The sequence below is a fragment of the Variovorax sp. S12S4 genome, from assembly GCF_023195515.1.
GTDB lineage: Bacteria > Pseudomonadota > Gammaproteobacteria > Burkholderiales > Burkholderiaceae_C > Variovorax.
Map to the genome: position 1 here is coordinate 2057744 of NZ_JALPKR020000002.1, position 55938 is coordinate 2113681.

Sequence of the window (55938 nt, forward strand, 5' to 3'; positions counted from 1 at the left end):
CTGCCGGTGCCGCCCACCAATGCGAACAGGCGCAGCAGCGCCACGCCCAGCACCAGGTGCGGAATGATCAGCGGCGAGAGGAACAGGCCGTTGAGGAAGTCGCGCCCCGGAAACGCATAGCGCGTGATCGCCATGCCCGCCGGTACCGCGAGCAGCGTGGCAATGGTGGCCGAGGCCAGCGCAAGCCACAGGCTGTTCCAGAACGACTGCATGAAGTCGGGGTGTGCGAACACCGCCTTGAACCAGCGCAGCGAGAAGTGCGTGGTGGGAATGGTCAAGGTGTTTTCGGGCGTGAACGCCACGATGCACACCACGACCAGCGGCGCCAGCATGAAGGTGATGACGAGCGCGTTGAACGCGAGGGCGAGAGGGCCGTTCTTGCTCATCGGGTCAGCCCAGCGCTTTCTTGTAGCGGCCTTCGACGAGCCGGTTGTAGCTCAGCATCACGATGAGGTTGGCCGCCAGCAAAACCAGCGCAACGGCGGCGCCGAGGGGCCAGTTGAGCTCGTGCAGGTATTCGTCGTAGACGACGGTCGCGACCATCTTCAACCGGCGACCGCCGAGCAGGCCCGGTATGGCAAACGAGCTTGCGGCCAGGCCGAACACGATCAGGCTGCCCGAGAGAATGCCCGGCATCACCTGCGGCAGCACGATGCGCCGCAACGTGGTGAAGTGCGAGGCCCTGAGCGAAAGCGCGGCGTTCTCCACGCCCGCGTCGAGCTTCTGCAGCGAAGTCCACACCGGAATCACCATGAACGGCAGCATCACGTGGACCAGCGCCACGATCACCGCAATCTCGGTGTAGAGCATCTTCACCGGCCCGATGCCCGCCAGACCCAGCAACGCATTCACGGCGCCCTCAGGCCCCAGCAGCATGCTCCAGCCGAAAGCGCGCACCACCACCGAAACCAGCAGCGGCGCCAGCACCACCAGCAGCAGGATCGATCGCCACGGGTTGCGCATGCGGCTCAGCACATAGGCCTCGGGCGCGCCGACCAGCACGCAGATCAGCGTGACGAGCCCCGAGATCCAGAAGGTGCGCCAGAAGATGCCGTGATAGTACGAGTCGGTGAACACGTGCGTGTAGTGCTCGAGCGTGAACTCGCCCGTCTTCGGCCCGGTGGCCGGGTCGTACACATTGAAAGACAGCACCGCCGTGAGCGCGAGCGGCACCACCAGCAAGGCCGCGAACAGCAGCAGCGCGGGCGCCGAAAGCCACCAGGGCGTGGCCTTGTGCATGGCACCGCTCATGCCGCCACCGCCTCTTCGGCCGGCAACAGGCGCGTGCAATGCGCGGGCCAGTCGATGCCGACCGGGCTGCCTTCGTCCAGTGCTTCGCGGCCATCGTTGGGGCTCAGCACCATCAGGTCGCCGGCGGGCGTGCCCAGGCGGTAGAGCCATTGGCTGCCCAGGAAGAAGCGCTCCCGCACCGTGCCGTCGAGGCGGCCGCGGCCGGCTTCCACCAGCTGCAGCTTTTCAGGGCGCACGCTCATCAGCACCGGGTCGCCCGGCTTGTAGCCGGTGTCTTCGACCTCGACGGTGAGCGAGCCGATCTCGACACGGCAGCTGCGTGCGCCGCAGGCCGCGACGCGGGCGTCCAACAGGTTGGCCTTGCCCACGAAGGTGGAAATGAAGCGCGTGCTCGGATGCTCGTAGACGCGGTGCGGATGGTCGATCTGCGTGGCGCAGCCGCCTTCCATCACCACCACGCGGTCGCTGATGGACATGGCCTCGCTCTGGTCGTGCGTGACCATCACGGTGGTGGTGCCGACCTTGCGCTGGATCTGGCGCAGCTCGAACTGCATTTCTTCGCGCAGCTTGGCGTCGAGGTTGGAGAGCGGTTCGTCGAGCAGCAGCACCGGCGGCTCGATGACCAGTGCGCGCGCCAATGCCACCCGCTGGCGCTGGCCGCCAGAGAGTTCGCGCGGATAGCGCGTGGCATGCGCTTCCAGGTGAACGAGGGCGAGCGCCTGCTTCACCCGCTCAGCGCGTTCGGCTTTCGGCATCTTGCGCATCTCGAGGCCGAAGCTCACGTTGTCCGCCACCGTCATGTGCGGAAAGAGCGCGTAGGTCTGGAACACGATGCCCAGGCCCCGCGTATTGGCCTTGGCGTGGGTGATGTCCTTGCCGGCCAGTTCGATGCGCCCGCTCGACACCGCCTCGAAGCCCGCAATCATCTGCAGCGTGGTGGTCTTGCCGCAGCCCGAAGGCCCGAGCAGCGAAACGAACTCTCCCTTTTCCACCGCAAGGTTCATGGCCGACACGGCGCGCGTGGCGCCGTAGAACTTGGTCACGTCGGTGAGCCGGAGGAATGACATGGAAGAGCCTTTCTGCGCGGTGTCGTGGATGGCGCGCCGCACCTTGGTGCGCGCCATGGACAAGAGAGAACTTTCAATTCACTCTATTGCAACGATTGCGCCAACTCGCCTCGGGTATTCCATTAATCAGAATTTTTCTCTCATTTATTCCGTTCACCGGAATATAATGCGAACCATGGACCCAAAGAATTCCACAGGAGAAGCCGCGGAAAGCCCCACGGCCGCGAGCGGCGGCGTGCCGCGCGTGTTTTCAGTGCTTCGCGCGCTGGGTGCGGTGCAGGCCGAAGGCGGGCGTGTGACGCAAATTGCACGTTCGGTGGGCCTCACGCAGGCGACCACGCACCGCCTGCTGCAGTCGCTCATGGCCGAGGGCATGGTCGAGCAGGACGAGCGCAGCAAGCTCTACCGCCTGAGCATCGATTTCTTCGCGCTGGCGGCCAGTGCCGGCAACCCCGGTGACCTGCGTTCCATTTGCCGCCCGGTGCTGCTGCGGCTGTGCGCGAGCCTGGGCGACAGCATCTTTCTTCTGGCGCGCAGCGGCTTCGACGCGGTGTGCCTCGACCGCAGCGAAGGGCCGTTTCCCATTCGCTCGTTCACGGGCGACATCGGCGGGCGCATTGCATTGGGCGTGGGGCAGGGCGCGCTCGCCATCCTTGCCTTTCTGCCGGAGGCCGAGCGCGAGGAAGTGATCCGCTTCAACCTGTCGCGTGTGCGTGAGTACGGCGTGTACGACGAGGTCTATCTGCGCACCGAGATCGAGCGCGTGCGCCAAGCCGGTTATGCGGGGCGCAACACCGGCCTGCTCGAAGGCATGGCCGGCGTGGCGGTTCCCATTCTCGATCGCGAGGGTCGCGCGGTGGCCGCGCTGAGCGTGGGCACGATCGCGGACCGGCTCAACGCCGACCGCATGCCCACCGTGGTCGAGCTGCTCAAGCGCGAGGCCGCGGCCATCGGGCCGAAGATCAACCCCTTCGATGCAACGCTCAGAAGGCCCGCGCAGAGCCTGGCGGGGTCGCCGGCAGGGCAGAAGATTCCCTTGCCGGACGCGCCGGAGCCCCGATAGGCGCCGCGCTCATTTCAGCTTCTTGTCTTCGCTCTTGGCTTCTGCCATGGCCTCGGGCTCCAGTTCCTCGGCGTAGCGGTTCAGCCGGATGAAGATGCCCCAGCCCGCCATGAGCAGGCCGACCGAGCCCAGCATCGCGGCGGCATGCAGCATCAGCTCGGGCGCTTCACGCGCCTTGAAGGTCGCGACCAGCCCCTCGACCGCCACGGCAACCACGATGACGACCATGAACCTGGACAGGAAGCGGCGTACCCGCGTCGGCGCGCCGATGTGTGCGTCGCGCACCACTTCTTCTTCGAGCACGGTCTGCGAGATCTGCAGCGCCACCACGCCCGCCGCCAGCAGGCCCACCGCTTCGATGACCGCCTCGGCTGCTGGAACATCGAGCCCCTGCATGACCGCGCCCCACCCGGCCCGCGCCGCAATCACGACGAGGACGAGCGACGCGGCGGCAAATGCGAGGGCCATCAGGGCATGGATTGCGGCGTACAGGGTGAGGATCGACTTCATGGCGCTACCGGGGTTGAACGTGCGGCGAGGCGAGGCCCCGGGGCAGCGCACGGGACCGCGCCGGGGTGCGGAATCTTCGGCGCAGCCCGGCGGTTTGCGCGTAGGCGCGAAGCCCGTCCCGCACCGGGCGCATGCCGAGTTCATTCGGCAAACGCATCAAGTCCTTCCTTTTTTTCACTAGGCAAGTGCGCGGGATTGGAAGATATTGCGCCGGTCCCGTCTCGCCGTTTCCTTTTTCTCTCCTCCACCCTCCTACCCGGAGCGCGCCCATGTCCGAAGCACAAGCCTCTGCCCCCTTGCCGCCGAAATCGAACAGCTGCTGCAGCGCCTGGGCGTGCCCCGCAGCGCCTACACCGGCGGCGAATTGACGGTGCGCTCGCCGGTGACGGGCGAGGTGATTGCACAGGTGCCGCAAACCACCCCGGCCGAAGCGACAGCCGCCATCCGCCAGGCGCATGAAGCGTTTAAGGCCTGGCGCAGCGTTCCGGCACCGCGCCGCGGCGAGCTGGTGCGGCTGCTGGGCGAAGAACTGCGCGCCGCCAAGGCCGACCTCGGACGCCTGGTCACGCTCGAGGCCGGCAAGATCCCGACCGAAGGCGCGGGCGAGGTGCAGGAAATGATCGACATCTGCGACTTCGCGGTCGGCCTCTCGCGCCAGCTCTATGGCCTGACGCTGGCCACCGAACGCGCCGAGCACCGCATGATGGAAACCTGGCATCCGCTGGGCGTGTGCGGCGTGATCTCGGCCTTCAACTTTCCGGTGGCCGTGTGGTCGTGGAACGCGGCGCTGGCGTTGGTGTGCGGCGATCCGGTGGTGTGGAAGCCGTCGGAAAAAACGCCGCTCACCGCGCTGGCCACGCACGCCATCGCGCAGCGCGCCGTTGCGCGCTTTGGCGAAGACGCACCCGAGGGCCTGCTCGGCCTGCTGCTGGGCCAGCGGGACATCGGCGAAGTGCTCGTCGACGACCACCGCGTGCCGATTCTTTCGGCGACTGGTTCGACTGCGATGGGCAAACAGGTGGGACCGAAGCTGGCCGCGCGTTTTGCGCGCGCCATTCTTGAACTCGGCGGCAACAACGCCGCCATCGTCACGCCGTCGGCCGACCTGGACCTTACGCTGCGTGCCATTGCGTTCTCGGCCATGGGCACGGCCGGCCAGCGCTGCACCACGCTGCGCCGGCTCTTCGTGCACGACAGCGTGTACGACGCGCTGGTGCCCAAGCTGGCCAAGGTGTACGGCAATGTGCGTGTGGGCGATCCGCGCGAGGCGGGCACGCTCGTCGGGCCGCTGATCGACCGCGCCGCGTTCGACGGCATGCAGAAGGCGCTGGGCGAAAGCCGCGAGATCGGCGCCACGGTGCATGGCGGCGAGCGCGTCGAAGGCATCGGCACCAAAGACGCCTACTACGTGCGCCCCGCATTGGTGGAACTGAAGTCGCACGACGGCCCGGTGCTGCGCGAAACCTTTGCGCCCATTCTTTATGTGGTGCGCTACAGCAAGCTCGACGATGCCATCGAGTGGCACAACGCGGTGGGCGCGGGCCTGTCGTCGTCGATCTTCACGCTCAACGTGCGCGAGGCCGAGCGCTTCCTGTCGAGCGCAGGCTCCGACTGCGGCATTGCCAACGTCAACATCGGGCCGAGCGGTGCCGAGATCGGCGGTGCGTTCGGTGGCGAGAAAGAAACCGGCGGCGGCCGCGAAGCCGGCTCCGACAGCTGGAAGGCGTACATGCGCCGAGCGACGAACACCATCAACTATTCGACGGCATTGCCCCTTGCACAAGGCGTGACCTTCGATATCGGCGATTGATCACCCCAGGCCCTTGCTCTTGCCGCGCAGCGTTCGGCTGCGCCGGCAAGGCAGCGGCTGCCCGAGCCCAAGAAAACCATAGGAGACAGAGAAAATGAAGATGCAATCGAAAACCCTCGCCACCGCCGCAGCGCTGCTTGCGCTCGCATTCGGCGCTTCGGCGCAGCAAGCCCCCGCCGGCGGCACGCTCGACAAGATCAAGAGCAGCGGCAAGGCCGTGCTCGGCGTGCGCGAGGCCTCGCCGCCCATGGCCTACATGCTGGGCGCGAACGACAAATACGTGGGCTATCACGTCGAGCTTTGCGAGCGCGTGCTGAAGGACATCGCGCCTTCCGCCAAGCTCGAATACATGGCCGTTACCGCGCAGAACACCATTCCGCTGGTGCAGAACGGCACGCTGGACATCGGCTGCGGCCCCACCACCAACAACACCGCGCGCCAGCAGCAGGTGGCCTTTGCGCTCACCACCTATGTGAGCGAAGTGCGCATGGCCACGCGGGCCGATTCGGGCATCAGCTCGCTCGACCAGCTGGCGGGCCGCACCGTGTCGGCCTCCACCGGCACCACTGCCGTGCAGTTGCTGCGCAAGCGTGAGCGCGCGCAGAACACCACCATCAACACGATGCTCGGGAAGGACCATCTCGAGAGCTTTCTGCTGATGGAGTCGGGCCGCGCCGATGCCTTCGTGCTCGACGACAACCTGCTCGCCGGGATCATCGCGAACTCGAAGAACCCCACGGCCTATCGCATCACCGGCGAGGCTCTGGGCTCGGAGCCGATTGCGCTGTTGTTCCGCAAGGACGATCCGGCCTTCAAGGCCGCGGTGGACGATTCGCTGCGCAAGCTCATGAAGAGCGGCGAGCTCGAGAAAATCTACACCAAGTGGTTCGTCGCGCCGATTCCGCCAAAGAACACCAGCCTGAACCTGCCGATGAGCACGGCGCTGAAGCAGCTGATTGCCGAGCCCAACGACAAGCCGCTCGAGGCCTACGCCAAGTGATGTCCGCCGTGCTCGATTCCGCGCTTTCTTCGGCTTGCACGTTCGAGCCTGCGCAGCGCGTGCGCGCCATCGGCGTGTCGGAAATCCTGCGCATCACCGACCATGCCAATGCGTTGAAGCGCGCCGGCCGGCCGGTGATCGTGCTGGGCGCGGGCGAGCCGGACTTCGACACGCCCGAACACATTCGCGCCGCCGCGGCCCGCGCCATGGAGCGTGGCGACACGCGCTACACGGTGCTCGACGGCAGCCCCGCCATGAAGGCCGCGGTGCAATTCAAGTTCAAGCGCGACAACGGGCTGGACTTTGCGTTGAATGAAATCAGCGTGGGTGCGGGCGCCAAGCAGGTGATCTTCAACGCGCTCATGGCCAGCCTGAACCCGGGCGACGAGGTGATCTTGCCGGCGCCGTACTGGACGTCCTACGCCGACATCGTGCAGATCTGCGGCGGCGTGCCCGTGAGCGTGCCGTGCAGCGAGGCGCAGGGCTTTCGGCTGGATGCCGCACAACTCGAGGCGGCGATCACCCCGCGCACGCGCTGGCTGTTCCTGAATTCGCCATCGAACCCGAGCGGCGCGGCCTACAGTGCGGCGCAGCTCGCGCCGCTGTGCGAGGTACTGCTGCGGCATCCCGCGGTGTGGGTGCTGGCCGACGACATCTACGAGCACATCCTCTACGACGGCCTGGCATTTGCCACCCCGGCGGCCGTGGAGCCGCGGCTGCGCGAGCGCACGCTCACCGTGAACGGCGTGTCGAAGGCCTATGCAATGACAGGCTGGCGCGTGGGCTACGGGGCAGGACCGCGCGCGCTGATCGCGGCCATGGCGGTGGTGCAGAGCCAGTCGACCTCGTGCCCGTCGTCGGTGAGCCAGGCCGCCGCCATCGAGGCGCTCACGGGGCCGCAAGACATCGTGGCCGAGCGGTGCGATGACTTCCAGGCGCGGCGCGACTTCGTGTTGGCTGCATTGAGCCGCGCGCCCGGCCTGCATTGCCGCGTGCCCGAAGGCGCTTTCTATACTTTTGCGAGCTGTGCCGGCGTGCTCGGCCGGCGCACGCGCAGCGGCATGCTGCTGCAGACCGACAGCGACTTCTGCAGCTACCTGCTGCAGGATTTTGAAGTGGCGGTGGTGCCGGGCAGCGTGTTCGGGCTGGCGCCGTATTTCCGCATTTCGTATGCGACGTCGATGGCGCAGCTCGAAGAGGCGTGTGCACGGATTGCCGCGGCATGCGAAGCTCTCACATGAATTTTTTCCTCCCCTTCCGGGGAGGGCAGGGTGGGGGCAAGCGGCGTATCAATCGCTGTCGACGTGACTGGCGCCGTCTGCCCCCATCCCAACCTTCCCCGGGAGGGGAAGGAGCGAATACCAAGACCTTCATTGCATTGGACACAGCATGACTTCTCCCCGCACCGGCGGCCAGATCCTGGTCGACCAGCTCATCACCCACGGCGTCAAGCAGCTCTTCTGCGTGCCCGGCGAAAGCTTTCTGGCCGTGCTCGACGCGCTGCACGATGCCTCCATCGAGGTGACGGTATGCCGCCAGGAAGGCGGCGCCGCGATGATGGCCGAGGCGCAGGGCAAGCTCACCGGCCAACCCGGCGTGTGCTTTGTCACGCGCGGGCCCGGCGCCACCAACGCGGCGGCCGGTGTGCACATCGCGCACCACGATTCGACGCCGATGCTGCTCTTCGTGGGCCAGGTCGCGCGCGAGGCGCTTGGCCGCGAGGCCTTCCAGGAGCTGGACTACGGCGCGGTGTTCGGCACCATGGCCAAGTGGGTGGTGCAGATCGACGATCCGGCGCGTGTGCCCGAGCTGGTCTCCCGTGCCTTCCATGTCGCCACTTCCGGCCGGCCGGGGCCGGTGGTGATTGCGCTGCCGGAAGACATGCTGACCGAAGCCGCCACGGTGGCCGATGCGCAGCCTTATGCGGTGACCGAAACCTATCCGGGCGCGGCGCAAATCGCGCAACTGCAGCAACGGCTCGCACAGGCACAGCGGCCCGTCGTCATCCTCGGCGGCAGCCGCTGGTCCGAAGCTGCGACGCGGCAGTTCGCGGGTTTTGCGGAGGCGTTTTCGCTGCCGGTGTACTGCTCGTTCCGCCGCCAGATGCTGCTGTCGGCCGAGCATCCCTCTTATGCGGGCGACCTGGGGCTGGGCGCGAATCCGCGCATGCTGGAGCGCATTCGCAAGGCGGACCTGGTGCTGCTGGTCGGCGGCCGGCTGTCCGAGGTGCCATCGCAGGGCTATGAGCTGCTTGCCATTCCGCAGCCCAGGCAGGCGCTGGTGCATGTGCATGCCGACGCCGACGAGCTCGGCAAGCTCTACCGTCCGGCGCTGGGCATCCACGCCACGCCGCAGGCTTTTGCCGAGGCGGTGGCTGCGCTCCGCCCGGCTTCGCCGCCCGTCTGGCAAGACGAAACGAAGACCGCGCGCGAAGACTTTTTGCGCTGGAGCGATCCGGCCCCCATCCGCATTCCGGGCCCGCTGCAGATGGGCGAGGTGATGCAGCACCTGCGCGAGGTGCTGCCGCCCGACACCATCTTTTGCAACGGCGCCGGCAACTTTGCCACCTGGGTGCATCGCTTCTGGCCGTTCCGCTCGTTCGCGAGCCAGCTGGCGCCCACCAGCGGATCGATGGGCTATGGCTTGCCGGCGGGCGTGGGCGCCAAGCGCCTGTGGCCGCAGCGCGAGGTGGTGGTGTTTGCGGGCGACGGCGACTTCATGATGCACGGCCAGGAGTTCGCAACCGCCGTGCAGTACGGCCTGCCGATCATCGTGGTGCTGCTGGACAACGCCATGTACGGCACCATCCGCATGCACCAGGAAAAGCACTACCCGGGCCGCGTGAGCGCCACGCAGCTGAAGAACCCCGACTTCCGCGGCTATGCCGAAGTGTTCGGCGGGCATGGCGAGCGCGTGACCCGCACGGAGGAGTTCGGCCCCGCGCTGGCGCGCGCCCGTGCGAGCGGCAAGCCCGCGGTGCTGCATTGCCTGCTCGATCCGGAAGCCATCACGCCCGCCAGCACGCTGCAAAGCATCCGCAAGGCGGCCCTGGCTGGCGGCTGAGCGCCTGGCGTATAAAAAGAATCAGCCCAGGCCGCCCGCAAACCGCGGCCGGGGCTTCGGCGGATTGCCGTCGGGCGTGCGCGCGGCCAGCCGTGCGGCGCGAGCCAAGGGCTCCATGGCCTGCTCGAGGCGGGTGGCGAGCAGGTAGAGATCCTCGTCCTTGGTTTCGGCGGCATGGGCGCGCGTCATGCGCACGATCTCGGCGGCGTATTCGGCATTGGTGGCCATCCATTCGGTGTCGGTCACGCGCCCGTGCTTTCGCCGCAGTGCCACGTGCAGCCGTGCGGCAAGGGCGATGCGTTCGCTTTCGGACATGGACATGGTTCGAGGGGCTCCATGAATGGCTCGAACCCGCTGCGTGCACAAGTCGTGCCATGTCGACCCGCGCTGTTAACGCTCCGAAACACTTTTGTTTGCCGAGAGCCCCTGGAACGTAAGGCAAAGCGGGTAATTCCCAATGCACTGGCCCGGTGCACCGCCTAAAGTCTGCCCACTCGCGAACGGGCCAAGCTCGTGCTGCCGAGGGTCCGAGGAGACAAAATTCGGTCTACAAGAAAAATTCTTCAAGGCTTCCGTTCGAGAAGCCGTGTTTGAACTGAAAGGCGCCGCTGGTCGGCGCCTTTTTTTGCCCGGCGCAGCCCCTTCGCCTGCCGATTCCTGACTGGCGCAAGCGCGCTTGCAGGCCCGCCCTGCCTTTCATCGAAGCTCCTCTTTTGGTAGCGCCTCGGGTGCGACAATCCAGGCATGGAAATGCTGGTGGTCACGGGCGCTTCGCTGCTCGCAGGGTTTGTCGATTCGATCGTGGGCGGCGGCGGTTTGATCCTTGTGCCGACGCTCTTCGCCGTGTTTCCGGGCGCGCCGCCGGCCACGTTGCTGGGCACCAACAAAAGCGCTTCTATTTGGGGCACGGCTGCCGCGGCCGCCCAGTTCAGCCAGCGGGTGCAGATGCGCTGGGGCGCTTTGTGGCCGGCCGCCCTGCTCGGATTCGCGGGGTCGATGCTCGGCGCCTGGGGCGTGACCCTGTTTCCGGGCGACTTCCTGCGGCGGGCGCTGCCCATCGTGCTGCTTGGCGTGCTGCTCTACACGCTGGCGCGCAAGGACCTGGGCCGCCACCACGTACCGCGCTTCAGCGGCCGAGCCGAAACGCTGGCGGCCTGCGCCATCGGCCTGTCGATCGGCTTTTACGACGGCTTCTTCGGGCCCGGGGCGGGCAGCTTCCTCGTCTTTTTGTTCGTGCGCTGGATGGGCTACGACTTCCTGAATGCTTCTGCGTCGGCCAAGATCATCAACACGCTCACCAACGCCGCGGCCCTGCTGCTGCTCGCGCTCAAGGGGCATGTGTGGTGGCACTATGGGCTGGTGATGGCGGTGGCCAACGTGGCGGGCAGCCTGCTGGGCACGCGTGTTGCGCTGAAGCATGGAGCGGGCTTCGTGCGGGTGGTGTTCATCGTGGTGGTGAGCGCGCTCATCCTGAAGACCGCCTATGACGCATTCCTGAAATAGCACAACGAGAAAGTCCCATTCATGGCATTGCCAGAGTCCGCTGTACCCGTTGAACGCCCCGCAGCCGTCAGCTTCTGGCAGGCCTTCGCCTATTGGCTCAAGCTCGGCTTCATCAGCTTTGGCGGCCCGGCGGGGCAGATCGCGCTGATGCACCAGGAACTGGTGGAGCGCCGGCGCTGGATCTCGGAAAAGCGCTTTCTGCATGCGCTCAACTACTGCATGCTGCTGCCCGGCCCCGAAGCGCAGCAGCTTGCCACCTACATCGGCTGGCTCATGCATCGCACCTGGGGCGGCCTTGCGGCGGGCGTGCTCTTCGTGCTGCCTTCGCTCTTCATCCTGATCGGGCTGTCGTGGGCGTACATGGCCTACGGCCACGTGCCGGCGGTGGCGGGCTTGCTGTACGGCGTGAAGCCCGCGGTCACAGCCATCGTGCTTTTCGCGGCGTGGCGCATCGGCTCGCGGGTGCTCAAGAACCCGTGGCTCTGGGCGATTGCCGTTGCCGCCTTTGTCGCGATCTTTGCGCTGCAGTTGCCGTTTCCGCTGATCGTGCTGTCCGCCGGGGCCATCGGCTACTTAGGCAGCCGGTTCGCGCCGGCGTACTTCTCGCCGGGCGGTGGGCACGGCGCCGCGGCGGGCTCGGCCGGCCCGGCGCTGATCGACGACGACATGCCCACGCCGCCGCACGCCCTTTTCAGCTGGGGCCGCTTCGCGCGCGTGCTTGCGGTGTTCTTCCTGCTGTGGCTCGGCGCGCTGGGCGCGCTCACGGCGCTGTACGGATGGAGCGGCGCGCTCACCCAGATGGGCTGGTTCTTCACCAAGGCGGCACTGCTGACCTTCGGCGGCGCCTATGCGGTGCTGCCCTATGTGTTCCAGGGCGCGGTCGACCACTACCACTGGCTTACGGCCACGCAGATGATCGACGGCCTCGCGCTCGGAGAAACCACGCCCGGCCCCTTGATCATGGTGGTGTCGTTCGTGGGCTTCGTCGGCGCGTGGGGCCAGGCGCTGTTCGGCCCCCATGCGCTGTTCGCGGCGGGCGTTGCGGGCGCGACGGTGGTGACCTTCTTCACCTTCCTGCCGTCGTTCCTGTTCATTCTGCTGGGCGGGCCTTTCATCGAGTCGACCCACGGCAACCTGAAGTTCACTGCCCCGCTCACCGCCATTACCGCGGCCGTGGTCGGCGTGATCGTCAACCTGGCGGTCTTCTTCGCCTACCACGTGCTCTGGCCGAAGGGCTTGTCAGGGCCCTTCGAGTTTCCCTCCGCCGTCATCGGCGCGCTCGCGGCCATCGCGCTCTTCCGCTTCAAGGCCGGCGTGATTCCGGTGGTGCTCGCTTCCGCGTTGGCCGGCATGGCGTGGCAACTGCTCATGCGCTGACGGCTTGGGGTTGGCTTATTCCTCGACGAAAGCTTCTTCGCGTTTCGCCTTGATAGAGGGGAGCAGCACGATGCCCAGCAGCAGCGCCGCCGCGACCAGCAAGCCCGCCGACAGCGGCCGCGTGACGAACACGCTCCAGGTGCCGCGCGACAGCAGCAGGGCGCGCCGCAGGTTTTCTTCCATCATCGGCCCAAGGATGAAGCCCAGCAGCAACGGCGCGGGCTCGGTCTTCAGCTTGATGAACAGGTAGCCGATAAAGCCGAAGATCGCGACCATCCACACGTCGAAGGTGTTGTTGTTGGTCGAGTACACGCCAATCGCGCAGAACAGCACGATGGCGGGGAACAGGAACTTGTAGGGCACCGTCAGCAGCTTGATCCACATGCCGATCAGCGGCAGGTTCAGCACGATCAGCATGGCGTTGCCGATCCACATCGAGGCGATCAGTCCCCAGAAGAGTTCCGGGTTGCTGGTCATCACCTGGGGGCCGGGCTGGATGTTGTGGATGGTCATCGCGCCCACCATCAGCGCCATCACCGCGTTGGGCGGAATACCCAGCGTGAGCAGCGGAATGAAGGAGGTCTGCGCACCGGCGTTGTTGGCCGATTCGGGCGATGCCACGCCGCGGATGTTGCCCTTGCCGAAGGGCACTTCGCCGGGGCGCATCTTGATCTTCTTCTCGAGCGCATAGGCCGCGAAAGCCGCAAGCAGCGCGCCGCCGCCGGGCAGGATGCCGAGCGCCGAACCCAGCGCGGTGCCACGCAGCACCGCGGGCGTCATGCGCTTGAAGTCGTCCTTGGTGGGCCACAGGCCCTTCACCTTGTGCGTGAAAACTTCGCGCTCGTCGTCGGGCTGCGAGAGGTTGCCGATGATTTCGCCATAGCCGAACACGCCCATGGCAATCACCACGAAGCCGATGCCATCGGTGAGCTCGGGAATGTCGAAGCTGAAGCGCGCGACGCCCGAATTGACGTCGGTGCCCACGATGCCGAGCAACAAGCCGAGCACGATCATGGCCACCGCCTTGAGCAGCGAACCCGAGGCCAGTACCACGGCGCCGATGAGGCCCAGCGTCATCAGCGAGAAGTACTCGGCCGGGCCGAACTTGAAGGCCAACTCGGTGAGCGGCGGCGCGAAGGCGGCCAGGATCAGCGTGCCGACGCAACCTGCGAAGAACGAGCCCAGGCCCGCCGCGGCGAGCGCAGGGCCTGCGCGGCCCTGCCTCGCCATCTGGTAACCGTCGATACAGGTGACCACGGAGGATGACTCGCCCGGGCAGATTCACCAGGATCGCGGTGGTCGAGCCGCCGTATTGCGCACCGTAGTAGATGCCGGCCAGCATGATCAGCGCCGACACGGGCGGCAGCGCGTATGTGGCGGGCAGCAGCATCGCGATGGTCGCGACCGGACCGATGCCCGGCAGCACGCCGATCAGCGTGCCCAGGATGCAGCCGACCAGGCAATACAGCAGATTGGTGAAAGTGAAGGCGACGCCGAAGCCGGTCGCGAGGTTGTGGAACAGTTCCATGGCGGTGTGCTCCTCAACCCGAAATGAAAGTAGGCCAGACCTGGATCTGGAGCTTGAGCGCCCAGATAAAGGCCACGTAGCTGCCGGCCGCCAGGATGGTCGACAGCACCAGCACGTCGCGCAGCTTGAAGTGCTGGCCGGCCATGCTCGAGATGATGGTGAGCGCGTAGATCGCGACGATCATCCCCATGGCGGGAAGGCCGATGCTCGGCAGTCCGCCGAGCAGCACGCCGAAGGCCAGGTTGGCGCCCAGCACGAAGGCCAGCGGCTTCCAGGCCCATTTGCCGATCGGGTCGCCGCCGGCGGTTTCGACCACCATCGCCTGGAACATGATGGCCCCGCCGAGCACCGCCAGCAAAATGCCCAGCATGAGCGGAAAGTAGCCGGGCCCCATGCGGGCACCGTCGCCGATGGTGTAGGTGGTGGCGCCGATGGCGAAGGCGCCGCCTACGGCTGTGAACATGACTCCCGAAAAGAAGTCAGCCTGACTCTTGATGCGCATTGTCTCGACCCTCTTGATTGGACGGGTGAGGGTCGTCGCCCGCGGCTGACCTTGGGCTGACCGGCGCGGTAAGGACAAATGCGTACAAGGGTGCCCAGGCCTTTGCGCGGACCTCAGGCCGAGCGTGGGGCGCAGAAACGAAAAAAGCTCCCGAAGGAGCTTTTTATTTGAGAGCGAGGTCTCGGGGAAGGGCTTAGTAGCCGCCGCGACCACCGCCGCCGCCGCCGTAGCCACCGCCACCACCGCTGCGGCCACCGCCGCCACCACCGTAGCCGCCGCCGCCCCACCACCGCCGTACCACCACCACCGCCGCCGCCGCCGTAGCCGCCGCCACCACCGGTACGGGGGGGACGAGCTTCCATCGGACGTGCTTCGTTCACGGTCAGGGCGCGGCCCTGGAGCGAATGGCCGTTCATGGCTTCAACGGCTGCCAGCGCTTCAGCGTCGGTGCCCATTTCCACGAAGCCGAAGCCCTTGGAGCGGCCGGTGTCGCGTTCCATCATGACCTTGGCGCTGACGATCGAGCCGAACTCGCCGAAAGCCTGTTCCAGGTCGTTGTCACGCACAGAGTAGGCGAGGTTGCCTACGTAGAGTTTCTTGCCCATTGAGGGACTCCTAATTCAAACCAACAAAACAAAGCGATGGAGTCCCAGAATCACAACAAACAAATGCGCTGTGGCGCGAAACTGACCGATCACCGAATTACGTGCACGGGAGGCAAGCTCACAGACACGTAGGCACGATTATCAATGCGATCTGGAAAAAGGGTGATGAAATTCGCTCTTCTTACGAAACATCACGCCTTGGAGGGCGGTTTCGCAACGGTTGCAGAAGGCCGGAGAGCCCGTTGTGGTCTATTTCATGCATCAAATGGAGCAGCCGCCCGATTTCACCTGCGGGAAAACCCTCGCGTGCGAACCAATTCAGATAATTGCCGGGTAAATCGGCAATCAAGGTGCCCTTGTGCTTGCCGAAAGGCATTTCGAGCGTGACGAGGCGCTGCAGGTCTTCGGGTTTCATGAGGTTCAGCCCCCGGCGCGCTTGACCACGTGGCCTTGCTTTGTGAGGGCCGCGATCACCAGGTCGCGGTGGTCGCCCTGGATTTCGATGGTGCCGTCCTTCACCGTGCCGCCCGTGCCGCAGGCCGTCTTGAGCTGTTTGCCCGTGGCCGCGAGCGCGGCCGCATCGAGCGCCAGGCCCTTGACCACCGTCACGCCCTTGCCTTTGCGGCCCTTGGTCTCGTGCGATACACGCACAATGCCGTCAGTGGCCGGAACGCGCGCCTTGAGCTCCTTGCAGCGGCACTGCGCGATCGGCGCGCGGCACTCGGGGCACATGCGGCCTCCGGCTTCGGTGGAATACACCAGGGCTGTGGACTGATTGCTCTTCATCGTCATTCGGTCGATCTCTTCTTCAACGCTTCGGTTCCTGTTGGTTCCCGGTTCATCTTTCTCTCTGTCTGCTCACATGCCATTCGACTCACTGGGCCTGGTCCCCGCGCTCGTGCAGGCTGCCGCCGAAAGCGGCTATGCCGCCCCGACCGCCATCCAGGCCGCGGCCATTCCCGCAATTCTGCAAGGCCGCGACGTGCGGGGCTCGGCGCAGACCGGCTCCGGCAAGACCGCCGCATTTTCCCTGCCGTTGCTGCAGCGCCTGGCGGCCGAACGTGCCACGTCGCCGCGCCGCGTGCGCGCGCTGGTGCTCGTGCCCACGCGGGAACTCGCCGCCCAAGTGGGCGAAACCATGCGCAGCCTTGCGCAGCACCTGCCCGAGCGGCTCAAGATCGCGATTGCCTTCGGCGGCGTGTCGATCAACCCGCAGATGATGAGCCTGCGCGGCGGCGCCGACATCGTGGTGGCCACGCCGGGCCGGCTGCTCGACCTGGTGGACCACAACGCGCTCAAGCTCAATGCGGTTTCCATGCTCGTGCTCGACGAGGCCGACCGGCTGTTCGACCTTGGCTTTGCCGAGGAGCTGGGCCGCATCCTCGCGCTGCTGCCGGCGCAGCGCCAGAACCTGCTGTTCTCGGCCACCTTCCCGCCCGCCATCCAGGCGCTGGCCGACAGCGCGCTGCGCGACCCGGCGGTGATCGACGTGCAGGGCGAGCCCGGCACCGAGCCCGCCATCGTGCAGCGCGTGATCGAGGTCGACGCCAACCGCCGCACGCAGCTGCTTCGCCATCTGCTGAAGGAGAACGAGTGGGACCGGGTGCTGGTCTTCGTCGCCACGCAGCATGCGGCCCAGACCGTGGCCGAGAAGCTCTACAAGAACGGTGTCTATGCGGTGCCCTTCCACGGCGACATTGCACAGGGCACGCGCGCCGGCATCCTCGCGCAGTTCAAGGAGAGCCGCTGGGACGTGGTGATTGCCACCGACCTGGCCGCACGCGGCATCGACATTGCACAGCTGCCGGTCGTCATCAACTACGACCTGCCGCGCTCGCCCACCGACTACATCCACCGCATCGGCCGCACCGGCCGTGCCGGCGAAAGCGGGCTGGCGATCAGCTTTGTGAGCGCTGCGACCGAGGCGCACTTTCGCCTGATCGAAAAACGCCAGGGCCTCAGCCTCCCACGCGAACGCATCGAAGGCTTCGAGCCGACTGAAGCCCCCGTGCCGATGGTCGATGCCTCGGGCACCGGCGGCATCAAGGGCAAGCGGCCGAGCAAGAAGGACAAGCTGCGTGCCGCAAACGCACTGGCCGCGCCGCGGCAGGGCGACGGCGAGCAGAACGACTGAAGCCCCTGGGTCTAAAGCCAGCCCAGCTGCCGCGCAGCCAGCTCCTTCATGATGTCTTCGGCGCCGCCGCCGATCATCATCACCTTCACTTCGCGGTAGATGCGTTCACTGACGGTGCCGCGCATGAAACCCATGCCGCCCAGGATCTGCACGGCCTGGTCGGCACAGAACTGCATGGTTTGCGTCGCGTGATTCTTGAGCATGCAAACCTGCGCGACCCACTCGGGCGCGTTGAAGCGGCCCTCCGCTTCGCACGCATCGCCTTGCGCTGATACAGCCTCGATCCAAGTCTCGGTGGACGCAATGCGCATCTGCATGTCGACCAGCTTGTGGCGCACCGCCTGGTGCTCGATGAGCGCGGCGCCGAAGGTCTTGCGCTCCTGAGACCAAGCCAGCGCCTCGTCGAGGCAGGCCTGCGCAAAGCCGAGTGCGCCCGCCGCCAGACCGATGCGTTCGCCGTTGAAGTTGCCCATGACCATGCGAAAACCCGCGCCTTCGCTGCCGAGCAGGTAGCGCGCAGGCACGCGCACGTTGTCGAAGTGAAGCTGCGCGGTGTCCGAGCACAGCCAGCCCATCTTCGCGAGGCGAGTGCGCGTGAGGCCGGGTGTGTCGCCGGGCACCAACAGCATCGAGATGGCGCGGGCGCCGCGCTCTTCGCCGGTGCGCACCGCCACCGTGATCCAGTCGGCGCGCATGCCCGAGGTGATGAAGGTCTTTTCGCCGTTCACCACGTAGTGTTCGCCGTCGCGGTGCGCCGTGGTGTGCAGCGCCGCCACGTCGGAGCCGCCGCCGGGCTCGGTGATGGCGAGCGCGGCGATCTTCTCGCCGCGCAGCACCGGCGGCACGACCTCGCCGCGCACCGCATCGCTCGCATGCAGCACCACGGGCGGCAGGCCGATGTTGTGCGAGAACAGGCTGGCGAGCACGCCGCCGCTCTTGCCGTGGCGCGCGAGCGCAATCCATGCGGGGAGCTTCAGTGAATACGAGGCCGGCGTGCCGCCCAGCGACTCGGGGTAGCCGAGGCCCAGCAAACCCAGCTCCGCCGCACGCGCATACAGCGCGCGGGGAAACTCGCCCGCGTCTTCCCAGGCCTGCACGTGCGGCGCGATCTCGTCTTCGGCAAAGCGCCGCACCGTGTCGGCGAGGGCCGCGCGGTCGGCTTGCAGTTCGGCGTCCATGTGCGCTTCAGCCGCGCGGCGGTCGCTTGGCGATGCCCATCGTCTTGGCGAGGATGCCGAGCATCACCTCGTCCGCGCCCCCGCCGATCGAGCCGAGACGCCCGTCGCGGTAAAGGCGGGAAACGCGGTTCTCGAGCGTGAAGCCCATGCCACCCCAGAACTGCAGGCAGGTGTCGGCCACCTGCCGCGTAAGCCGGCCGGTCTTGAGCTTGGCCATCGATGCCAGCTCGAGCACGTCCTGGCCCTGCACATGCAGGTCGCAGGCGCGGTAGGTGAGGGCGCGCAGCGCCTCCACTTCGGTCTTGAGCTCGGCGAGCTTGAACTGCACCCACTGCTGGTCGGCCAGCGTGGCGCCGAAGATCTTGCGCTCCTGCGCCCATCCGATGGTCTGCGCAATGCAGTCTTCCATCGGTTCGAGCGAGCTCGCGGCAGCCCACAGCCGCTCTTCCTGGAACTGCTGCATCTGGTAGACGAAGCCCTGTCCTTCCTCGCCGATGCGATAGCGCTGGGGCACGCGCACGTTGTCGAAATAGATGAGCCCCGTGTCGCTCGAGTGCATGCCGATCTTGCGGATTTTTTTCGCCTTCTCGATGCCGGGGCTGTCCATCGGCACCATCACGAGCGACTTGTTGCGATGCACGGGTCCATCACCGGTGTTGACCAGCATGCACATCCAGTCGGCTTGCAGGCTGTTGGTGATCCACATCTTCTGGCCGCTGATGAGGTAGTCGCCGCCCTCCTTGCGCGCATGGCTCTTCAGGCCCGCCACGTCGCTGCCCGCGCCGGGCTCGCTCACGCCGATGCAGCCGACCATGTCGCCCGCGATGGCAGGTGCCAGGAACTCGCGCCGCAGTTCGTCGCTGCCGAAGCGCGCGAGCGCGGGCGTGCACATGTCGGTCTGCACGCCAATCGCCATCGGCACGCCGCCGCAGTTCACGTGGCCCAGCGCTTCCGCCATGGCCATCGCATACGAATAGTCGAGCCCGGCACCGCCGAAGGCTTCGGGCTTGTTCAGGCCCAGCATGCCCAGGTTGCCGAGCTTCTTGAAGACCTCGTGTGCGGGAAAGATCTCGGCTTCTTCCCATGCGTCGACATGCGGATTGATCTCTTCGTCGATGAAGCGGCGCAGCGTCTTCTGAATCTCGAGGTGCTCGTGGGTGTACTGCATGCGGTTGTCTCCAGTCAGTCGGTCAGTCAGTCGTTCGGTTCGTCGGCGTTCTTGAAGACACGCGGCGTCTGCGCCCGGTGAAAACCGTCGAAGGGCCGCACGGCCACACGCTGCTGCGTCTCTTTGTCCGGCAGTGCCATCGGCCAGCCCATGCGCACCTGCGGCCGTGCGCCATCCACGCGAAGCACGCTGCCGCTGATGAAGCTGGCGGCGGGGCTTAACAAAAAGGCGATGGCGGCGGAGGTCTCGGCCTCGTTGCCGAAGCGGCCCGCGGGCACCGTGCCGCGCATCGCGCGCAGCATGTCGCCTGCTTCGGGCGGGTAGTGGTCCATGCCGCTCGATGCAATGTAGCCCGGCGCCACGGCATTCACGCGCACGCCGCTCGCGGCCCATTCGAGCGCGGCGGTCTCGGTAAAGCTCACCATGCCCGCGCGCGCCGCGCCGCTGTGGCCCATGCTGGGCATCGAGCCCCACATGTCGGCCACGATGTTGACGACGGCGCCGCCATGCGCCTGCATGCTCTGCAGAAAGCATTCGCGTGCCACGAGAAAACCGCCCGTGAGATTGGTATGGATCACCGCCTCCCATCCCTTGGCCGAAATGGCCGCGAGTGGCGTGATGTACTGGCCGCCCGCGTTGTTCACCAGCCCGTCGATGCGTCCGTGCGCGGCCACGATCGCAGCCACCGCGCTGCGCACGGCCTCTTCCTGCCGGATGTCGAAGGGCTGCGTGCTCGCCTTGCCGCCGTCATCGATGATTTCGGCCCGCACCGACTCGAGCTTCTCTGCATTGCGGCCGACCAGCACCACCTGAGCGCCGAGCGAAGCGAGTTCATGCGCCGTGCAGCGCCCGATGCCGGAGCCGCCGCCGGTGACGACGATCACCTGGCCGGCAAAAACGCCGGGCGAAAAAACGGAGCGGTACCGGGAGGGCGAGTTCATCGGACGGCTTTCAGCAAAATCTGCGCAGAAGCAGCGTTGTCAGGCATCGGCTATTTCCGCCACCACATGGCGCGCGGCCACCTGTGCGCCGACGGCCACATGCAGCGCGGCCAGCCGGCCGGCACGCGGCGCGCAGTGCACATGTTCCATCTTCATGGCCTCGAGCGTGACGAGCGGCTGGCCGGCGGCCACGGTGTCGCCCTCCGCCGCCAGCAGCGCGATGACGCGGCCGTTCATCGAGGCGCGCAGCAGCCCGTCGGCGGCAGCAACACCCTCGCGCGCGACAGCGACATGGGTGAGGTTGTCGAGCTGAAACGGCCGCCCGCGAAAGTGAAAGAAGAGGCGGCCCACCGGTCCGTGCGCCACCACCGCTTGCTCGGCCAACCCGTTGCAACAGAAGCGCACATACCCTTCGCCGGGCAGCGTTAGCAGATCGATGCGCACGGGAGGATGTTCGCCAATGGAAATGTCGAAACGGCCAGCGCCAAGAGGCTGCACGCGCGCCTGGCAGTTCGTTCCATCAAGCGCAAAGCGCAATGCATTCGGCAGCCTGTGGGCGAGCGGCGAGGGCCAGCCGTGCTCTCCGAGCTGGAGCAACAGCGCAGCGAGCAACCTGGCGCGCGCTTCGGCCGCGTCATCGGGTGCGAGCAAGCCGTCGAGCTGTTCGGCGATGAATGCGGTGGTCGCCGCACCGCTTTCGAACACCGGATGCGCCAGTGCGCGCTGCAGCAGCTGCTGGTTCGTGGCAACGCCCAGCGCCACCGTGTCTTGCAGGCCGGCGAGCAGCCGTTGCCGGGCTTCGTCGCGCGTGCGGCCGTGCGCCACCAGCTTGGCAATCATCGAGTCGTAGAAGGGCGGCACCGCAGCGCCATCGCGCAGCGCGTGTTCGGTGCGCAAGGCGGCTGACGGACGCCACGCGGCGAGCGTGCCGCTTTGCGGCAGAAAGCCTTGCCGCGGGTCTTCGGCGCACAGGCGCACTTCGATCGCGTGGCCGCTCATGCGCACATCCTGTTGCGTCAAGGGCAGCGGTTCACCGGCCGCGATGCGCAGTTGCAACTCGACCAGGTCGAGCCCCGTCACCGCTTCGGTCACCGGATGCTCCACCTGCAGCCGCGTGTTCATTTCCATGAACCAATAGCGCCCCTCGGCATCGAGCAAGAACTCCAGCGTGCCCGCACCTTCATAGCCGATGGCCTTTGCGGCGGCGACCGCCGTTGCGCCCATGCGTTCGCGCAACGCTGCGGAAACGGCCGGCGAGGGCGATTCCTCGATCACCTTCTGGTGCCGCCGCTGCACCGAGCAGTCGCGCTCGCCCAGGTGAATGGCGTTGCCGTGCCGGTCGGCGAACACCTGGATCTCGATGTGGCGCGGCGCCACGATGGCGCGCTCCAGGATCACGGTCGCATCGCCGAAGGCATTGAGCGCTTCCGATTGCGCGCTCTGCAGCAGTGCGGCAAAGGCCCCGGCCGAGGGCACCAGGCGCATGCCGCGTCCGCCGCCTCCGGCTGTTGCCTTGATCATCACGGGCCAGCCGATGCGCGCGGCTTCGGCGGCGAGCCTGGACTGGCTCTGGTCTTCCCCTTGGTAGCCCGGAATGCACGGCACGCCGGCCGTCTGCATCAGCCGCTTCGCGCCGGCCTTGTCGCCCATTGCGCGAATGGCTTCGGGCGAGGGGCCGATGAAGACGAGGCCCGCATCGCGGCAGGCCTGTGCGAACGCCGCGTTCTCGGCGAGAAAGCCGTAGCCCGGATGCACCGCTTGCGCGCCGCTCGCACGCGCGGCATCGACGATGGCTGCAATGTTCAGGTAGCTCTGCGCGGGCAGCGATTCGCCGATCCACACCGACTGGTCGGCCTGGCGCACATGCTCCGCGTCGGCGTCGGCCGTCGAATACACGGCCACCGTGCGGCAGCCCATGGCACGCGCGGTGCGCATCACGCGGGCCGCGATCTCGCCGCGGTTGGCTACCAGAATCTTGCTGAAGCTCATGGCCGCGCCACCGAGAACTGCATGGCCTGCGGCATGCGCGCATCGGCATCGCGGCAGACGGAGAGCACTTCGGCCAGCACCGCCCGCGTGTCGCGCGGGTCGATCACGCCGTCGTCCAGCAGCAGCGCGCTGGTGGTGAACACGCTCATCTGCCGATCGAAGCGCTCGACGATCTGCTGCTGCATCGCATCGATCTTCGCGTGATCGACAGCACCTTTGCGCGCCATGCCCGCTTCCATCACGATGGCCATGGTTCTTGCCGCCTGCTCGCCGCCCATCACGGCAGTGCGCGCGTTCGGCCATGAAAAGCAGAAGCGCGGCGCGAAGCCGCGGCCGCACATGCCGTAGTTGCCCGCGCCGTAGGAGGCGCCGCAATGCAGCGTGATCTGCGGCACGGTGGCGCTGGTCACCGCCTGGATCATCTTGGCGCCGTGCTTGATGATGCCGGCCTCCTCATGCGCGCGGCCCACCATGTAGCCCGTGATGTTCTGCAGGTACACGATGGGCGTGCGCGACTGGCAGCAGGCCTGGATGAAATGCGTGGCCTTGGTGGCGCCGTCGGAGTCGATGGGGCCGTTGTTGGTGACGATGCCCACGGCATGGCCTTCGAGCCGGATGTGGCCGCACACCGTCGCGCTGCCGTAGTGCTCGCTGAATCCGAGGAACTCGGAGCCGTCGGCAATGCGCGCAATCACCTCGCGCATGTCGACCGGCCGGCGCCCGTCGCCCGGCATGATGCCGAGCAGTTCTTCGGCTTCATAGAGCGGCGGCGCAAACTTGCGCGGGGCTTCGTCGCGGGTCCAGTCGATGCCGCCCAGGATGGAGCGGGCGATGCGAATGGCGTCGCGGTCGTCTTCCGCCAGGTAGTCGCCCAAGCCCGAGATGTGCGTGTGCATCACGGCGCCGCCCAGCTCTTCCTCGGTGGCAATTTCGCCGGTGGCGGCCTTGAGCAGCGGCGGGCCGGCCAGGAACGCGCGGGTGCGGTCCCGCACCATCACGATGTAGTCTGAAAGGCCCGTCTGGTAGGCGCCGCCCGCGGTCGAGGAGCCGTGTGTCACGGTCACCACCGGAAGCCCCGCGGCCGAGAGCCGCGCCAGGTTGCGAAAGATGCCGCCGCCGCGCACGAAGTCCTGCACGCGGTATTGCATGAGATTGGCGCCCGCGCTTTCCACCAGCTGAACATAGGGCAGCTTGTTTTCGAGCGCGATCTCCTGCATGCGCAGCTGCTTGTCCAGGCCCATCGGCTGCAGCGCACCGGCGTCGATGCCGGAGTCGGAAGCGCTCACCATGCAGCGCACGCCGGCCACCCGCCCAATGCCCGCGATCACCCCGCCGCCGGGCACGCTCCTGCCGAGGTCCTGGTGGTCATGGCCCAGGCCGGCCAGCGAGGCCAGCGGCAGAAAAGGCGCGCCGGTGTCGAGCAGCAGCGCCAGGCGCTCGCGCGGCAGCAGCTGCCCGCGCCCGGCAAAACGCTCGGCCGAGGCATTCGAGGCCGCCGCCGAGCGCGCCTCGTGCGACCGCACCTCGGCAAGCAGCGCGAGCATGCCGGCGCGATGGGCCTGGAAGGATTCGCTGGCCGCGTGCAGCCGGGATTCGATGGCGGGCATGAGGGAGTCAGTGCAGATCGCTTTAGCTCTGCACCGACTCTAGGGCGCCGATGCGCGCCCGGCTTGCGCCAATTAGCTGGTGCGGACCCGCCGCGCCGCAGCGGGGGCATCCAGGCTGGTGCCCGTGATCACCCAGTAGATGAAGATCAGCACCGCGCCGGCCGTGCCGAACACCGACAAGCCCATGTAGTTGCCGCCGATGGCGAGCGCATCGGTCGGAGCGGCGGCAGTGCAGATCATGTTGGCGGCGCTCATGCCCACGTAATGCATGGTGCACACCGCCACGCCCATCACCGCGGCGGCGGCCACCTTGTGGCTCAGCCGGCGCAGGTTGAAGGCCAGCCACAGGGCCGCGCCCGCGGCAGTGATGGCAATGGCCACGGACAGGCCGACGATGTTGAGATCGAAATCCATCGAGGCGCGCATGTTCATGGCAAACATGCCCATGTAGTGCATCACGCAAACGCCCAGGCCCGCCAGCAGGCTGCCGGCCAGCCAGCCCGGCTTGCTGAATTTGCTTCGCCCGCCCGCCAGGTATAGCGCAATGCCGGAGATGAGGATGGCCGCCACCAGGGACACGACGGTCAGCGGCACGTTGTATGAAATGCCCACCGGCAGCCGGTAGGCCAGCATGCCGATGAAATGCATCGACCAGATGCCGATGCCGCCCAGCGCCACGGCGGCGCAAGCCACCACCGCCAGGTTCGGTTTACCGTCCGCCCCGACCATGCGCCCTGCGCAGATCAGCGCCACCAAAGAACCCGCGAACGAAATGAGGAAAGAGAGCGCCACCAGGCCGAGCGAATACTCGGGCGATAGCAACTGGCCAACAACGAGGGGGGTCATGCTTTGTTCTCCTGGAAAAAGAACGACTCACCGCCGTGGGATCGGGTGTGGAAAGGGTTGTAACGAGTCGTTCGCGGACGAGTTTGTAATAGTTGTTTTTAAAAGTAAACAGAATTTGGTGCGGTTTTGTTTACCTTCTCACACCTCATCGTTGAGGCCGAATCCGGTAGATCGCATTGTTCCGGTCGGCGGCCACGTAGATGCTTCCGTCACCGCCCACGGCAACGCCTGTCACCACATAAGGCGGCGGCAATCCGGGGCCCGCGGCCAGGCCGATCGGCAGGTTTTCCGCCACGTTGCGGCGCGAGCCGTTCGCGGGATCGATTTCCACCAGCCGGCGCGCCGCGCTCTCGGCCACGATGAAGCTGCCCCAAGGCGTTTGCGCCAGGCCTTCAGGCAACGCCAGCCCCTCGGCAATCGCACGGAGCGGCGCGCTCGCGTCGAGTGGAATGCGGGTCAGCTTGCCGGCCGCCTCGGTCACATAAAGAGCGCCGTCCTGGCCGATGATCATTTGCACGGGGCCGCTCAGCCCGCTAGCGAGCACTTGCTTGTCTGCAAACTTGGCACCGCGGGCGCGCGTGATGCTGCCGGTGGCGATCTCGGCATAGATCACGCTGCCGTCGGCCATGGGCAGGGCGTCGAAAGGCGCCTTCAATCCGTGAATGGTCTCGACGGTTCGCAGCGTCTGGCGGTCGACCAGCTGCACCGTGCCCGTGAACCACGAGGTCAGCGCAAACAGCTTGCCCGAGAGACCGACGGCGAAGGGATAGTCGAGGTCCGGATCGCGCTGCATCCGGAACACGTCGCGCACTTCGCCGGTGCGCACATCCACCTGGCGAAAGCCGAACACATCGGCCACCCAGAGCGTGTGGCCCTCGATCTTCAGGCCCGCGGGTGCCGCGAGCTTGCCGCTGGTGAGCGTGCGCAGCGCACCGGTGGCGGGGTTGAAGGCCTGCACCTCGTTGTTGGCCATGTTCGAGATGTAGATGGTGCCATCGGGCGTGTCGCGTGCAATGGCCAGGTTGTCGAGCGACGGGCGCAGCTGCTTCGCGACGGTCTTGCGGCCGGTGGCCAGGTCCACGCGCACCAGCTCGCCGCTGCGCGCATCGACCACCCAGAGGTTGCCCTTGCCGTCCAGATTGGCCGCGGCGGGAATCTTGAAGCCGTCGGCAATCACGGTCATCTGGCCGTTGGCCGGGTCGATCTTCACGACCTGGCCCTTGAACCAGAGCGGCCCGTAGAGCATGCCGTCCGGGCCGACCTCGAAGCCGTTGAAGCCGCCCATGTCCTTCTTGATGAGCCGCGGCGGCTTCTGGCCTTCGCGGTCGATTTCCCAGAGCGCATCGCCCAGGAACACCTGCGAGGCATAGAGCTTGTTGTTGCGGCGGTCGAAGTCGAGCGAGTTGAGGCCGGGCAGGTCCTTGGCGAGTACCCGCATCGGCGCGCCGTCGCTCTCGCGGTAGCGCAGCATGCCCATGAGGTAGTTGGTCCAGGCCAGCTCGCCCTTGGGGCCGACCGAGATGTCGTCCGCCTGGCCCTCGGGCGCGTCGATCAGCACCTTGGCCGCGCCGGTGGTGCGGTCGACCTCCCACAGCGTGTTGCCGAGCACGGAGCCGGCAAGCAGCCGGCCCTTGGCATCGATGGCCAGGCCGTGCACGCCCGAGAAGGAAGACGGCGGCACCAGCGCCTCGGGTGCGGCCCATGACGCGGGCCGGGTGGTGGGCGGCGGTGCGACAACGGTGCTGCAGGCGCCCAGCAGGGCGAGCGTGGCGGTCAGCGCGGCGGCAGCGCGCAACAGGCGACGGGGCATGCCTTCTCCTTCTTGTGGTTGCGCGCGCAGTCTAGAAGGAGGAGGGGGATGCGGCGCAGTCGCTACTGCGACATGTGCGGCAACATGCGGACTTTCTTCCGCTGTGGATTACCCGCGCAGCAGCTGCGTCGCGGTGTGGATCAACAGCCCCACCAGGCCGCCCACCAGCGTGCCGTTGATGCGGATGAACTGCAGGTCGCGGCCGATGTTGCGTTCGAGCTCCACGGTCATCTCCTCCGCATTCCATTCGGCGACCCGCTCTTCGATGTAGCGCCGGATGTCTTCGCGGTAGCGTTCGATGGCCAGCGGCGCGGCCGCCTCGATCTGCTCGTTGATCCAGCGGCGGATCGCTTCGTCGGCCTGCAGGCGCGCACCCAGCGCACCGGCCATCGACGCGATGCGGCGGCGGATCGTCGAATCGCCTCGGCCCAGGTCGTCATGCAGCCACGCGAGCAGCTCGCTCCACAACCCATGCAGGTAATCGCCCAGCGCGGGGTGGGCCATCAGCTCGGCGCGGATCTGTTCGCCGCGCTGCTGGAACTCGGGGTCGAGCTTCAGCCGCACCACGAAGTCGTCGACAAAGTGATCAAAGCGCTTGCGCATCGGGTGGCCGGGTTCGGCCGCCAGCTCGGCAATGGTGCGCGCCACTGCTGCAACGATCTTGCGCGTGGCGATCTTGGCCGCCACCTGGTCGAGCCCCACGTAGCGCAGCGTTTTTATCTCGCGCGCAATGGCTTCGGTGATGTGCGCCTGAACCTCTTCGCCTTCGAGCAGGCCGGCCACCTGCTGCAGCACATCGTCGAGCAGGGCCTGGTGGCGCCCGCCCGCGGTGAGTGCGTCCAGCGCCTGGCCGGTCAGGCGCGAGAGGTCGATCTTCTCCAGGCCCGCCGCCGCGGCACGGCCCATGAAGGCGCGAACCCGCTCGTCGTCGAACGCCGAGAGGCCGTAGCGCGCGGCGGCCACGCCCCATTCGCCCAGCTTCTCGCCGCTGGCGGGGCGGGCCAGCCACTCGGCAATGCGGCCGGCCGCGTCGAACGCCCGCAGCTTGGCCAGCACCTGCTCGGTGCCGAGAAAGTTGTTGCAGATGAAGCCGGCCAGCTTGGCGCCGATGCGGTCCTTGTTGCTGGGGATGATGGCCGTGTGCGGAATCGGCAAACCCAGCGGGTGGCGGAACAGCGCCACCACCGCGAACCAGTCGGCAATGGCGCCGACCATCGCGGCCTCTGCAAAGGCGGCCACGTAGCCCCAGGCCGCGTGCTCGTCGTGCAGCGCGCTGGCCAGCGCGTACAGCAGCGCCGCGGCGCACAGCAGGCCCAGCGCGACGCGCTTCATGCGTTGCAGCGCGCCGCTGCCGTGGTGGTCTTCAGCCAATGGTCGGCGTGGCCGCGAGGCGTTCCATGAACAGTTCGCAGCGCGCCAGCTGCTCCAGGCTCACGAACTCGTCGGGCTGGTGCGCCTGGTTGATGCTGCCGGGGCCGCACACCACGGTGGGAATGCCGGCATTCTTGAAAAGGCCCGCTTCGGTGCCGAAGGCCACCAGTGTGGTGCGGTCTTCGCCCGCCAGGCGCTGGGCAAGCAGCGTGATGGGGTCGTCCGCCGCACCAAGGAAGCTCGGGATCTCGCAGATCGTTTCGAACCTGAAGCCCGCATCCGGCGCCACCTTCTTCATCGCGGGCTCGATGCTCGCGGCATAGGCCAGCACGTCGGCCTGCATGCGCTTTGCATCGGCGGTGGGAAGGTCGCGGAATTCATAGCGGAACTCGGCGTCGCGCGGCACCACGTTGTCGGCAATGCCGCCGTGGAACTGGCCCACGCTCGCGGTGCTGAAGGGCACGTCGAAGCCTTCGTAGCGCGGCTCGCTGCGCTCGAAGCCCTCGGCCATGTCGCGCACCTTGCCGACCACGCGCGCCGCCATCTCGATGGCGTTGACCGAGTGCGGCGTGAGCGACGAATGCGCCTCCTTGCCGCGCACGCAGCACTTGTAGCGGTACACGCCCTTGTGCGCGATGGCCGGCACCATGCTGGTGGGCTCGCCCACGATGCAGGCCAGCGGCTTGATGTTGGCGTCGCGCATGTCGGCAATCAGTTCCTTCACGCCGAAGCAGCCGATTTCTTCTTCATAGCTGAAGGCGAAGTGCACCGCGTAAGGCGAGTCGCTTTCCAGGAAGCGCTTGGCGTTGGCAAGGGCGATGGCGATGAAGCTCTTCATGTCCGCCGAGCCGCGGCCGTAGAGGCGCTCGTTCTGCACCACGGCCGAGAGCGGGTCGACGCTCCATTCCTGCCCGTCCCAGGGCACCGTGTCGGTGTGGCCCGAAACGATGACGCCGGCCGGCTTGCCTTCGCCGAGGGTGGCGAACAGGTTGGCCTTGGTGCGTTCGGCGTTGTAGGTGATGCGGCTTTTGACGCCCAGCGCGGCCAGGTGGCTCTGTGCGAGGTCGATCAGTTCGAGGTTGCTGTTCGCGCTGATGGTGTTCATGCGCACGAGCGCCTGGGCCAGGGCGAGGCTTTGAGGGGAAAGCGTATGGAGCATGCAACAGATTGTCCAAGAAGTCGGCCCCGCGCGCCGCGGGTGCCGCTGCTGTCATGCGAAGCGGGTACCCTGCGCCTCTTTTGGATGGAGAAAAAGACGATGCGCAACCTTCAGCTGGCTCTCTCTGCAACCGCTGCCCTCTGCCTTGCCGCCTGCGGTACCACCGGCCCCGGCGGTTCTCCCGGAAAGCTGCTGACGCTCGACGGCCAGCCGCCGCTGGTCATTGCGCACCGCGGTGCCTCGGGCTTGCTGCCGGAGCAGACGCTCGAGTCTTATGCGCGCGCCATCGAACTGGGCGCCGACGTGATCGAGATGGACTTGGTCTCCACCAAGGACGGCGTGCTCATTGCCCGCCACGACCCCAACCTGGCCATCAGCACCGACGTGGCCAAGCACCCGCGTTTCGCCTCGCGCAAGAAGACCATCAAGGTCGACGGTGAAACCCAGACCGGCTGGTTCAGCAACGACTTCACGCTGGCCGAAATCAAGATGTTGGGCGGTATTTCGACCGACCCCGAGCGCCCGCAGGAATTCAACGGCAAGTTCAAGATTGCCACCTTCCAGGAGATCATCGATTTCGCCAAAGCCAAGTCGAAGGAAACCGGCCGCACCATCGCGATCTATCCCGAGACCAAGAACCCGACTTACTTCCGCGACCTGGGTCTGCCGATGGAAGACAAGGTCATCGCGGCCATCAACGCCGCCGGCTGGAACAGCAAGACCGCGCCCATCTACGTGCAGTCGTTCGAGCCCGGCAGCCTCAAGTACATGAAGAGCAAGGGCCTGAACACCCGGCTCATCCAGCTGATCGACGGCGACGGCATCGACATGAAGACCGGCGCCATGACCTATGCCGTGCCGGTCGACCGTCCCTACGAATGGACCAAGGCGGGCGACAAGCGCAACTTCGACGTCATGGTCACGCCCGCGGGCCTGGCCGAAATCAAGACCTATGCCGACGGCATCGGCCCGTGGAAGCGCTACATCGTGAGCATCAAGGGCAGCATCGGCGCCGACGGCAAGCCGATCGACGTCAACAAGGACGGCAAGATCAACGACGCCGACGCCACCTCGGTTTCGCCCACCACGCTGATCGCCGACGCCCACAAGGCGGGCTTGTTCGTGCACCCGTTCACCTTCCGCAACGAGTCGCGCCGCCTGGCGGCCGACTACAACAAGGACGGCAAGAACGAGTACGCGATCTATTACAAGCTCGGCGTGGACGGCGTTTTCACCGACTTCACCGACACGGCGATTGCCGCGCGCGCCGACTACCTGAAGAGCATGGGGCGCTGAGTCTTTGCGGGGAACACCGCGGAACCGGCTTTGCCGGGCCGCTGGTGTTGCCCCCGGCGAGGGGGAGGGAGAAGCGACACGAAGTGCGCGAAGCCTGGGGGAGTGCGTAATTACCCGGCACGGTCTTTGCGGTGGTGCCGCAAAGCCTAGACTGTGCCCCATGAAACTCATCGATTCGCTCGTCACGCAGGCGGCCGGCATCGCCGCCGTGCGGCGTGACCTTCACGCCCACCCCGAACTCTGCTTTGAAGAAGTCCGCACCGCCGATGTGGTGGCAGGCAAGCTCACGGAATGGGGCATTCCCATTCACCGGGGCCTGGGCACCACCGGCGTGGTGGGCATCGTCAAGAACGGCACCAGCAGCCGCGCCGTCGGCCTGCGCGCCGACATGGACGCGCTGCCCGTCACTGAGCTCAACACCTTCGCCCATGCCAGCAAGCACCACGGCAAGATGCACGCCTGTGGGCACGACGGCCACACCGCCATGCTGCTGGCCGCGGCGCAGCACTTGGCGAAGAACCGCAACTTCGACGGCACGGTGTACCTGATCTTCCAGCCGGCCGAAGAGGGCGGCGGCGGCGCGCGCGAAATGATCAAGGAAGGGCTCTTCGAGCAGTTCCCCATGGACGCCGTGTTCGGCATGCACAACTGGCCCGGCATGAAGGCCGGCCAGTTCGCGGTGAGCCCGGGCCCGGTAATGGCGTCGGGCAACAAGTTCTATGTCAACGTGATCGGCAAGGGCGGCCATGCCGCGCTGCCGCAGACCGGCATCGACCCGGTGCCGATCGCCTGCGAGATCGTGCAGGCCTTCCAGACCATTCTCACGCGCAAGATGAAGCCGACCGATTCGGCCGTGATCTCGGTCACCACCATCCACGCGGGCGAAACCAACAACGTGATTCCCGACAACTGCGAGTTGACGGGCACCGTGCGTACCTTCTCCATCGAGGTGCTCGACATGATCGAGGCGCGCATGAAGAAGATTGCCGATCACATCTGCGCGGCGCACGACGCGACCTGCGACTTCCGCTTCGAGCGCTACTACCCGCCGACCGTCAACACCGAGGCCGAGGCCGACTTCGCGCGCCGCGTGATGGGCGGCATCGTCGGCGCGGAAAACGTGCTGCGGCAGGAACCCGCCATGACCTCGGAAGACTTCGCCTTCATGCTGCAGGCCAAGCCGGGCGCCTATGCCTTCATCGGCAACGGCGACGGTTCGCACCGCGACGTGCACCACGGCGAAGGGCCGTGCACGCTGCACAACGCGAGCTACGACTTCAACGACGACCTCATTCCCTTGGGCGCCACCTGCTGGGTGCAACTGGCCGAGCAGTTCCTGAAGCCCGGAGGAAACGCATCTTGATCGGCATCGGGGAGGCGTTTTCGCCGCGCTACGCCCAGGCGCGCCAGAAATTCCTGCAGGCCTGCGTGAGCGCGGGCCTCACAGTCGAGCCGCATGCGCATCCGGACAAGGGGCAGGACGGCGAAGAGCTTTCGATGGACGTGGCGCTCGACGGCGATGCGAATGCGGAGCGCCTGCTGATCGTCTCCAGCGCCTGCCATGGCGTGGAGGGCCATTGCGGCAGCGGCGTGCAGGTGTTCGCTCTGCACGACGCCGAATGGCGCGAGAAGGCCAAGGCGCAGGGTGTTGCGGTGCTGTACGTGCACGCGCTCAATCCGCACGGCTTTTCATACGGGCGGCGCGTCACGCAAGAGAATGTCGACCTGAACCGCAATTTCGTCGATTTCTCGCAGCCGCTGCCGGTCAACCAGGCCTATGCCAAGCTGCATCCGCTGCTATTGCCCGACGCCTGGCCGCCCACGCCCGAGAACCAGGCCGCGGTCGATCAATGGATCGAGAAACATGGTGTCGCTGCTTTCCAGGCGGCCGTCACCGGCGGTCAATACCAGTTTGACGACGGGCTGTTCTTTGGCGGCAAGGCGCCAACCTGGAGCAACAAGACGCTGCGCAATGTGCTGCGCCGCCATGCGGCCGGCACGCGCCGGCTGGGCTGGATCGACCTGCACACCGGGCTCGGGCCGAACGGCATCGGCGAACGCATCTTCGCGGGACGGGATAACAAGGCGGCCTACGCGCGCGCCAATGCCTGGTGGGGCGCGCCCGCGGCGCCGGTGACGTCGATCTACGACGGCTCGTCGACCTCGGCGCTGCTGAGCGGCCTCATCAGCGAAGCGGTGTACCAGGAATGCCCGCAGGCCGAATACACCGGCATTGCGCTCGAATACGGCACGCTGCCGATGCTCGACGTTCTGGGCGCCCTGCGCGCCGACCACTGGCTGCACAAGCACCCTGAAGCGCCAGCCGAGCTGGCCGACGGCATTCGGGCGCGAATGCGCGATGCCTTCTATACCGACACCGACGCCTGGCGCGGCCAGGTGGTCAGCCAGGCCCGCCAGGCCATGTTCCAGGCCGTGGACGGCTTGAGCAGCTGACGCAAGAAGCGGGGCGCGATGCCCCGGTGGTCAGGTCCTGATCTTGCCGTCCGCGGTGATCATCGACAGCTCGACGAACTTCGAGCCGACGTGGTTCTTGGGAGAGAACGACACCTCGAAGCCGCCGAACTGCTGGCGGTCGATGCTCTCCAGCCCCGCGATGAGGCCGTCGCGCGAGACCTTGCCCGGCGCGCGCCGCAAGCCCTCGGTCAGCACCTTGGCGGCAAGGTAGCCTTCCATGCTCGAGAAATTGGCGCTCGCCGCGGCGCCGGCCTTCTTGACCGCGTCGCTGAATTCGCGCGTGATCGCGTTGGCGGGGTTGTAGGGCGAGGGCACCACCTGCGTCACCATCACGCCCGCGCCGCCCTTGCCGAGCTCGTCGGCCAGCGCCTGGGTACCCACGAAAGACACATTGAAGAAGGTGCCGCCGTAGCCGGCCTTGCGGGCCTCGCGAATGAAAGCCGCGCATGCCTTGTAGGCACCGACCTGAACCACCGCGTCGGGGCGCGCCGCCACGATGCTCTTCACGGCCGAGGCCACGTCGACCGAGTTGCGCTCCACCGTGGCCAGCGCCACCGGCTTGAGGTCCTGCTGCGAAAGCGCCAGGGTCACGCCGTCGAGACCGGCCTTGCCGTAGGCGTCGTTCTGGTAGAAAACCGCGATCTTCTTCAGGTGCAGGTGCGTGAGCTGCTTCACGATGAGCGCGGTCTCGTCGTTGTACGAGGCGCGCAGGTGGAATACGTTCTTCTGGAACGGCTCGCGCAGCGACATGGCGCCGGTGAACGGCGCGATGAAGGGCACCTTGTCCTTCACCGCGAGCGGCAGCGCCGCCATGCTGGTGGGGGTGCCGATGTAGCCGAACAGCGCGAACACGTCTTCCTCGATCAGCTTCTGCGTGTTGGCCGCGCAGCGGTCGGGCTCATAGCCGTCGTCCAGGTTCTTGATCACCACCTGGCGGCGGCCGGCCTGGGCGTTGTATTGGTCCAGGAACAGCTTGGCACCCTGGTGAAACTGAATGCCGAGCTGAGCGGCCGGGCCGGTGAAGGGGGCCGATTGACCCAGAACCAGCGGCGTGTCGCCTTGGGCCCTGGCCAGCTGGAAGCCACCCAGCGCCGCCGCGCCGGTGGCCAGTGAAAAATGTCTGCGATTCATCATGGTGAAAACCTCTTGCGCAATGCCGCGCACTACCCGGAAAACTTTAGACTTGCCGGATGGACGATGCCCCGGTCTCTACAACTGCTGTTCTCCCCACCGAAACTTCCACGGTCCTGGGCGCTTGCCCGCACGACTGTCCGGACACCTGCGCGCTGGTCACCACCGTCACAGACGGCGTGGCCGTAAAGCTGCAGGGCAATCCGGCCCATTCGCACACCGGCGGCGTCCTTTGCACCAAGGTTTCACGCTACATCGAGCGCAACAGCCATGCCGAGCGCCTCGTGCAGCCCATGAAACGCATCGGTCCCAAAGGCAGCGGCCAGTTCGAACCCGTAAGCTGGGACGCCGCTCTTGACGACATCGCCGCGCATCTCCGTGCATTGCAGACAGATCCAGAAACAATTGTGCCTTATAGTTACGCAGGCACCATGGGTCTTGTGCAGGGCGAGTCCATGGACCGTCGTTTTTTCCACAAGCTGGGCGCGACGCTGCTGGACCGCACCATTTGCTCCATGGCCGGCGGCGAGGCGATGGTCTACACCCTGGGCGCCAAGATCGGCATGCGGATCGAGTTTTTCGCCGAGGCAAAGCTCATCCTGATCTGGGGCAGCAACTCCATTGCGAGCAACCTGCACTTCTGGCGCCATGCGCAGGCTGCCCGGCGCGCCGGGGCGCGGCTGGTGTGCATCGACCCGCGCAAGACCGAAACCGCCGACAAGTGCGACGAGCACATCGCCCTGCTGCCCGGCACCGATGCGGCGCTGGCCCTGGCGCTGATGCACGAACTCATCGTGCACGACTGGCTCGACCACGACTACATTGCCAACCACACCCTGGGCTGGGAGCAGCTGCGCGAGCGCGCCCTGCAATGGCCGCCGTCGCGCGCCGCCGCCGTGTGCGGCGTGCCCGAGGCGCAGATCGTGGCGCTGGCGCAGGCCTACGGCACCACCAAGCCGGCCGCCATTCGGCTGAACTACGGCATGCAGCGCGTGCGCGGCGGCGGCAACGCGGCGCGCGCCATTGCCTGCCTGCCCGCGCTGGTGGGCGCCTGGCGCGACCGCGCGGGCGGGCTTCTGCTGAGCAGTTCGGGCCACTTTCCGGCCGACCGCGCCGCGCTGCAGCGGCCCGACCTGCTTGCCGGGCGCCAGCCGCGCACCGTCAACATGAGCACCATCGGCGACGCGCTGCTCGACGAGGCCAAGCCGGTGAAGGCCATCGTGGTCTACAACAGCAACCCGGTCGCGGTGGCGCCCGAGTCGGGCAAGGTGGTGGCGGGCTTTGCGCGCGAAGACCTCTTTACCGTGGTGCTGGAGCAGTTCCAGACCGACACCGCCGACTACGCCGACTACCTGCTGCCCGCCACCACCCAGCTCGAGCATTGGGACATCCACTGCAGCTATGGCCACACCGACGTGCTGCTGAACCGCCCCGCGGTTGCGCCGCGCGGCGAGGCGCGCAGCAACGCATGGATCTTCCGCGAGCTGGCGCGCCGCATGGGTTTCGACGAACCCTGCTTCTCCGAAGACGACGAGACCTTGTGCCGCACCGCTTTTGCGCCCGGCGCCATCGACTACGAAGAGCTGCTCGCGCAAGGCTTCACCAGCCTGCCGCTGCCCGAAGCGCCTTTTGCCGACGGCAAGTTTCCGACGCCTTCGGGCCGCTGCGAATTCTTCAGCGCACGGCTGCAGGCGCAGGGCATGGACGGGTTGCCCGACCACGTGCCCAACTACGAGCCGGCGGGCGGCTCGGCCGAATTTCCGTTGGCAATGATTTCGCCGCCGGCGCGCAACTTTCTCAACTCGACCTTCGTCAACGTGACGAGCCTGCGCGCCATCGAAGGCGAGCCGCTGCTCGAGATCCACGAGGCGGACGCCGCCGCGCGAGGCATCGAGAACGGCGCCACGGTGCGCGTGTTCAACAGCCGCGGCGAGCACCGCTGCCGCGCCGAAGTCTCGCGCCGCGCGCGGCCCGGCGTGGTGCACGGCATGGGCATCTGGTGGCGCAAGCTCGGCATGGACGGCACCAACGTCAACCAGCTCACCAGCCAGCGCCTGACCGACATCGGCCGCGGCCCGACCTTCTATGACTGCCTGGTCGAAGTGGAGCGTATTGCTCCCTCTCCCTCCGGGAGAGGGTTGGGGTGAGGGCTGCCCCCGTATTCGCGCTGGCCGGCGCGCTGCTGTTGCTCGGCGGCTGCGCCGACCTCGGCTACTACTGGCAATCGGCAAGCGGCCACATCGGCATCATGCGGGCCGCCAAGCCGGTGCCCGAGTGGCTGGCCGACCCGGCTGTTTCCGAGCCGCTGAAAGCCAAGCTCGAACTCGCGCAGCGCATCCGCCGCTTTGCCGTGACCGAACTGGCGCTGCCCGACAACCCCAGCTACACCTCGTACGCCGACCTGCGCCGCCGCGCCGCGGTGTGGAACGTGGTGGCCGCGCCGCCGTATTCGCTCACGCTCAAGAACTGGTGCTTTCCGGTGGCCGGCTGCGTGGGGTATCGCGGCTATTACGACGAGGCTGCGGCCAAGGCCGAAGCCGAGGCACAAAGCGCCAAGGGCCTGGAAACCGCCGTCTACCCCGTGCCGGCATATTCCACGCTGGGCTGGATGAACTGGGCCGGTGGCGACCCGCTGCTTTCCACCTTCATCGGCTACCCCGAAGGCGAGCTGGCGCGCATCGTGTTTCATGAACTCGCGCACCAGGTGCTCTACGTGCCCGGCGACACGGTCTTCAACGAGTCGTACGCCACGGCGGTGGAGCGCATCGGCGGCGCTCTGTGGCTGCAGCGCGAAGCCAGCGAAGCGGCGCGCAGCGAATATGCGCGCTTCGATGCGCAGCGCCAGCAGTTCCGCGCGCTGGCCCTCAACACGCGCCGAGCGCTCAACCAGGTGTACGAATCCGCGCAGGCCAAGGCTGGCGACTGGACGGCAGTCGGCGCCATGAAAAAGGCGGCGATGGACGACTTTCGCGAGCGCTACGCCCGGCTGCGCGCAGAATGGCAAGGCCCGCGCCAGGGTGCGTACGACCTTTGGGTGGCCCGAGCCAACAACGCGACCTTTGCAGCCCAGGGCGCCTACGACGACCTGGTGCCCGGCTTCGAGGCGCTGTTCGACCGCGAAGGGCGCAACTGGCCGCGCTTCTACAAGGAGGTGCGCCGCATTGCCGCGCTGCCGTCCGTGGAAGAACGGCGCCACGCATTGCAGACGGCCACCGGCGTCCTGCAGACGAACAATTCCATCCACAAGAACCAAGACAACCACGGAGATCACGGTGCCTGACATCCATATCGAACGAAACCACGCGCTGGGCATTGCCGGCGCACGCGAAGTCGCACGCCAATGGATGCAACAGGTCGAGCAGGACTACGGCCTGGAATGCACCTACACCGAAGGCGAGACCCACGATGTTGCGCAGTTCAGCCGCGCCGGCATCGACGGCACCGTGGAGGTCACGGCCACCACGTTGACGCTGGAGGCCACGCTGGGTTTTTTGTTCAGCAGCTTCAGCGACCAGATCGAGCAGAAAATTGCGAAGAACCTCGACGCGCTGCTCGACGCGCTGCTCGACGCGCCCGGCGGCAAGAGCCGCTTTGCCTGACGGCTCTTAGCCGCAGCAGCTTCAGACGATGGTGTAGCCGCCGTCGACCGGCAGCGCCGCACCGCTGATCATCGATGCGCCATCGGAGAGCAGAAACAAGACCGGCGCCACCACTTCGTCGACCTGCGCAAACCGCCCCAGCGGAATATTCCTGAGCGCAGCCGCGCTCTTTGCGGGATCAGCCCAGGCCTGCTCGGCCATGGGCGTGAGCGTGACGGTCGGGTTCACGCTGTTCACGCGAATGCCGTGGGGCCCAAACTCAAGGCACAGCGAACGCGTGATCGCATCCATGGCAGCCTTCGACGCACAGTAGCAAAGATGCGCATCGAGCGCGACCAGCGAAGCCTGGCTCGACACATTGACGATGCTGCCGCGCACGCCGGCCGAGACCATCGCCTTGCCGCAGCGCGAGGCCACCAGCGCGGCGGCGCGCGCGTTGACGGCCATCACGGCATCGAAATTCTTGGGCTGGAAGTCGAACGCCGATTCGAGCAATGCGATACCGGCGCAGTTCACCACGAGATCGAAGGCTGGCAACGCTGCGAGTTCTCGTTCCAGTGCGGCCGTATCTTCGACGTCGATCACCAGTGGGGTGCAACCGGCTTCTGTGTGCAGGGCATCGAGTGCCGAGGCATTGCGGCCCACGGCTGTTACCGATGCGCCTGATTGTGCGAGCCGTATGGCTACTGTGCGGCCGATGCCGCTGCTGGCGCCGGTCACGAGGGCGCGTTTGGCGGAGAAGTCGAAGGAGGTTTTCATGATGGTTGTTTACTGTGGTGTGCGCTGGAATGCATTCGGGGCGTGTGCAAAGGCCACCGGGTACTCCCCTCCGCGAATGTCCCCCGCCTTCGGCTCCTCCTTTATTTCGCTGCGGGGAGCACCCGATGCCCTGTGCACTGGGGCACGCCGCTGGTGTTCCGCTGAACAACGACCGCTCTTTGCAACGCTCCCGCTGGCGGGGTGCCTTGCGCAGCGAAATAAAGGAGGAGCCCGAAGGGCGGGGGACATTCGCGGAGCAAGGTACCCCGTCGGCGGGAGCGCGCCCTGAATGACCCCCAACGCAACAAACCGAAGAGCAAGATTTCACGTCAGCCCATGCATCGCATCACGCAATGCGGGATAAAGAGATTTGTAGATATCGAAGCGCTTGCGATAGATCGCCTGCACTTCAGGTTGCGGCCGCGCGCGTTCCACCAGCGTGACCCAGCCGCGCTCCGCAGCCGCGGCATCCACCAGACCCGCACCAAGCGCCGCGAGCATTGCAGCGCCGAGAGCCGCCTCGACTTCTTCCTCGATGGTGAACACCGGGTAGCCCGTGATGTCCGCCACGATCTGCATCCAGAGGTCCGAATGCGCGGCGCCACCGACCACGATCAGTCGGTCGTCCAGCGGTTGTTCGCTTTGCCGGCTTGCCTCGATGTTGTGCTGCAGCGCGAAGCTCACGCCCTCGAGCACCGCGCGATACAGGTGCGCGCGGCTGTGCGCGAGGGAGAGGCCGATGAACGCGCCCTTGGCTTGTGCATCCCAGATGGGGCTGCGCTCGCCCATCATGTAGGGCAGGAAGACCAGGCCTTCCGCGCCGGGCGGCACGTCGACGGCCTTGCGTTCGATCAGTGCATGCGCGTCCTCGCCCGTGCGCGCGGCTTCGGCCATTTCGGCCTGGCAGAAGGTCTCGCGGAACCACGTGACGGCTGCGCCCGCTGTGATGGCGCCGCCGAACACATAGCTGCGGTCCGCGCCGCGGTACACATGAGGCATGGTGATGAGCTTGTGGCGCGCATCCACCGTGGGGCTCACGAAGCCCCAGCACATGCTGGTTCCGATCGTCGCGACGTGATCGCCGCTGCCGGTGACGCCGGCGCAGAAAGTTGCCACGGCCGCATCCACGCCGCCGGCCATGAGCGGCATGCCTTGGGCGAGGCCCAGCTTGGCGGCCCATTCGGCGTTCAGGCCGCCGACCACGTCGCTCGATTCGACCAGGCGCGGCGGCATCATGCGCGCCGAGATGCCGAGCATGCCGAGTGCTTCTTCCGACCAGCTGCGCTGCGCCGCGTCGTACACACCGCCGATGTTGCCGGCCGAGCTGTGGTCGACCGCGAGTTCGCCCGTGAGCCGCCAGTTGACATAACTGTTGGGCGGCAGGAAGTAGCGTGTTTTCGCCCATACCTCGGGCAGGTGCTCGCGAATCCACAGCATCTTGGTGAAGCCGTAGTAGCTGTCGATGCCGTTGCCGGTAATCGCTTGCAGCCGCGCCACATCGACGGTCGCGTTCACCGCGTCGACCTCTGCGGTGGCGCGGCGGTCCATCCAGATCAGGCACGGGTGCAGCGGCTGCATCGCCTCGTCTACCGGGATGCCCGCGCCGCCGTAGAGGCTGCTCACGCACATGGCGGCAATATCGGCTGGCGCGATGCCGCTCTTCGCGACGCAGGCGCGCACGCTTTCGCACACTGCATCGAACCACACCTCGCAGTCTTGCTGCGCCCACAGCGGCTTCGGCGTTTCCGGCTGGTAGGCCACGCTGCTTTGCGAAAGCACCTTGCCGTCGATGCCGACCAGCAGGCACTTGGTGCTCTGCGTGCCGATGTCGACGCCGATCACGTACTTCATAGCAACACCGTCCTTCAGGACCTGGGCTGCGGCTTGAGCAGCACCTTGATCGAATCGAGGGAGTTGGCCAGTTTGAAGGCGCGCTCCCACTCGGTCAACGGAAAGTCGTGCGTCACGATGCCCTTGGAGGTGACGAGCCCGCGCGCCAGCAGGTCGATGGCAATCGGGTAGCAGTAGGGCCCCAGGTGCGCGCCGCGCACGTCGAGCTCCTTGCGGTCGCCGATGATCGACCAGTCGGCGCTCGTCTCCGAGCCGAACACGCTGAACTCGACAAAACGGCCGAGCTTGCGGATCATGTCCAGCCCCTGCGTCACGCCGATGGGCGCGCCCGTGGTCTCGATGTAGACATCGCAGCCGTAGCCCTCGGTCAGGCCCTTGACGACCGCATCGGCGTTCTCGGTCTTCGGGTTGATCGTCACGTCGGCGCCGAACTGCTTCGCGAGCGCGAGCCGCTCGGGCACGAGGTCGATCACGATCAGCTTCTTCGGCGTCTTGAGCGCCGCCGCCTGCACCATCATCAGACCGAGCGGGCCGGCGCCCGCAATCACCACCACGTCGTCGAGCTGGATGTCGCCGCGGTTCACCGTGTGGATCGCGCACGAGAGCGGCTCGATGATGGCCGCGTCCTCCAGCGAAATGCCGTCGGGAATCTTGTGCACGCGCGAGGTCGGCGGCAGGCGCATGTAGTCGGCCATGCCGCCGTCGGCCACGATGCGCTGGAAGCCGAAGATGTTGTGCACTTCGCACATCCAGTATTTGCCCGAAGTGCAGAAGCGGCACTTGTCGCAAGGCACGATCTGCTCGGCAATCACACGGTCGCCTTTCTCCACGCCAAAGTGCTCGGCTGCGCCTTCGCCGAGTGCCTCCACGTAGCCGAAGAATTCATGGCCGGGGACCACGGGTGCCTTGACCCACGAGGGCTGGCCGTCGCCGCCCCAGAACATCTTTGCGCCCGAATGGCATTTGCAGTCGGAGGCGCAGATGCCGCAGGCGGCGATGGAGATCAGCAGCTCGTTCGGGCCGATGGTGGGCACGTCGACGGTTTCGAGCCGGTAGTCCTTCGGGCCGTGGCAGACGACGGCCTGCATGGCGGCGAGCTTTCCGATCGCGCCCGATGCGCCGGGCTGGAGTTTTTGGTACGACATGGGTTCCTTGTGGTCAGAGGTTGTGTTGGGGTGGGTTTTCTCCCTCCCCTTCCGAGGGAGGGCAGGGGTGGGGGCAAGCGGCGTCACTACTGGGCACGCCCTGCCTGCCCCCATCCCAGCCTTCCCCCAGAAGGGGAAGGAGCAAGAACGGTGAGTCAGCGTTTGGCTTCTCGGCTGATGAAGATGGCGAGCAAGACAATGCCGCCCTTGATGATCAATTGCAGGTACGGCGACACGCCGATCATGTTGAGTCCGTTGTTCAGCACGCCCAGAAGCAGCGCGCCGACCAGCGTGCCCACGATGGCGCCGCGCCCGCCGGCAATGGACGTGCCGCCCATCACCACCGCCGCGATGGCGTCGAGTTCGAAGCCCACGCCCACGCCCGGCTGCCCGCTCGTGACGCGCGCCGCCTGCACGATGCCGGCCACGGCTGCGGTGAAACCGCTCAGCGCATACACCAGCAGCTTGTAGCGCGACACGCGCACGCCCGAGAGCCGCGTCGCTTCCTCATTGCCGCCGATGGCATACACATAGCGGCCGAACGGCGCCATGTTGAGCAACACATAGGCAACCAGGTAGGTGGCCAGCATGATGAGGATCGGCACCTTGATGCCCGCCAGCACGCCGCCGCCGAGAAAGGCGAACGAATCGGGCAACCCGTCGATCGGATAGCCGCCGGTGTAGATGAGTGCGATGCCGCGTGCAATGCCCATCGTGGCCAGCGTCACGATGATGGGCGGCATGCGAAGGTAGGCCACGCAATACCCGTTGAAGAGGCCGATCACCACGCCCACCGCCAGCCCGAGCGGCACCGCAAGCATCGGCGGCAGGCCGAACTGAACCATCATTCCCGAGGCCAGCGTGCCTGAGAGGGCCACCACCGCGCCCACCGAGAGATCGATGCCGCCGGTGAGAATGGCCGCTGTCATGCCCACCGCGATGATCGCGTTGATCGACGACTGCAGTGCAATGTTCTGCAGGTTGCCCCAGGAGAGAAAGTTGTCGGTCGCAACGATCATGAAGACCGAGATCGCGACCAGGCCGACCAGCGGCAGAAAGGCCGTGGAGCGGCGCAGCTGGGTGAAGAGCCCGCCGTCGGGTGTGGGCGGTGTGGGGTGGATGGCGGTTGCATTCATTGCGTGCCCCCTGTCGTTGCGTGGCGCATGATGTCGCCGGAGTTGATGGAGTCGCCCTCGAGCGTGGCCACGATGGCCCCGCCCGAAAACACAGCGACGCGGTCGCACATGCCCACGATCTCGGGCAGCTCGCTCGAAATCATGATGATGGCCTTGCCCTGCTGCGTGAGGTCGCGCATCAGGCTGTAGATCTCGGCCTTCGCGCCCACGTCGATGCCGCGCGTGGGCTCGTCGAAGATCAGCACTTCGCAATCGTGGTCAAGCCAGCGCGCAATCACCACCTTTTGCTGGTTGCCGCCCGAGAGCGTGGCAACGCGCGTTTCGATGCTCGGTGCCTTCACGCCCACACGCTTCGAGAGCTCGGCGGCCGACTGCTTCTCCGACTTCTGGCTCACCAGCCCGGCGCTCTTGTGCTTGCCCAGGTTGTTCATCGAGATGTTGAAGCGGATCGTGAAGTCGGTGATCAGCCCCTCAACCTTTCGGCTTTCGGGCAGCAGGCCGATGCCGTTCTCCAGCGCCTGCGTCGGGTCATTGAGCCGCACCGGCTTTCCGTTGCGCAGCACCGTCTTGCGGTGCACGCGGTCGGCGCCCATCATTCCGAGCGCGAGTTCGGTGCGGCCCGAGCCTACGAGCCCTGCAAAGCCAAGAATTTCGCCTTCGTGCAAATCGAAGCTGTTCACCGGCCCGCCCTTGGCGAGCTGGATCTCCGGCACCTCGAGCACCTTGCGCCCGCGCGGCGCGGGCACCGGCTTGGGCGGAAAGTTGTGCTCGATCTTGCGGCCGACCATCATCTCGACCAGCGCGTTCACATCGGTCGCGCCCACCTCCGCATGCCCTGCATTCGCGCCGTCGCGCAGCACGCTGATGCGGTCGCACACCTCGAAGATCTCATCCAGGTGGTGCGAGATGAAGATCATCGCCACGCCCTTGGCGCGCAGCTCCCGCATGATCTTGAACAGATGCCCGGCCTCATTGGGCGTGAGCGTGGCGGTCGGCTCGTCGAGCACCAGCAGCCGCGCCTTCAGCGACAGTGCCTTGCCGATTTCGACAAACTGCTGCTGCGCCACCGAGAGCCGGCAGATCGGCACGTCGAGGTCGATCTGCACGCCCAGCTCCTCGAAGATCGACTGTGCGGAGCGCTTCATGGCGGCCCTGTCGAGCAGCCCGAACCGGTTCTTCAGATAGCGGCCGAGAAAAATGTTCTCCACCGCGTTCAGGTACGGAATGAGGCTGAACTCCTGGAAGATGATGCCCACGCCCGCCGCGATCGCGTCGCCGTAGCCCGCGAACTGCCGCTCGCGGCCGTCGATGAAGATGCGGCCCTCATCGGCCTGGTAGATGCCGCCGAGGATCTTCATCAGCGTCGACTTGCCCGCACCGTTCTCGCCGAGCAGCGCGTGCACCTCGCCCTTGCGGATCGACAGGTCGATGCCCGAGAGCGCCTTCACGCCCGGAAAGCGCTTGGACACGCCTTCCAGCCGGAGCATCTCGAGGCCTTCTTCTGCGGGGGAGCTCATGGCCGGCGCGGGTTACCAGCTGAAGGTCTTCGCGCCCTCGGCGTCGATCAGCTTCACGTCCACCGGCACCGCGGCCGGCACGTTGGCGCCCCACTTCTTGGCCAGCGCAATGCCGATGGCCAGGCGGATCTGGTCGCGCGGGTATTGCGCGGTGGTGGCAATGAATTTCGAGTTGGGCTTCTGCATGGCCTTGATGGCTTCGGGTGCGCCGTCCACGCTCGCGAGCTTCACGTCCTTGCCGCTGGCCTCGATGGCGGCGAGCGCGCCCATCGAGCCACCGTCGTTCACGCTGAAGATGCCCTTCAGGTCCTTGTTGGCCTGCAGGATGTTCTCGGTCACGGTGAGCGCGGTGGCGCGCTCCTGCTTGCCGTTCTGCGTGCTCACCACCTTGATGCCGGGGTACTTGGCCAGCGCTTCGCGGCAGCCCTTCACGCGCTCCAGGATCGGCACGACCGGAATGCCGTCGAGAATGGCCACGTCGCCTTTCTCTCCGATGTTCTTCGCCAGGTATTCGCAGGCCAGGCGGCCCGCATCGAGGTTCTTCGAGCCCACGAACGAATCGACCGGCCCCTGCGCATTGGCATCGACCGCCACCACGATCACGCCTGCCTTCTTGGCCGAGCGCACCGCCGACTGCACGCCGGTGGAGTCGGTCGGGTTCAGCAGCAGGATGTCGATCTTCTTCTGGATCATGTCTTCCACGTCGCCGATCTGCTTGGACACGTCATGCCGCGCGTCGGTGGTGACCACGGTTGCGCCGATGCTGGCCGCGGCTTCCTCGAGCGCCTGCTTCATCGTCACGAAGTAGGGGTTGTTCAGCTCCTGGAAAGTCATGCCGATGCGCAGCGGCTGCTTGGGGGCTTGCGCCTGCGCGGCGGAGGCGCCGCAGACCAGCGCGGCAAGGACGGCGGTGGCTTTGAAAAGATTCTTCATGGTGCTGTGTCTCCTGGTTTGTGATGGCTGTCGAAAAACTCGGGCAAAGGCCCCCCCCCGCGGCGCTCGAGGCGCCGCGCCGATGAGGACACGGGAACGGGGAGGAAAGCCGGCTACGGCGGATTTGCCGCACGCGAGGCCGCGGCCTGCATGCGATGGAAACTGCGGAACTTGGTCGGCGGCATGCGCTTGTGCAGCAGGAACTGGCGGTTGAAGTTCGACACGTTGTTGAAGCCCACGTCCATGCAGACGTCGAGCACCGGTTTTTCGCTGCTGGTGAGCAGCTCGCAGGCGCGGCTGATGCGCAGGCGGTTCACATAGCGCACGAACGACTGGCCCGTGTGCTTGCGGAAAGAGCGCGAGAAGGCGCTCGGGCTCTGGCCCACCAGCTCGGCCAGCATCGGCTCGCGCAGGTCGTCGCCCAGGTTGGCCGCGATGTGCGCCAGCACGTTGTTGATGGCGTGCGACATGAAGGCCTTGGGATCGGGCTTGAACGCCGGGCTCGCGAGCCGCTGGCGATCATTGCTGCCCTCCAGCAATTCGAGCAGCGACAGCAGCAGGATCACCCGCCGCAGTCCGCGTGCTTCGAGCAGCGCTTCCATGATCGGCTTGGCCGTGATGGCTGTTTCCGCCGAGAAGAGAAGGCCCGAGCCGGCCTCGGCCAGCAGCGGGCCGATGCGGGCGAACTCCGGAAAGGTGCCCGCCATTCGGTCGACCAGCCCGGCCGGAAACTGGATCACGATACCGCGCCGCTCGACATTCTGGCCCGCGGGCACGTCGCTGATCCAGTTGTGCGGCAGGTCGGGGCCCATCAGCACCAGGTTGCCCGGCTCGAAGTGGCCGACGTGGTCGCCCACGAAGTACACGCCGCGCGTTTCCACGATCAGCTGGATTTCGTACTCGGGATGGAAATGCCAGCGCACCGTGCGATACGGATAGCCGTGGGCCCAGGCGGTGAACGATTCATCTCCGCGGACTTCGACGATTTCCAGATCGGGTTGCATGGCGTTTTCTCGTCTCCTTGTTGTGGCTTGCAGCGTATGGCAGTGGGCGGACTGTACGAATCGCCCCGGACGTCCACAACCAGAGATAGAAGCCGAGATTGATACTTTTTTGACTTTCAAGCGAGCCGCAACGAGAAGGCATTGCGGTGCAGCAAGCCCCTTTCTCCTCGGGGAGAGCGCTTCTTGCGGTGCGATTGCTGCACTGCGGAAAACACGGGAGAGGCCGTGTCAAGAATTCATAGGTGTTTTCCCGCCCCACGAGCGCTGCCCGGCGCCACGGCACACTCGGGCGTCATGACCAACACCTCTTCTTCGCCCGCCGGGCCAACAGCCGCCGGCCCCTTGGCCGGCCTCAAGGTCGTCGAGCTCGGGCAGCTCATCGCCGGGCCTTTCGCGGCACGCACGCTGGCCGATTTCGGCGCCGAGGTCATCAAGATCGAGCCGCCCGGGGCGGGCGATCCGCTGCGCACGTGGCGGCTGCTGAAAGACGGCACCTCGGTCTGGTGGCAGGTGCAGTCGCGCAACAAGCGCTCGCTGGCGCTCGACTTGCGCCAGGCCGAGGCACAGGCCATCGTGCGGCAGCTGGCCGCCGAGGCCGACGTGCTGATCGAGAACTTCCGCCCCGGCGCAATGGAAGGCTGGGGCCTGGGGCCCGACGAGCTCCTGGCCGCGAACCCTGCGCTCGTGATGCTGCGCATCAGCGGCTACGGCCAGACCGGCCCCTACCGCGACCGCCCGGGCTTCGGCGTGGTGGCCGAGGCCATGGGCGGGCTGCGCCACCTCACGGGCGAACCGGGGCGCGTGCCGGTGCGGGTGGGCGTTTCCATCGGCGACACGCTGGCTTCATTGCACGGCGTGATCGGCGTGCTCATGGCCATGCAGCACCGCCACGCCACGGTGAGCGCCGAATATCCCAAAGGCAGGGGGCAAGTGGTGGACGTGGCGCTCTACGAGGCCGTCTTCAACTGCATGGAAAGCCTGCTGCCCGAATACAGCGCGTTCGGTGCGGTGCGCGAGGCGGCCGGCAGCGCGTTGCCCGGCATTGCACCCACCAACGCCTACCGCTGCGCCGACGGCGGCTATGCCATCGTGGCGGGCAACGGCGACAGCATCTTCCGCCGGCTGATGGAATGCATCGGCCGGCCGGACCTCGCCGCCGATCCGGCGCTGGCCGGCAACACCGGCAGGGTGACGCAGGTGGAAATGCTCGATGCCGCCATTGGCGATTGGGCCGCGCAGCGCACGGTCGACGAGGTGCTTGCCGCACTCGATGCGGCGCACGTGCCGGCCGGCCGCATCTACACCATCGCCGACATTGCGGCCGACCCGCACTACGCCGCGCGCGGCATGCTGCAGCAGGTGCGCATGGCGGACGGCAGCACGCTGGCCGTGCCGGGCTTCGTGCCCAAGCTGTCGCTCACGCCGGCCGGCCACCGGCACAACGCGCCTGCGCTAGGCGCGGACACCGATGCCGTGCTGAAGGAGATCGGCCTGAGCGCAGAGCAGATCGCCGCGCTCCACGAACGCGGGATCGTCGGATCTCCTTCGTGAAACATCGCGGAACCGGCTTTGCCGGGCCGCTGGTGTTGCCCCCGGTAGGGGTTGGCGAAGCGACACGAAGTGCGCGAAGACTGGGGAGAGCCTAGTTCCGCAGCGACTCGATCAGATCGATGTACTTCTGCTTGGCCTCATCGGCACTCAAGCCCTTTTGCGCGGTCCATGCGTCCCACTTGGCGCGGGCGACGATGTCGCTGAAGCTGGGCTTCTTGGCGGTGTTGTCGCCTTCGGTGGCCTGCTTGAACAGGCCATAGATCTTGAGCAGCGTCGGGTTGTCGGGGCGCTCGGCCAGCAGCTTGGAGTTGGCTTGGGCGGCTTCGAATTGGGCATTGAGGTCGGACATGGGCGGTCTGTTGAAAAGCGAAGAGTACGCATCTTAAGTGGCGCGGTACCTGCGGGTACCAGCCGTCCGCCGCGTCAGTCCGAGAGTCCCGCCCGCGCCAGTTCCACGTCCAGCCGTTCCTTCGCATCCACCGGCTCCAGCGCCGCGGCCTTTTCGTACAGCTGCGTGGCCTCGCCCATGCGCGCGTCGCCATGCAGCATGAGCAGCGCGCGGCCGTATTCCATCAGCGCGCTGGCTGAATGGGGGTTCAGCGCAAGGCCGCGCTCGAACAGCTCGACCGATGCTTCGGCCCGCACGCCGTAGGTCATGCGCCCGACCAGCGCGCCCACCTTGTCGATCACCTCGGCATGGAAGGCGGCCAATGCGATGTGCGCGTCGGCGTGGTCCGGCTGCAGCTCGATCACGCGTTCGAGCGCGCCCTTGAGCTTGCTGCCCAGGCCTTGCGCCAGCGCGCGCGCCACGCTGATGCCCTGGCTGTAGCGGCCGAGCGCGTAGGCCTGCCAGTAAAGCGCCTGGCAGTTGTCGGGCTCGGCGGTGGCCTGCGCGCCGGCGCGTTCGATGACCTGGCGGAACATCGAAAGCCGCACCGATTCGCGGGGCTCGAGATAGTTGGCGTAGATGGCGGTGGCCTGGTTGGCCAGCACCAGCCCCTCGGGTCCGTGCAGCAGGCCGAGCGCGGCGGCGCGCTCGAACTCCCCGCTGTGGTACAGCGCCCAGCCGTCGGCGAGCGGATGTTCCCTCTCCGGCGGCGGCAAGGGGTGCCCCGCATGAAGGCGCGGCCACTGCGCCAGCGCCGTGCTCGCGTCGTAGCGCGGCACGTCGGCGTAGGGCAGCGGCGTCCAGGGTTCCGCCGGTGCCGCCGCGGCCACGGGGCCGGCGGACATCAGCGAAAGCGGTTTGAAGTCTGGGTGGGGCATGGTCATCTAGGCCGCCAGATCGATGGGTGCAACCGACGGCGCGTCGCTTGCCGGATCTTCGCCGCTGTAGGCGTTGCTGAGTGTCAGCAAATGCCTCCGCTGGTCTCTCCCGAGGTAGGGCGCGAGCAGGTGGAGCGTGTGCTGGCCGCCGCGCATCAGCGCGCCCTGCGCATGCGCGGGTTCGAGCGCCTCGCGCGGATTGCGCACGTATTCGTAGCTCAGCCAGTAGGTCAGCACCACCACCATGCTCTGCGCCAGCGTGTCGACCTCGTGGGCGTCGATGTCGAGGTGGCCGGCCCGGCTCAGCCCCGCGATGAGCACGCGGATGGCGCGCGCCTTGTTCTTCAGCACCAGCTGGAACTGCGTCTCCAGGTGCCGGTTCTTGCTGAGCAGGTCGTTCAGGTCGCGGTAGAGAAAGCGGTAGCGCCAGATCAGCTCGAACAGGCTGTGCATGAAGAACCAGGCGTCTTCCACGTCGTGCACGCCCTCGCTGGCATGCAGGAGCTCGTTGAGCTCGGCCTCGTAGCTCTCGTAGAGCTTGTTGATCAGCTCTTCCTTGGCGGGGTAGTGGTAGTAGAGATTGCCGGGACTGATGTTGAGCTCGCCCGCCACCAGCGTGGTGGAGACGTTCGGCTCGCCGAAGCGGTTGAACAGCTCCAGTGCGGCTTCGAGAATGCGTTGCGCTGTGCGGCGTGGCGCCTTCTTGGCCATGTCAGTCCCCGTTTTGTCTCTTGTGGGGACACTCTAGCCTATGTACACCGCACCTTGAACTGAGCAGGGCAAAGTTTTGCGGCAGCGTGCGTTGTGCAGTGCCGCAAAAGAAGGGGTGGCTACCCCGCGATGGCCGGCTGGGCTTGCCTAGCCGGCCTTGGTGCTGCGCCGCACGGTCTTCTTGGGGGCGGCAGCGGGCGCCGCACTGCGGCCCGCGGTCTTGCGGCTTGCCCGCGCGGGGGCGGCGGCCGGTTTTTTCTCGCTGCGCTGCAGCTCGGCCTCGAGCGCCGCCACGCGGGCCTGCAGCGCGGCATAGTCCGCAGCCGAAGGCAGGCCCAGCTTTTCAAGGGCGCGCGCCACGCGCTCTTCGAAGATGTTTTCGAGCTTGCCCCACTGGCCCGCGGCCTTGGTGCCGAATTCGCTCGCAAAGCCGGCCATGCGCGTTTGTGCCTGCGCAAGCGTTTCCTCGGCGGCGGCCTGGGTCTTCTTCTGCATGCCGGCGCCGTCTTTCACCAGCGCCTCGAAAGCCTTGCTGCCTTCCTGCTGCATCTTGGCAAAGGCACCGAGCCCCGCCAGCCAGATCTGCTGCGCGGAATCCTTGATGCGGTCGGCGCCCTTGTTGTTGCCGTTTTCGTCGTCCTGGGTAGCCATGCGGAATGTTCCTGTGAAAACAATCGGGCTACTCTAGCCGCAAGAGGCCTCTGCCTTTAGAGCTTCACGTCTATGAGCGCAGCCTTGGCGGGGCTACGCTTTTCCGGCTGCGCGGCTTGCGTCCAGGTGGGCCTTGGCCCGTTCGGCCAGCGCCATTTCGCCCGGGGTGCCCGGCACATACGCCTGCACCGGCAGCGGCCGGCCGTGCGAGTCGACCGAGACGAAGACGATCAGGCATTCGGTCGTCTTGTCCATCGTGCCGCCCTTCATGTCGCCGCTGCGAACCTCCACCGAGATGTTCATGCTGGTGGTGCCGGTGTAGGCCAGGCGGGCCTCCACCTCGACCAGGTCGCCGATCATGATCGGGTGGTGAAAGCGGATGCTGCCGATGAAGGCCGTCACGCAGTAGCGCTTGGCCCAGCTGGTGGCGCAGGCGTAGCCGGCTTCGTCGATCCACTTCATGACGGTGCCGCCATGAACCTTGCCGCCGAAGTTGACGGTGCTGGGCTCGGCCAGAAATCGAAGTGTGATGGAGGACATGCGCCGCCTTTTCGTGGGCTGTGTTGGTGGGAGTCCCGATTATGCGAGCGCCCGGCCCCGCAAATGCGCGCCGCCGGTCGGCGCCGCGCACGCTCAGCCCCCGCCGAACAGTTCTGCCAGCGTGCGCCGGAGCCATGCGTTGCCGGCGTCCGCATGGAACCGCTCGTGCCAGTGCTGCTTCACGGCATAGGCCGGTAACTCGAAGGGAGGCTCCAGCAGCTTCACTGGCTCCTGTGTGGCCAGCACCTTTCCAAGGATGCTGGGCACGATCACGATGAGTTCGGTGTGCGCCACGATGCGCGCCACGCTCAGGAAGCTCGAAAGGCTGGTCACCACGTTGCGCCTGAGACCCAGCCGCGCAATGGTCTTGTCGACAATGGCGTGGCCCGTGCCCGACGAGGCCACCACCGCATGCGCCTCGGTCTCGAAGCGCCTGCGCGTGAGCCGCTCGCCGATGCGCGGATGGTTGCGCGCCGCCAGGCAGACGAAGTTCTGCATGAAGAGCGTCTGCTGGTAAAAGCCCGCGTCGAGCTGCGGCATGAAGCCCACCGCTAGGTCGACGGCACCGTCTTCCAGCCGCCGGCCGCTGTCGGTCGAGATGATCTCGGTTTCGATGCGCACCCCCGGCGCCGCATGCCGCAGATGGTCGAGCAGCCCCGGCAGCAGCACCACCTCGCTGATGTCGGTCATGCAGATGCGAAAGCTGCGCGCCGCGGTGGCCGGGTCGAAGCTGGCGCGCCCGCCCTTGGCCCGGTTCAGGCGGTCGAGGATGTCCAGCACCAGCGGCTGAATCTGCCGCGCGTAAGGCGTGGGCTCCATGCCGCGCGAGGTGCGCACGAACAGCTTGTCGCCGAAATGCGTTCGCAGCCGCGCCAGCGCCGTGCTGGCCGCCGACTGGGAGATGTCGAGACGCTCGGCCGCGCTCGAGACGTTGGCCGTCTTGTAGACCTCGTCGAAAACCAGCAGCCATTCGAGATCGAGCTGGGCCATGAAGCATCTCCTCGGCAGCCAAATGAGGCCACCACTATCGAAAAACAGGATCGCAGCTATCGGCGTGGCTGCCTTGCGCCAATAGTAGTACCGGCGGAAGATAGCCGCTCCCCCGGAGACAAAAGGCCGCGCCAAGGGCCCAACTGCCATGAATCCACCAGCCCAGAAACCAGCCGCCCCGGCCCACGCCAACGCCGCCGAGCGCCGCGACTACTACGAGCGCATCCGCCCGCTGAATCTCACGCCGCTGTGGGAGTCGCTGCACGCCCTGGTGCCGCGCGAGCCCACCACGCCGTGCGTGCCGGCGCTCTGGCGCTACGACGAAATCCGCCCGCTGCTGATGGAATCGGCCGACCTCATCACGGCCGAAGAAGCAGTGCGCCGCGTGCTCGTGCTCGAAAACCCGGCGCTGCCCGGCAACTCGTCGATCACCCAGTCGATCTACGCGGGCCTGCAGCTCATCATGCCGGGCGAGGTGGCGCCTTCGCACCGCCACGTGCAGTCGGCGCTGCGCTTCATCGTCGACGGCAAGGGCGCCTACACCACGGTGGGCGGCGAGCGCACCACCATGTACCCCGGCGACTTCATCATCACGCCTTCATGGGCCTGGCACGACCATGGCAACGAGGGCGTCGGCGGCACGGTGGAGCCGGTGGTGTGGCTCGACGGGCTGGACATTCCGATGCTGCGCTTCTTCGACGCCGGCTTTGCCGAGAACGACGACGCCAAGGTGCAGCACGTGGCCCGCCCCGAGGGCAACAGCCTCGCGCGCTTCGGCCACAACATGGTGCCGGTGCGCCACGACCACGTGTCGCCCACCTCGCCGATCTTCAACTACCCCTATGCCCGCAGCCGCGAGGCGCTGGCTCTGCTGCAGAAGCAGGAAGCGCCCGATGCCTGGCTGGGCCACAAGCTGCGCTACATCAACCCGTTGACCGGCGGTGCGCCGATGCCCACCATCGGCACCCACCTGCAACTGCTGCCCAAGGGCTTTGCAGGCAAGACGCACCGCGCCACCGACGGCGCCGTCTACAGCGTGGTCGAGGGCCGCGGCACGGCACACATCGCCGGCCAGCGCTTCGAATTCGGCCCGTGCGACACCTTCGTCGTGCCGTCGTGGGCGCCGCTGCGCCTTTCGGCAGCAGGCGAAGACGTGGTGCTCTTCAGCTTCTCGGACCGTCCGGTGCAGCAGGCCATGGGCGTGCTGCGCGAAGCCTTTCTCGAAGACGCCTGAAAGCCGGCCTCACTTCTTCCTTTTCTTTTCTTTTGTCTCGACCACGTGCCGCCCCGCGCGGCAGGAGCCCTCATGTCCTTCGTCTTCACGCCTCCTTCCATTGTCGGCCTGCCCATCGTGGGTTCGAGCGACCTGTTTCCGGTGCGCCGCGTCTACTGCGTGGGCCGCAACTACGCGGCGCATGCGCGCGAGATGGGCTTCGACCCCGACCGCGAACCGCCGTTCTTCTTCTGCAAGCCCAACGACGACGCCTCGGTGGTGCCAGTGGCCGAAGGCGAAACCGGCGCCATTCCGTATCCGCCGCTCACCAGCAACTACCACTACGAAGCCGAACTCGTCGTGGCCATCGGCAAGGGCGGCAAGAACATCCCGGTGGAACAGGCGGCCAGCCATATCCACAGCTATGCCGTCGGGCTGGACATGACCCGCCGCGACCTGCAGATGAAAATGCGCGAAGCCGGCCGGCCGTGGGAAATCGGCAAGGCCTTCGACTTTTCGGCGCCCATTGCGCCGCTGCGCACGCTGGCCGACGTGGGCGAGATCAATGCCGGCGCCATCACGCTCGAGGTCGACGGCCAAGTGCGGCAGAACAGCGACATCACGCACCTGATCTGGTCGGTGAACGAGGTGATCGCCAATCTCTCGACGCTCTTCGCGCTGCAGCCCGGCGACCTGATCTTCACGGGTACGCCCGAAGGTGTGGGCGCGGTCAAGCCCGGTCAGACGCTCAAGGTGAGCATCGACAAGCTCCCCTCGCTCACCGTGCGCATCGATTGACGGAACGCCGCGCAGAAGAGGTCTTGCAATGAGCACATCTCCCACGAAGAACCCACCCCGCATGCTGCTCGTCGGCGGCGGCATCGGCGGCATGGCGGCCGCGCTGGCGCTGGCGCGCCTCGGTGTTTCCATCGACCTGCTCGAGCAGAGCGCCACTATCGGCGAAATCGGCGCCGGCCTGCAGCTCGGGCCCAATGCCTTTGCGGCGCTCGATGCGCTGGGCGTGGGCGAGGCGGTGCGCCGCAACTCGGTGTTTACCGACCGGCTGGTGATGATGGATGCCGTCGATTGCGCAGAGGTCGCTTCGGTGCCCGTGGGCGAGGCCTTCCGCGCGCGCTTCAGGAATCCGTATGCGGTGAGCCACCGCGCCGACCTGCATGGCGCCATTCACGAGGCGGTGAAGCAGCATCCGCTCATTCGCTTTCACACCTCGGCGCAGGTCGAGTCGATCGACATCGGCGGTGGCAAGACGCAAGGCGTGGTCGCCGTCACGCGCGACGGCCGGCGCTTCACGGCCGACGCCATCGTGGGCTGCGACGGCGTGAAATCGGTGGTGCGCGCCCAGCTCGTCGGCGATGAACCGCGCGTTTCGGGCCATGTGGTGTACCGCGCGGTGGTGCCGGTGGCCGACATGCCGGCCGACCTGCGGTGGAACGCGCCTGTGGTCTGGGCAGGGCCCAACTGCCACCTGGTGCACTATCCGCTGCGGCATGGTGAGCAATACAACCTTGTCGTCACCTTCCACAGCCGCGAGCAGGAAGAGTGGGGGGTTTCCGACGGCAGCAAGGAAGAAGTGCTTTCGTACTTCGAGGGCGTGCATGCGCGCCCGCGCCAACTGCTCGACCGGCCGACCTCGTGGCGGCGCTGGAGCACCGCCGACCGCGACCCTGTGGAGCGCTGGAGCGAAGGCCCCGCCACATTGCTCGGCGACGCCGCCCACCCGATGATGCAGTACCTTGCGCAGGGCGCCTGCATGGCGATCGAAGACGCGGTGACGCTCGGCGCCGCGGTGCAGGCCTGCAATTTCGACATGCCCGCCGCCTTCAAACTCTACGAGGCCGCGCGCATTCCGCGCACCGCCCGCGTGGTGCTGTCGGTGCGCGAAATGGGGCGCCTGTATCACGCCAAGGGCGTGGAGCGGCTGGTGCGCAACAGCCTCTGGGTAGGCCGCACGCCCGAACGCTTCTACGATGCGGTCGAATGGCTCTACGCCTGGCGGCCCGAGCACTGCCTGGACGATGCGCCGGAACGGCTGCGACCGATGGCGATAGCGGGCGCCGACGCCGCGGCCGTGCTTTCGCCGCACTGACTGACACCGACGATCAACCGATTTTTTCCGCGTCATCACTATTCGAGGCCACAGGCCCAGGAGACAACCAACCATGAACTTTTCTTCACGCGCATTGCTGGCGGGCGTGCTTGCCACCGCCATCGCCGCTCTCAGCACCGGCGCCCTGGCGCAGGCGAGCGACTATCCGAGCAAGCCAGTGACGCTGGTCACACCCTTTGCCGCCGGCAGCGGGCCCGACGCGGTGCTGCGCCTAGTTTCGGACAAGCTCTCGCGCCTGTGGAACCAGCGCGTGGTGGTCGACAACCGGCCGGGCGGCGGCGGCTTCATCGCCATCGACCAGGCGCGGCGCGCCGCGCCCGACGGCTACACGCTGCTGCAGCTCGACAGCGAGCATGTCGCCGCGCTGCCGCACCTGTACAAGTCGCGCAACTTCGTCACGCTGCAGCATTTCGACCCGGTGGCTTCGCTGTTCCGCACGCCGTTTTTCGTGGCGGTTTCGAGCGAATCGAAGCTGAAGAACATGGGCGACCTGATCGCCGAAGCCAAGGCCAACCCCGAGGCGATGGTGTATGGATCATGGGGCGTGGGCAGCCCGGGCC

Annotated in this window: 50 protein-coding genes and 2 pseudogenes (2 of these 52 only partly in view); 19 read left to right on the forward strand and 33 right to left on the reverse strand. The window is 66.7% G+C overall.

Annotation, left to right across the window (positions count from 1 at the left end; genetic code table 11):
• The 3 genes in view from M0765_RS10290 to M0765_RS10300 are tightly spaced (at most 4 nt apart) and all read right to left on the reverse strand, a layout consistent with a single transcriptional unit that may run on beyond the window.
• Positions 1 to 386 carry the beginning of an ABC transporter permease gene (locus tag M0765_RS10290; protein WP_047784138.1) on the reverse strand. Its footprint begins 409 nt before the window's first position, so the window shows 386 of its 795 coding nt (coding positions 1-386); its start codon is at positions 384 to 386; the stop codon falls past the left edge of the window.
• Between the two features lie 4 nt (positions 387 to 390).
• Entirely contained in the window at positions 391 to 1251 is an 861-nt protein-coding gene (locus M0765_RS10295) for an ABC transporter permease (RefSeq protein WP_258503521.1), read from the reverse strand.
• Positions 1248 to 2318, reverse strand: a complete 1071-nt coding sequence (locus M0765_RS10300; RefSeq protein ID WP_126747816.1) for an ABC transporter ATP-binding protein — start codon at positions 2316 to 2318, stop codon at positions 1248 to 1250. Before M0765_RS10300 ends, M0765_RS10295 begins: the two co-directional genes overlap by 4 nt.
• A 175-nt stretch (positions 2319 to 2493) precedes the next feature.
• Between M0765_RS10300 and M0765_RS10305 the strand changes: the two genes are divergently transcribed.
• On the forward strand, positions 2494 to 3381 hold the full coding sequence (locus M0765_RS10305) for an IclR family transcriptional regulator (RefSeq protein ID WP_258503522.1): 888 nt from the start codon (positions 2494 to 2496) through the stop codon (positions 3379 to 3381).
• Positions 3382 to 3390: 9 nt separating this feature from the next.
• Here M0765_RS10305 and M0765_RS10310 read toward each other — a convergent pair whose 3' ends face one another.
• On the reverse strand, positions 3391 to 3891 hold the full coding sequence (locus M0765_RS10310; RefSeq protein WP_258503523.1) for a hypothetical protein: 501 nt from the start codon (positions 3889 to 3891) through the stop codon (positions 3391 to 3393).
• 334 nt (positions 3892 to 4225) lie between these two features.
• On the opposite strand from M0765_RS10310, the gene amaB reads away from it, so the two are divergent.
• From amaB to M0765_RS10330, 4 genes are all read left to right on the forward strand, one after another.
• Complete coding sequence (gene amaB, locus M0765_RS10315; RefSeq protein ID WP_258503524.1) at positions 4226 to 5701, forward strand: L-piperidine-6-carboxylate dehydrogenase; 1476 nt, start codon at positions 4226 to 4228, stop codon at positions 5699 to 5701.
• 94 nt (positions 5702 to 5795) lie between these two features.
• Positions 5796 to 6701, forward strand: a complete 906-nt coding sequence (locus tag M0765_RS10320; protein WP_258503526.1) for an amino acid ABC transporter substrate-binding protein — start codon at positions 5796 to 5798, stop codon at positions 6699 to 6701.
• A complete protein-coding gene (locus M0765_RS10325) occupies positions 6701 to 7942 on the forward strand; it encodes a pyridoxal phosphate-dependent aminotransferase (RefSeq protein WP_258503527.1) in 1242 nt (413 codons plus the stop codon). Before M0765_RS10320 ends, M0765_RS10325 begins: the two co-directional genes overlap by 1 nt.
• Before the next feature lie 148 nt (positions 7943 to 8090).
• The gene (locus M0765_RS10330; protein ID WP_258503528.1) at positions 8091 to 9764 is read left to right on the forward strand and encodes a thiamine pyrophosphate-binding protein; all 1674 of its coding nucleotides are present in this window, start codon (positions 8091 to 8093) and stop codon (positions 9762 to 9764) included.
• Between the two features lie 21 nt (positions 9765 to 9785).
• Here M0765_RS10330 and M0765_RS10335 read toward each other — a convergent pair whose 3' ends face one another.
• Positions 9786 to 10085 carry a hypothetical protein gene (locus tag M0765_RS10335; RefSeq protein ID WP_157611521.1) on the reverse strand — a complete coding sequence of 100 codons (300 nt, stop codon included), beginning with the start codon at positions 10083 to 10085 and terminating at the stop codon, positions 9786 to 9788.
• A 423-nt stretch (positions 10086 to 10508) separates the two neighbouring features.
• Between M0765_RS10335 and M0765_RS10340 the strand changes: the two genes are divergently transcribed.
• Together M0765_RS10340 and chrA are read left to right on the forward strand one after the other, a co-directional pair.
• On the forward strand, positions 10509 to 11267 hold the full coding sequence (locus M0765_RS10340) for a TSUP family transporter (RefSeq protein WP_258503530.1): 759 nt from the start codon (positions 10509 to 10511) through the stop codon (positions 11265 to 11267).
• Between the two features lie 21 nt (positions 11268 to 11288).
• Positions 11289 to 12644, forward strand: a complete 1356-nt coding sequence (chrA, locus tag M0765_RS10345) for a chromate efflux transporter (RefSeq protein WP_258503531.1) — start codon at positions 11289 to 11291, stop codon at positions 12642 to 12644.
• A gap of 15 nt (positions 12645 to 12659) precedes the next feature.
• Here chrA and M0765_RS10350 read toward each other — a convergent pair.
• From M0765_RS10350 to M0765_RS10370, 5 genes and pseudogenes are all read right to left on the reverse strand, one after another.
• A pseudogene (locus M0765_RS10350) lies at positions 12660 to 14172 on the reverse strand (tripartite tricarboxylate transporter permease).
• A 13-nt stretch (positions 14173 to 14185) separates the two neighbouring features.
• A complete protein-coding gene (locus M0765_RS10355) occupies positions 14186 to 14674 on the reverse strand; it encodes a tripartite tricarboxylate transporter TctB family protein (RefSeq protein ID WP_258503533.1) in 489 nt (162 codons plus the stop codon).
• Positions 14675 to 14867: 193 nt separating this feature from the next.
• Positions 14868 to 15279: pseudogene (locus tag M0765_RS10360) on the reverse strand (RNA recognition motif domain-containing protein).
• Positions 15280 to 15460: 181 nt separating this feature from the next.
• Positions 15461 to 15694 carry a DUF3820 family protein gene (locus tag M0765_RS10365; RefSeq protein ID WP_126747804.1) on the reverse strand — a complete coding sequence of 78 codons (234 nt, stop codon included), beginning with the start codon at positions 15692 to 15694 and terminating at the stop codon, positions 15461 to 15463.
• Positions 15695 to 15699: 5 nt separating this feature from the next.
• Positions 15700 to 16065 (reverse strand): translation initiation factor Sui1, encoded by a 366-nt coding sequence (locus tag M0765_RS10370; protein WP_258508194.1) that lies wholly within the window; start codon positions 16063 to 16065, stop codon positions 15700 to 15702.
• A 76-nt stretch (positions 16066 to 16141) separates the two neighbouring features.
• Here M0765_RS10370 and M0765_RS10375 point away from each other — a divergent pair, with 76 nt between their 5' ends.
• Positions 16142 to 17413 (forward strand): DEAD/DEAH box helicase, encoded by a 1272-nt coding sequence (locus M0765_RS10375; RefSeq protein ID WP_258503534.1) that lies wholly within the window; start codon positions 16142 to 16144, stop codon positions 17411 to 17413.
• 11 nt (positions 17414 to 17424) lie between these two features.
• Here the strand turns inward: M0765_RS10375 and M0765_RS10380 are convergent, their stop codons facing one another.
• The 9 genes from M0765_RS10380 to argE all read right to left on the reverse strand — a co-directional run bounded on the left by M0765_RS10380 (position 17425) and on the right by argE (position 29482).
• Positions 17425 to 18591 (reverse strand): acyl-CoA dehydrogenase family protein, encoded by a 1167-nt coding sequence (locus tag M0765_RS10380; protein ID WP_258503535.1) that lies wholly within the window; start codon positions 18589 to 18591, stop codon positions 17425 to 17427.
• A 7-nt stretch (positions 18592 to 18598) separates the two neighbouring features.
• On the reverse strand, positions 18599 to 19759 hold the full coding sequence (locus tag M0765_RS10385) for an acyl-CoA dehydrogenase family protein (RefSeq protein WP_258503536.1): 1161 nt from the start codon (positions 19757 to 19759) through the stop codon (positions 18599 to 18601).
• A gap of 26 nt (positions 19760 to 19785) precedes the next feature.
• Positions 19786 to 20700 (reverse strand): SDR family oxidoreductase, encoded by a 915-nt coding sequence (locus M0765_RS10390; RefSeq protein WP_258503537.1) that lies wholly within the window; start codon positions 20698 to 20700, stop codon positions 19786 to 19788.
• 39 nt (positions 20701 to 20739) lie between these two features.
• Positions 20740 to 22689, reverse strand: coding sequence for an acetyl/propionyl/methylcrotonyl-CoA carboxylase subunit alpha (locus tag M0765_RS10395; protein WP_258503540.1), 1950 nt, complete (start codon positions 22687 to 22689; stop codon positions 20740 to 20742).
• Positions 22686 to 24296 (reverse strand): acyl-CoA carboxylase subunit beta, encoded by a 1611-nt coding sequence (locus M0765_RS10400; protein WP_258503541.1) that lies wholly within the window; start codon positions 24294 to 24296, stop codon positions 22686 to 22688. The genes M0765_RS10395 and M0765_RS10400 overlap by 4 nt, the downstream gene beginning before the upstream one ends.
• A 72-nt stretch (positions 24297 to 24368) precedes the next feature.
• Complete coding sequence (locus M0765_RS10405) at positions 24369 to 25142, reverse strand: MHYT domain-containing protein (protein WP_258503542.1); 774 nt, start codon at positions 25140 to 25142, stop codon at positions 24369 to 24371.
• Positions 25143 to 25287: 145 nt separating this feature from the next.
• Positions 25288 to 26952 carry a hypothetical protein gene (locus M0765_RS10410; RefSeq protein ID WP_258503544.1) on the reverse strand — a complete coding sequence of 555 codons (1665 nt, stop codon included), beginning with the start codon at positions 26950 to 26952 and terminating at the stop codon, positions 25288 to 25290.
• Positions 26953 to 27060: 108 nt separating this feature from the next.
• The gene (locus M0765_RS10415) at positions 27061 to 28323 is read right to left on the reverse strand and encodes a DUF445 domain-containing protein (RefSeq protein WP_258503545.1); all 1263 of its coding nucleotides are present in this window, start codon (positions 28321 to 28323) and stop codon (positions 27061 to 27063) included.
• Positions 28316 to 29482 (reverse strand): acetylornithine deacetylase, encoded by a 1167-nt coding sequence (gene argE / locus M0765_RS10420; protein ID WP_258503547.1) that lies wholly within the window; start codon positions 29480 to 29482, stop codon positions 28316 to 28318. The genes M0765_RS10415 and argE overlap by 8 nt, the downstream gene beginning before the upstream one ends.
• Before the next feature lie 99 nt (positions 29483 to 29581).
• Here argE and M0765_RS10425 point away from each other — a divergent pair, with 99 nt between their 5' ends.
• From M0765_RS10425 to M0765_RS10435, 3 genes are all read left to right on the forward strand, one after another.
• Positions 29582 to 30778 carry a glycerophosphodiester phosphodiesterase gene (locus M0765_RS10425; RefSeq protein ID WP_258503548.1) on the forward strand — a complete coding sequence of 399 codons (1197 nt, stop codon included), beginning with the start codon at positions 29582 to 29584 and terminating at the stop codon, positions 30776 to 30778.
• Positions 30779 to 30938: 160 nt separating this feature from the next.
• A complete protein-coding gene (locus M0765_RS10430) occupies positions 30939 to 32141 on the forward strand; it encodes a M20 aminoacylase family protein (RefSeq protein WP_258503549.1) in 1203 nt (400 codons plus the stop codon).
• Positions 32138 to 33232 carry a M14 family metallopeptidase gene (locus M0765_RS10435; RefSeq protein ID WP_258503550.1) on the forward strand — a complete coding sequence of 365 codons (1095 nt, stop codon included), beginning with the start codon at positions 32138 to 32140 and terminating at the stop codon, positions 33230 to 33232. The genes M0765_RS10430 and M0765_RS10435 overlap by 4 nt, the downstream gene beginning before the upstream one ends.
• A 30-nt stretch (positions 33233 to 33262) precedes the next feature.
• Here M0765_RS10435 and M0765_RS10440 read toward each other — a convergent pair whose 3' ends face one another.
• Positions 33263 to 34387 (reverse strand): ABC transporter substrate-binding protein, encoded by a 1125-nt coding sequence (locus M0765_RS10440; protein WP_258503551.1) that lies wholly within the window; start codon positions 34385 to 34387, stop codon positions 33263 to 33265.
• 56 nt (positions 34388 to 34443) lie between these two features.
• Here M0765_RS10440 and M0765_RS10445 point away from each other — a divergent pair, with 56 nt between their 5' ends.
• Genes M0765_RS10445 through M0765_RS10455 form a run of 3 tightly spaced genes read left to right on the forward strand, consistent with a single transcriptional unit; the run spans position 34444 to position 37983 of the window.
• Positions 34444 to 36531 (forward strand): molybdopterin-containing oxidoreductase family protein, encoded by a 2088-nt coding sequence (locus M0765_RS10445; RefSeq protein ID WP_258503552.1) that lies wholly within the window; start codon positions 34444 to 34446, stop codon positions 36529 to 36531.
• Complete coding sequence (locus tag M0765_RS10450; protein WP_258503553.1) at positions 36528 to 37664, forward strand: aminopeptidase; 1137 nt, start codon at positions 36528 to 36530, stop codon at positions 37662 to 37664. The genes M0765_RS10445 and M0765_RS10450 overlap by 4 nt, the downstream gene beginning before the upstream one ends.
• Entirely contained in the window at positions 37657 to 37983 is a 327-nt protein-coding gene (locus M0765_RS10455) for a polyhydroxyalkanoic acid system family protein (RefSeq protein WP_258503554.1), read from the forward strand. Before M0765_RS10450 ends, M0765_RS10455 begins: the two co-directional genes overlap by 8 nt.
• Positions 37984 to 38004: 21 nt before the next feature.
• Here the strand turns inward: M0765_RS10455 and M0765_RS10460 are convergent, their stop codons facing one another.
• The 7 genes from M0765_RS10460 to M0765_RS10490 all read right to left on the reverse strand — a co-directional run bounded on the left by M0765_RS10460 (position 38005) and on the right by M0765_RS10490 (position 46328).
• Positions 38005 to 38742: an SDR family oxidoreductase gene (locus M0765_RS10460; protein ID WP_258503555.1), complete on the reverse strand. Its 738-nt coding sequence runs from the start codon at positions 38740 to 38742 to the stop codon at positions 38005 to 38007.
• A gap of 324 nt (positions 38743 to 39066) precedes the next feature.
• Positions 39067 to 40593 carry an FGGY-family carbohydrate kinase gene (locus M0765_RS10465; RefSeq protein ID WP_258503556.1) on the reverse strand — a complete coding sequence of 509 codons (1527 nt, stop codon included), beginning with the start codon at positions 40591 to 40593 and terminating at the stop codon, positions 39067 to 39069.
• Positions 40594 to 40607: 14 nt separating this feature from the next.
• On the reverse strand, positions 40608 to 41738 hold the full coding sequence (locus M0765_RS10470) for an alcohol dehydrogenase catalytic domain-containing protein (RefSeq protein WP_258503557.1): 1131 nt from the start codon (positions 41736 to 41738) through the stop codon (positions 40608 to 40610).
• A 155-nt stretch (positions 41739 to 41893) separates the two neighbouring features.
• Positions 41894 to 42874, reverse strand: a complete 981-nt coding sequence (locus M0765_RS10475) for an ABC transporter permease (protein WP_258503558.1) — start codon at positions 42872 to 42874, stop codon at positions 41894 to 41896.
• Positions 42871 to 44391, reverse strand: coding sequence for a sugar ABC transporter ATP-binding protein (locus M0765_RS10480; RefSeq protein ID WP_258503559.1), 1521 nt, complete (start codon positions 44389 to 44391; stop codon positions 42871 to 42873). The genes M0765_RS10475 and M0765_RS10480 overlap by 4 nt, the downstream gene beginning before the upstream one ends.
• A gap of 12 nt (positions 44392 to 44403) precedes the next feature.
• The gene (locus M0765_RS10485; RefSeq protein ID WP_258503560.1) at positions 44404 to 45324 is read right to left on the reverse strand and encodes an ABC transporter substrate-binding protein; all 921 of its coding nucleotides are present in this window, start codon (positions 45322 to 45324) and stop codon (positions 44404 to 44406) included.
• A gap of 113 nt (positions 45325 to 45437) precedes the next feature.
• The gene (locus tag M0765_RS10490) at positions 45438 to 46328 is read right to left on the reverse strand and encodes an AraC family transcriptional regulator (protein WP_258503561.1); all 891 of its coding nucleotides are present in this window, start codon (positions 46326 to 46328) and stop codon (positions 45438 to 45440) included.
• Between the two features lie 294 nt (positions 46329 to 46622).
• Here M0765_RS10490 and M0765_RS10495 point away from each other — a divergent pair, with 294 nt between their 5' ends.
• On the forward strand, positions 46623 to 47879 hold the full coding sequence (locus M0765_RS10495; RefSeq protein ID WP_258503562.1) for a CaiB/BaiF CoA transferase family protein: 1257 nt from the start codon (positions 46623 to 46625) through the stop codon (positions 47877 to 47879).
• Positions 47880 to 47970: 91 nt separating this feature from the next.
• On the opposite strand, the gene M0765_RS10500 is transcribed toward M0765_RS10495, so the two are convergent.
• The 6 genes from M0765_RS10500 to M0765_RS10525 form a co-directional block, all read right to left on the reverse strand.
• Positions 47971 to 48228: an acyl-CoA-binding protein gene (locus M0765_RS10500; protein WP_258503563.1), complete on the reverse strand. Its 258-nt coding sequence runs from the start codon at positions 48226 to 48228 to the stop codon at positions 47971 to 47973.
• A gap of 74 nt (positions 48229 to 48302) precedes the next feature.
• Entirely contained in the window at positions 48303 to 49145 is an 843-nt protein-coding gene (locus M0765_RS10505; protein WP_258503564.1) for a hypothetical protein, read from the reverse strand.
• A 6-nt stretch (positions 49146 to 49151) separates the two neighbouring features.
• Positions 49152 to 49856, reverse strand: a complete 705-nt coding sequence (locus M0765_RS10510) for a TetR/AcrR family transcriptional regulator (protein ID WP_258503565.1) — start codon at positions 49854 to 49856, stop codon at positions 49152 to 49154.
• Between the two features lie 147 nt (positions 49857 to 50003).
• Complete coding sequence (locus M0765_RS10515; RefSeq protein ID WP_157611632.1) at positions 50004 to 50507, reverse strand: phasin family protein; 504 nt, start codon at positions 50505 to 50507, stop codon at positions 50004 to 50006.
• Positions 50508 to 50600: 93 nt separating this feature from the next.
• On the reverse strand, positions 50601 to 51047 hold the full coding sequence (locus M0765_RS10520; RefSeq protein ID WP_258503566.1) for an acyl-CoA thioesterase: 447 nt from the start codon (positions 51045 to 51047) through the stop codon (positions 50601 to 50603).
• Positions 51048 to 51140: 93 nt separating this feature from the next.
• Complete coding sequence (locus tag M0765_RS10525) at positions 51141 to 52037, reverse strand: LysR family transcriptional regulator (RefSeq protein ID WP_258503567.1); 897 nt, start codon at positions 52035 to 52037, stop codon at positions 51141 to 51143.
• 148 nt (positions 52038 to 52185) lie between these two features.
• Here M0765_RS10525 and gtdA point away from each other — a divergent pair, with 148 nt between their 5' ends.
• The 4 genes from gtdA to M0765_RS10545 all read left to right on the forward strand — a co-directional run.
• The gene (gene gtdA / locus M0765_RS10530; RefSeq protein ID WP_258503569.1) at positions 52186 to 53271 is read left to right on the forward strand and encodes a gentisate 1,2-dioxygenase; all 1086 of its coding nucleotides are present in this window, start codon (positions 52186 to 52188) and stop codon (positions 53269 to 53271) included.
• Between the two features lie 72 nt (positions 53272 to 53343).
• Positions 53344 to 54048 (forward strand): fumarylacetoacetate hydrolase family protein, encoded by a 705-nt coding sequence (locus M0765_RS10535; RefSeq protein WP_258503570.1) that lies wholly within the window; start codon positions 53344 to 53346, stop codon positions 54046 to 54048.
• Positions 54049 to 54076: 28 nt separating this feature from the next.
• A complete protein-coding gene (locus M0765_RS10540; RefSeq protein WP_258503572.1) occupies positions 54077 to 55357 on the forward strand; it encodes a 3-hydroxybenzoate 6-monooxygenase in 1281 nt (426 codons plus the stop codon).
• A 73-nt stretch (positions 55358 to 55430) separates the two neighbouring features.
• Positions 55431 to 55938, forward strand: the 5' portion of a protein-coding gene (locus M0765_RS10545; RefSeq protein ID WP_258503573.1) for a Bug family tripartite tricarboxylate transporter substrate binding protein. It continues 482 nt past the right edge of the window; the window shows 508 of its 990 coding nt (coding positions 1-508); its start codon is at positions 55431 to 55433; its stop codon lies beyond the right edge, outside the window.

What these genes read in the sequence shown, in the direction of transcription:
- M0765_RS10295 (WP_258503521.1), bottom strand. Translation starts at nt 1,251, where the DNA reads ATGAGCGGTGCCATGCACAAGGCCACGCCCTGGTGGCTTTCGGCGCCC.
- M0765_RS10300 (WP_126747816.1), bottom strand. Translation starts at nt 2,318, where the DNA reads ATGTCATTCCTCCGGCTCACCGACGTGACCAAGTTCTACGGCGCCACG.
- M0765_RS10305 (WP_258503522.1), top strand. Translation starts at nt 2,494, where the DNA reads ATGGACCCAAAGAATTCCACAGGAGAAGCCGCGGAAAGCCCCACGGCC.
- M0765_RS10310 (WP_258503523.1), bottom strand. Translation starts at nt 3,891, where the DNA reads ATGAAGTCGATCCTCACCCTGTACGCCGCAATCCATGCCCTGATGGCC.
- M0765_RS10320 (WP_258503526.1), top strand. Translation starts at nt 5,796, where the DNA reads ATGAAGATGCAATCGAAAACCCTCGCCACCGCCGCAGCGCTGCTTGCG.
- M0765_RS10325 (WP_258503527.1), top strand. Translation starts at nt 6,701, where the DNA reads ATGTCCGCCGTGCTCGATTCCGCGCTTTCTTCGGCTTGCACGTTCGAG.
- M0765_RS10330 (WP_258503528.1), top strand. Translation starts at nt 8,091, where the DNA reads ATGACTTCTCCCCGCACCGGCGGCCAGATCCTGGTCGACCAGCTCATC.
- M0765_RS10335 (WP_157611521.1), bottom strand. Translation starts at nt 10,085, where the DNA reads ATGTCCATGTCCGAAAGCGAACGCATCGCCCTTGCCGCACGGCTGCAC.
- M0765_RS10340 (WP_258503530.1), top strand. Translation starts at nt 10,509, where the DNA reads ATGGAAATGCTGGTGGTCACGGGCGCTTCGCTGCTCGCAGGGTTTGTC.
- chrA (WP_258503531.1), top strand. Translation starts at nt 11,289, where the DNA reads ATGGCATTGCCAGAGTCCGCTGTACCCGTTGAACGCCCCGCAGCCGTC.
- M0765_RS10355 (WP_258503533.1), bottom strand. Translation starts at nt 14,674, where the DNA reads ATGCGCATCAAGAGTCAGGCTGACTTCTTTTCGGGAGTCATGTTCACA.
- M0765_RS10365 (WP_126747804.1), bottom strand. Translation starts at nt 15,694, where the DNA reads ATGAAACCCGAAGACCTGCAGCGCCTCGTCACGCTCGAAATGCCTTTC.
- M0765_RS10370 (WP_258508194.1), bottom strand. Translation starts at nt 16,065, where the DNA reads ATGAAGAGCAATCAGTCCACAGCCCTGGTGTATTCCACCGAAGCCGGA.
- M0765_RS10375 (WP_258503534.1), top strand. Translation starts at nt 16,142, where the DNA reads ATGCCATTCGACTCACTGGGCCTGGTCCCCGCGCTCGTGCAGGCTGCC.
- M0765_RS10380 (WP_258503535.1), bottom strand. Translation starts at nt 18,591, where the DNA reads ATGGACGCCGAACTGCAAGCCGACCGCGCGGCCCTCGCCGACACGGTG.
- M0765_RS10385 (WP_258503536.1), bottom strand. Translation starts at nt 19,759, where the DNA reads ATGCAGTACACCCACGAGCACCTCGAGATTCAGAAGACGCTGCGCCGC.
- M0765_RS10390 (WP_258503537.1), bottom strand. Translation starts at nt 20,700, where the DNA reads ATGAACTCGCCCTCCCGGTACCGCTCCGTTTTTTCGCCCGGCGTTTTT.
- M0765_RS10395 (WP_258503540.1), bottom strand. Translation starts at nt 22,689, where the DNA reads ATGAGCTTCAGCAAGATTCTGGTAGCCAACCGCGGCGAGATCGCGGCC.
- M0765_RS10400 (WP_258503541.1), bottom strand. Translation starts at nt 24,296, where the DNA reads ATGCCCGCCATCGAATCCCGGCTGCACGCGGCCAGCGAATCCTTCCAG.
- M0765_RS10405 (WP_258503542.1), bottom strand. Translation starts at nt 25,142, where the DNA reads ATGACCCCCCTCGTTGTTGGCCAGTTGCTATCGCCCGAGTATTCGCTC.
- M0765_RS10410 (WP_258503544.1), bottom strand. Translation starts at nt 26,952, where the DNA reads ATGCCCCGTCGCCTGTTGCGCGCTGCCGCCGCGCTGACCGCCACGCTC.
- argE (WP_258503547.1), bottom strand. Translation starts at nt 29,482, where the DNA reads ATGCTCCATACGCTTTCCCCTCAAAGCCTCGCCCTGGCCCAGGCGCTC.
- M0765_RS10425 (WP_258503548.1), top strand. Translation starts at nt 29,582, where the DNA reads ATGCGCAACCTTCAGCTGGCTCTCTCTGCAACCGCTGCCCTCTGCCTT.
- M0765_RS10430 (WP_258503549.1), top strand. Translation starts at nt 30,939, where the DNA reads ATGAAACTCATCGATTCGCTCGTCACGCAGGCGGCCGGCATCGCCGCC.
- M0765_RS10440 (WP_258503551.1), bottom strand. Translation starts at nt 34,387, where the DNA reads ATGATGAATCGCAGACATTTTTCACTGGCCACCGGCGCGGCGGCGCTG.
- M0765_RS10445 (WP_258503552.1), top strand. Translation starts at nt 34,444, where the DNA reads ATGGACGATGCCCCGGTCTCTACAACTGCTGTTCTCCCCACCGAAACT.
- M0765_RS10460 (WP_258503555.1), bottom strand. Translation starts at nt 38,742, where the DNA reads ATGAAAACCTCCTTCGACTTCTCCGCCAAACGCGCCCTCGTGACCGGC.
- M0765_RS10465 (WP_258503556.1), bottom strand. Translation starts at nt 40,593, where the DNA reads ATGAAGTACGTGATCGGCGTCGACATCGGCACGCAGAGCACCAAGTGC.
- M0765_RS10470 (WP_258503557.1), bottom strand. Translation starts at nt 41,738, where the DNA reads ATGTCGTACCAAAAACTCCAGCCCGGCGCATCGGGCGCGATCGGAAAG.
- M0765_RS10475 (WP_258503558.1), bottom strand. Translation starts at nt 42,874, where the DNA reads ATGAATGCAACCGCCATCCACCCCACACCGCCCACACCCGACGGCGGG.
- M0765_RS10480 (WP_258503559.1), bottom strand. Translation starts at nt 44,391, where the DNA reads ATGAGCTCCCCCGCAGAAGAAGGCCTCGAGATGCTCCGGCTGGAAGGC.
- M0765_RS10485 (WP_258503560.1), bottom strand. Translation starts at nt 45,324, where the DNA reads ATGAAGAATCTTTTCAAAGCCACCGCCGTCCTTGCCGCGCTGGTCTGC.
- M0765_RS10490 (WP_258503561.1), bottom strand. Translation starts at nt 46,328, where the DNA reads ATGCAACCCGATCTGGAAATCGTCGAAGTCCGCGGAGATGAATCGTTC.
- M0765_RS10495 (WP_258503562.1), top strand. Translation starts at nt 46,623, where the DNA reads ATGACCAACACCTCTTCTTCGCCCGCCGGGCCAACAGCCGCCGGCCCC.
- M0765_RS10500 (WP_258503563.1), bottom strand. Translation starts at nt 48,228, where the DNA reads ATGTCCGACCTCAATGCCCAATTCGAAGCCGCCCAAGCCAACTCCAAG.
- M0765_RS10505 (WP_258503564.1), bottom strand. Translation starts at nt 49,145, where the DNA reads ATGCCCCACCCAGACTTCAAACCGCTTTCGCTGATGTCCGCCGGCCCC.
- M0765_RS10510 (WP_258503565.1), bottom strand. Translation starts at nt 49,856, where the DNA reads ATGGCCAAGAAGGCGCCACGCCGCACAGCGCAACGCATTCTCGAAGCC.
- M0765_RS10515 (WP_157611632.1), bottom strand. Translation starts at nt 50,507, where the DNA reads ATGGCTACCCAGGACGACGAAAACGGCAACAACAAGGGCGCCGACCGC.
- M0765_RS10520 (WP_258503566.1), bottom strand. Translation starts at nt 51,047, where the DNA reads ATGTCCTCCATCACACTTCGATTTCTGGCCGAGCCCAGCACCGTCAAC.
- M0765_RS10525 (WP_258503567.1), bottom strand. Translation starts at nt 52,037, where the DNA reads ATGGCCCAGCTCGATCTCGAATGGCTGCTGGTTTTCGACGAGGTCTAC.
- gtdA (WP_258503569.1), top strand. Translation starts at nt 52,186, where the DNA reads ATGAATCCACCAGCCCAGAAACCAGCCGCCCCGGCCCACGCCAACGCC.
- M0765_RS10535 (WP_258503570.1), top strand. Translation starts at nt 53,344, where the DNA reads ATGTCCTTCGTCTTCACGCCTCCTTCCATTGTCGGCCTGCCCATCGTG.
- M0765_RS10540 (WP_258503572.1), top strand. Translation starts at nt 54,077, where the DNA reads ATGAGCACATCTCCCACGAAGAACCCACCCCGCATGCTGCTCGTCGGC.